General features: G+C 34.1%; 54 protein-coding genes and 1 tRNA gene (1 of these 55 running past the window's edge). 35 read left to right on the top strand and 20 right to left on the bottom strand.

Annotated elements, in window-relative coordinates; genetic code table 11:
* The 3 genes from BZARG_RS02755 to BZARG_RS02745 all read right to left on the bottom strand — a co-directional run.
* Positions 1-395 carry the 5' portion of a hypothetical protein gene (locus BZARG_RS02755; RefSeq protein ID WP_008635148.1) on the bottom strand. 481 nt of this gene lie to the left of the window's left edge, so 395 of the gene's 876 nt are visible here — the first part of the coding sequence; it begins with the start codon at positions 393-395; its stop codon lies beyond the left edge, outside the window.
* A 66-nt stretch (positions 396-461) separates the two neighbouring features.
* Complete coding sequence (locus BZARG_RS02750; protein WP_008635092.1) at positions 462-1589, bottom strand: glycosyltransferase; 1128 nt, start codon at positions 1587-1589, stop codon at positions 462-464.
* Between the two features lie 2 nt (positions 1590-1591).
* A complete protein-coding gene (locus BZARG_RS02745; RefSeq protein WP_008635153.1) occupies positions 1592-2554 on the bottom strand; it encodes a lysylphosphatidylglycerol synthase domain-containing protein in 963 nt (320 codons plus the stop codon).
* 54 nt (positions 2555-2608) lie between these two features.
* On the opposite strand from BZARG_RS02745, the gene BZARG_RS02740 reads away from it, so the two are divergent.
* The 6 genes from BZARG_RS02740 to BZARG_RS02715 all read left to right on the top strand — a co-directional run bounded on the left by BZARG_RS02740 (position 2609) and on the right by BZARG_RS02715 (position 6884).
* Positions 2609-3247 (top strand): hypothetical protein, encoded by a 639-nt coding sequence (locus tag BZARG_RS02740; RefSeq protein ID WP_008635139.1) that lies wholly within the window; start codon positions 2609-2611, stop codon positions 3245-3247.
* On the top strand, positions 3247-3825 hold the full coding sequence (gene ruvC / locus BZARG_RS02735) for a crossover junction endodeoxyribonuclease RuvC (RefSeq protein ID WP_008635155.1): 579 nt from the start codon (positions 3247-3249) through the stop codon (positions 3823-3825). Before BZARG_RS02740 ends, ruvC begins: the two co-directional genes overlap by 1 nt.
* A 35-nt stretch (positions 3826-3860) precedes the next feature.
* Complete coding sequence (gene hemW, locus BZARG_RS02730) at positions 3861-5036, top strand: radical SAM family heme chaperone HemW (protein WP_040287946.1); 1176 nt, start codon at positions 3861-3863, stop codon at positions 5034-5036.
* Positions 5037-5108: 72 nt separating this feature from the next.
* Positions 5109-5855 carry a cyclase family protein gene (locus BZARG_RS02725; RefSeq protein ID WP_008635088.1) on the top strand — a complete coding sequence of 249 codons (747 nt, stop codon included), beginning with the start codon at positions 5109-5111 and terminating at the stop codon, positions 5853-5855.
* A gap of 32 nt (positions 5856-5887) precedes the next feature.
* On the top strand, positions 5888-6250 hold the full coding sequence (locus BZARG_RS02720) for an MmcQ/YjbR family DNA-binding protein (protein WP_008635087.1): 363 nt from the start codon (positions 5888-5890) through the stop codon (positions 6248-6250).
* A gap of 55 nt (positions 6251-6305) precedes the next feature.
* Positions 6306-6884 carry a PhnA domain-containing protein gene (locus tag BZARG_RS02715; RefSeq protein ID WP_008635201.1) on the top strand — a complete coding sequence of 193 codons (579 nt, stop codon included), beginning with the start codon at positions 6306-6308 and terminating at the stop codon, positions 6882-6884.
* A 9-nt stretch (positions 6885-6893) separates the two neighbouring features.
* On the opposite strand, the gene BZARG_RS15840 is transcribed toward BZARG_RS02715, so the two are convergent.
* Both BZARG_RS15840 and BZARG_RS02705 read right to left on the bottom strand, forming a co-directional pair.
* Positions 6894-7034 carry a hypothetical protein gene (locus BZARG_RS15840; protein ID WP_008635133.1) on the bottom strand — a complete coding sequence of 47 codons (141 nt, stop codon included), beginning with the start codon at positions 7032-7034 and terminating at the stop codon, positions 6894-6896.
* On the bottom strand, positions 7034-7879 hold the full coding sequence (locus tag BZARG_RS02705) for an AraC family transcriptional regulator (protein ID WP_008635143.1): 846 nt from the start codon (positions 7877-7879) through the stop codon (positions 7034-7036). The genes BZARG_RS15840 and BZARG_RS02705 overlap by 1 nt, the downstream gene beginning before the upstream one ends.
* A gap of 170 nt (positions 7880-8049) precedes the next feature.
* On the opposite strand from BZARG_RS02705, the gene BZARG_RS02700 reads away from it, so the two are divergent.
* Together BZARG_RS02700 and BZARG_RS02695 are read left to right on the top strand one after the other, a co-directional pair.
* Complete coding sequence (locus BZARG_RS02700; protein WP_008635175.1) at positions 8050-8391, top strand: tRNA-binding protein; 342 nt, start codon at positions 8050-8052, stop codon at positions 8389-8391.
* 172 nt (positions 8392-8563) lie between these two features.
* Positions 8564-8842, top strand: a complete 279-nt coding sequence (locus BZARG_RS02695; protein WP_040287938.1) for an STAS domain-containing protein — start codon at positions 8564-8566, stop codon at positions 8840-8842.
* Here BZARG_RS02695 and BZARG_RS02690 read toward each other — a convergent pair whose 3' ends face one another.
* The 4 genes from BZARG_RS02690 to BZARG_RS02675 all read right to left on the bottom strand — a co-directional run bounded on the left by BZARG_RS02690 (position 8843) and on the right by BZARG_RS02675 (position 13424).
* Positions 8843-9286 carry a YybH family protein gene (locus tag BZARG_RS02690; RefSeq protein ID WP_008635204.1) on the bottom strand — a complete coding sequence of 148 codons (444 nt, stop codon included), beginning with the start codon at positions 9284-9286 and terminating at the stop codon, positions 8843-8845.
* A 147-nt stretch (positions 9287-9433) separates the two neighbouring features.
* Entirely contained in the window at positions 9434-11371 is a 1938-nt protein-coding gene (locus BZARG_RS15160) for a M56 family metallopeptidase (protein WP_008635089.1), read from the bottom strand.
* A gap of 81 nt (positions 11372-11452) precedes the next feature.
* Complete coding sequence (locus tag BZARG_RS02680) at positions 11453-11824, bottom strand: BlaI/MecI/CopY family transcriptional regulator (protein WP_008635120.1); 372 nt, start codon at positions 11822-11824, stop codon at positions 11453-11455.
* A 205-nt stretch (positions 11825-12029) separates the two neighbouring features.
* On the bottom strand, positions 12030-13424 hold the full coding sequence (locus BZARG_RS02675; RefSeq protein ID WP_008635079.1) for a dipeptidase: 1395 nt from the start codon (positions 13422-13424) through the stop codon (positions 12030-12032).
* Between the two features lie 161 nt (positions 13425-13585).
* Here BZARG_RS02675 and BZARG_RS02670 point away from each other — a divergent pair.
* Positions 13586-13667 (top strand) — tRNA-Leu (locus BZARG_RS02670).
* 172 nt (positions 13668-13839) lie between these two features.
* Here the strand turns inward: BZARG_RS02670 and BZARG_RS02665 are convergent.
* The 9 genes from BZARG_RS02665 to BZARG_RS02625 form a co-directional block, all read right to left on the bottom strand.
* Positions 13840-14478: a response regulator transcription factor gene (locus tag BZARG_RS02665; protein ID WP_008635164.1), complete on the bottom strand. Its 639-nt coding sequence runs from the start codon at positions 14476-14478 to the stop codon at positions 13840-13842.
* Positions 14479-14484: 6 nt separating this feature from the next.
* A complete protein-coding gene (locus tag BZARG_RS02660) occupies positions 14485-15198 on the bottom strand; it encodes a sensor histidine kinase (RefSeq protein ID WP_008635151.1) in 714 nt (237 codons plus the stop codon).
* 82 nt (positions 15199-15280) lie between these two features.
* Positions 15281-18061, bottom strand: coding sequence for a PAS domain-containing hybrid sensor histidine kinase/response regulator (locus BZARG_RS02655; protein WP_040287937.1), 2781 nt, complete (start codon positions 18059-18061; stop codon positions 15281-15283).
* A 34-nt stretch (positions 18062-18095) separates the two neighbouring features.
* On the bottom strand, positions 18096-19544 hold the full coding sequence (locus tag BZARG_RS02650) for a hypothetical protein (RefSeq protein ID WP_008635183.1): 1449 nt from the start codon (positions 19542-19544) through the stop codon (positions 18096-18098).
* 10 nt (positions 19545-19554) lie between these two features.
* On the bottom strand, positions 19555-22329 hold the full coding sequence (locus BZARG_RS02645; RefSeq protein WP_008635185.1) for a hypothetical protein: 2775 nt from the start codon (positions 22327-22329) through the stop codon (positions 19555-19557).
* A gap of 24 nt (positions 22330-22353) precedes the next feature.
* Positions 22354-23160 (bottom strand): hypothetical protein, encoded by an 807-nt coding sequence (locus BZARG_RS02640; protein ID WP_237702566.1) that lies wholly within the window; start codon positions 23158-23160, stop codon positions 22354-22356.
* Between the two features lie 85 nt (positions 23161-23245).
* On the bottom strand, positions 23246-23782 hold the full coding sequence (locus BZARG_RS02635; protein WP_008635078.1) for a hypothetical protein: 537 nt from the start codon (positions 23780-23782) through the stop codon (positions 23246-23248).
* A gap of 185 nt (positions 23783-23967) precedes the next feature.
* Positions 23968-24504 (bottom strand): hypothetical protein, encoded by a 537-nt coding sequence (locus BZARG_RS02630; protein ID WP_008635141.1) that lies wholly within the window; start codon positions 24502-24504, stop codon positions 23968-23970.
* Positions 24505-24809: 305 nt separating this feature from the next.
* On the bottom strand, positions 24810-25373 hold the full coding sequence (locus BZARG_RS02625; protein WP_008635161.1) for a hypothetical protein: 564 nt from the start codon (positions 25371-25373) through the stop codon (positions 24810-24812).
* 643 nt (positions 25374-26016) lie between these two features.
* On the opposite strand from BZARG_RS02625, the gene BZARG_RS02620 reads away from it, so the two are divergent.
* From BZARG_RS02620 to BZARG_RS02590, 8 genes are all read left to right on the top strand, one after another.
* A complete protein-coding gene (locus tag BZARG_RS02620; protein WP_008635195.1) occupies positions 26017-27072 on the top strand; it encodes a Fe(3+) ABC transporter substrate-binding protein in 1056 nt (351 codons plus the stop codon).
* Positions 27053-28516, top strand: coding sequence for an ABC transporter permease (locus BZARG_RS02615; protein WP_008635146.1), 1464 nt, complete (start codon positions 27053-27055; stop codon positions 28514-28516). The genes BZARG_RS02620 and BZARG_RS02615 overlap by 20 nt, the downstream gene beginning before the upstream one ends.
* On the top strand, positions 28513-28716 hold the full coding sequence (locus tag BZARG_RS15950) for a hypothetical protein (RefSeq protein ID WP_237702565.1): 204 nt from the start codon (positions 28513-28515) through the stop codon (positions 28714-28716). The genes BZARG_RS02615 and BZARG_RS15950 overlap by 4 nt, the downstream gene beginning before the upstream one ends.
* Positions 28717-28718: 2 nt before the next feature.
* Positions 28719-29726 carry an ABC transporter ATP-binding protein gene (locus BZARG_RS02610; RefSeq protein ID WP_008635165.1) on the top strand — a complete coding sequence of 336 codons (1008 nt, stop codon included), beginning with the start codon at positions 28719-28721 and terminating at the stop codon, positions 29724-29726.
* A gap of 654 nt (positions 29727-30380) precedes the next feature.
* Positions 30381-32162, top strand: a complete 1782-nt coding sequence (locus tag BZARG_RS02605; protein ID WP_237702563.1) for a cbb3-type cytochrome c oxidase subunit I — start codon at positions 30381-30383, stop codon at positions 32160-32162.
* A 13-nt stretch (positions 32163-32175) separates the two neighbouring features.
* Positions 32176-33186: a cbb3-type cytochrome c oxidase subunit II gene (locus BZARG_RS02600; protein WP_008635159.1), complete on the top strand. Its 1011-nt coding sequence runs from the start codon at positions 32176-32178 to the stop codon at positions 33184-33186.
* A 3-nt stretch (positions 33187-33189) separates the two neighbouring features.
* Positions 33190-33459: a hypothetical protein gene (locus BZARG_RS02595; RefSeq protein WP_008635123.1), complete on the top strand. Its 270-nt coding sequence runs from the start codon at positions 33190-33192 to the stop codon at positions 33457-33459.
* A 3-nt stretch (positions 33460-33462) separates the two neighbouring features.
* Positions 33463-33885, top strand: coding sequence for a hypothetical protein (locus BZARG_RS02590; RefSeq protein WP_040287935.1), 423 nt, complete (start codon positions 33463-33465; stop codon positions 33883-33885).
* A 132-nt stretch (positions 33886-34017) separates the two neighbouring features.
* On the opposite strand, the gene BZARG_RS15155 is transcribed toward BZARG_RS02590, so the two are convergent.
* The gene (locus tag BZARG_RS15155; RefSeq protein ID WP_050807278.1) at positions 34018-35610 is read right to left on the bottom strand and encodes a T9SS C-terminal target domain-containing protein; all 1593 of its coding nucleotides are present in this window, start codon (positions 35608-35610) and stop codon (positions 34018-34020) included.
* 260 nt (positions 35611-35870) lie between these two features.
* On the opposite strand from BZARG_RS15155, the gene BZARG_RS02580 reads away from it, so the two are divergent.
* Entirely contained in the window at positions 35871-38237 is a 2367-nt protein-coding gene (locus BZARG_RS02580) for a GAF domain-containing protein (RefSeq protein WP_237702562.1), read from the top strand.
* Here the strand turns inward: BZARG_RS02580 and BZARG_RS02575 are convergent.
* On the bottom strand, positions 38209-39408 hold the full coding sequence (locus BZARG_RS02575; protein ID WP_008635191.1) for a Pycsar system effector family protein: 1200 nt from the start codon (positions 39406-39408) through the stop codon (positions 38209-38211). The genes BZARG_RS02580 and BZARG_RS02575 overlap by 29 nt on opposite strands.
* Positions 39409-39594: 186 nt before the next feature.
* On the opposite strand from BZARG_RS02575, the gene msrB reads away from it, so the two are divergent.
* The 17 genes from msrB (at position 39595) to BZARG_RS02490 (ending at position 57633) form a co-directional block, all read left to right on the top strand.
* A complete protein-coding gene (gene msrB, locus BZARG_RS02570) occupies positions 39595-40047 on the top strand; it encodes a peptide-methionine (R)-S-oxide reductase MsrB (RefSeq protein ID WP_008635169.1) in 453 nt (150 codons plus the stop codon).
* Positions 40048-40056: 9 nt separating this feature from the next.
* On the top strand, positions 40057-40599 hold the full coding sequence (msrA, locus tag BZARG_RS02565) for a peptide-methionine (S)-S-oxide reductase MsrA (protein ID WP_008635132.1): 543 nt from the start codon (positions 40057-40059) through the stop codon (positions 40597-40599).
* Between the two features lie 237 nt (positions 40600-40836).
* A complete protein-coding gene (locus tag BZARG_RS02560; RefSeq protein WP_008635130.1) occupies positions 40837-42411 on the top strand; it encodes a protein adenylyltransferase SelO in 1575 nt (524 codons plus the stop codon).
* Positions 42412-42480: 69 nt separating this feature from the next.
* Positions 42481-42975, top strand: a complete 495-nt coding sequence (gene msrA / locus BZARG_RS02555) for a peptide-methionine (S)-S-oxide reductase MsrA (protein WP_008635111.1) — start codon at positions 42481-42483, stop codon at positions 42973-42975.
* Positions 42976-43026: 51 nt separating this feature from the next.
* On the top strand, positions 43027-44244 hold the full coding sequence (locus BZARG_RS02550; RefSeq protein WP_008635187.1) for a bifunctional alpha/beta hydrolase/OsmC family protein: 1218 nt from the start codon (positions 43027-43029) through the stop codon (positions 44242-44244).
* A complete protein-coding gene (gene egtB / locus BZARG_RS02545; RefSeq protein WP_008635086.1) occupies positions 44245-45390 on the top strand; it encodes an ergothioneine biosynthesis protein EgtB in 1146 nt (381 codons plus the stop codon).
* 1 nt (position 45391) lies between these two features.
* Positions 45392-46330, top strand: coding sequence for an L-histidine N(alpha)-methyltransferase (locus BZARG_RS02540; protein ID WP_008635179.1), 939 nt, complete (start codon positions 45392-45394; stop codon positions 46328-46330).
* A 42-nt stretch (positions 46331-46372) separates the two neighbouring features.
* Positions 46373-50047: a metallophosphoesterase gene (locus tag BZARG_RS02535; RefSeq protein WP_040287934.1), complete on the top strand. Its 3675-nt coding sequence runs from the start codon at positions 46373-46375 to the stop codon at positions 50045-50047.
* A 78-nt stretch (positions 50048-50125) separates the two neighbouring features.
* Complete coding sequence (locus BZARG_RS02530) at positions 50126-51001, top strand: acyl-CoA thioesterase (protein WP_008635177.1); 876 nt, start codon at positions 50126-50128, stop codon at positions 50999-51001.
* Positions 51002-51028: 27 nt separating this feature from the next.
* Entirely contained in the window at positions 51029-51718 is a 690-nt protein-coding gene (locus BZARG_RS02525; RefSeq protein ID WP_008635181.1) for a glycerophosphodiester phosphodiesterase, read from the top strand.
* Positions 51715-52932 (top strand): BaiN/RdsA family NAD(P)/FAD-dependent oxidoreductase, encoded by a 1218-nt coding sequence (locus BZARG_RS02520; RefSeq protein ID WP_008635193.1) that lies wholly within the window; start codon positions 51715-51717, stop codon positions 52930-52932. Before BZARG_RS02525 ends, BZARG_RS02520 begins: the two co-directional genes overlap by 4 nt.
* 44 nt (positions 52933-52976) lie before the next feature.
* Positions 52977-53222, top strand: a complete 246-nt coding sequence (locus BZARG_RS02515) for a hypothetical protein (RefSeq protein WP_008635162.1) — start codon at positions 52977-52979, stop codon at positions 53220-53222.
* On the top strand, positions 53212-53484 hold the full coding sequence (locus BZARG_RS02510; RefSeq protein ID WP_008635126.1) for a hypothetical protein: 273 nt from the start codon (positions 53212-53214) through the stop codon (positions 53482-53484). Before BZARG_RS02515 ends, BZARG_RS02510 begins: the two co-directional genes overlap by 11 nt.
* 120 nt (positions 53485-53604) lie before the next feature.
* Positions 53605-54708: a diphosphomevalonate/mevalonate 3,5-bisphosphate decarboxylase family protein gene (locus BZARG_RS02505; RefSeq protein ID WP_008635085.1), complete on the top strand. Its 1104-nt coding sequence runs from the start codon at positions 53605-53607 to the stop codon at positions 54706-54708.
* Between the two features lie 50 nt (positions 54709-54758).
* Positions 54759-55688 (top strand): mevalonate kinase family protein, encoded by a 930-nt coding sequence (locus BZARG_RS02500; protein ID WP_008635172.1) that lies wholly within the window; start codon positions 54759-54761, stop codon positions 55686-55688.
* 11 nt (positions 55689-55699) lie between these two features.
* Positions 55700-56605, top strand: coding sequence for a geranylgeranylglycerol-phosphate geranylgeranyltransferase (locus BZARG_RS02495; RefSeq protein ID WP_008635168.1), 906 nt, complete (start codon positions 55700-55702; stop codon positions 56603-56605).
* Positions 56606-56700: 95 nt separating this feature from the next.
* Positions 56701-57633 carry a pseudouridine synthase gene (locus BZARG_RS02490; RefSeq protein ID WP_008635144.1) on the top strand — a complete coding sequence of 311 codons (933 nt, stop codon included), beginning with the start codon at positions 56701-56703 and terminating at the stop codon, positions 57631-57633.
* Positions 57634-57671 lie beyond the last annotated feature (38 nt).

Below are 57671 nucleotides of genomic sequence, written 5' to 3'. Positions count from 1 at the left end.
AATCGTACTTGTAGCTTTGCCCGAGGGGAATAATTATAGCTTAAATCGGTTGTGGCATTGTACATATTGAAAAAACCTTCCAAACTGCGTAATGTAAGGTTTACTTTTTCTGTAGGAACACCATAACCTTCGGTTAAAGTATTTAATACTGATTTGTATTCTTCTTGATATTTTTTAGTGTCCGTATTTTTTGTGTTAACCAGCTCTTGTATATTACCGTTTTTAGTTTTAACAAAATAACGGTACGTTCCATCATCAATCGTCCAAAGTAGGTCTAGATTACCTTCAATAGCTGTTTGTAATTCTAGCGTTTCATTATTAATGGTGTACGATTGCTGTGAAAACCCTAAAAACCCAAATGCTAAAAAACCGATTAAAAAGATAATCTTTTTCATGTTGCGTGCAAATGTTTGTTAATGGTAAATCTAAAAAAATTAAATGGTAACTATTATACTATCTTATTATTTCTTAAACGTTCTACCTTTCCAAGTGTAACTTTTAAAAAATGATAAAACGATAATATATAAGCTGAAAAATGGATAAAAAATGCTGGCAGATATAAAGATTGGTAGCACCGATTCCTGTTGTAAAAAACGACTTGTTTTAAAGATTAACAGAAAATCGACCATAAATTTAATTATAACAATGTATAGGAAGTCTGTAACACTTAAGCCATCAAATAGTATCACAGGGATGAGTAGAATAAGCAATAGATTCATCAACATAACGACCAAGCCTGTTATAATTCCGAAAAAACTTTTATAATGTGTTGTTTTGGCCATCCAGCGTAAACGTTGTGATATTAGTTGTCCCCAATCTCGCTGTGGTTTTGTTTCTACGGTTGCTTCAATAGATTTTAAATAAAACACATCGTCTGGGTTATTTTTAAAGGCTTTTTGTAGTAGGAAAACATCATCACCGCTCGCTATTTTATCAGAACCTTCGAAACCTGATAATTCCGTGAAGAGTGTTTTTTTATACGCCAAATTGGCGCCATTAGCTAAAAAAGGCTCTCTAACTCCAAAAGCTCCAATAGTAGTTCCCATTAAACTTAAAATATCCATGGTTTGAAAACGATCCAAAAAAGAAGCAATATCATAGTAGTTTACTGGTGCAGCAATTAAACGATAATTGTTTTTTTGAATAAAACAATCGAAGGTGTTTAACCAATGTTTAGGTACACGGCAATCGGCATCCGTTGTAATAATCCAATCGTATTTTGCTATGCTTATACCTTTAGTTATCGCTTCTTTTTTAGGTGAAAAGTTTACACCTTCGTTTTTTAATATGGTTACGTTTTTTAAGCCGTTCTCTATAAATGTTTTTACGATTTTCACAGAATTGTCTTCCGATTGGTCATCAATTAGAATAATTTCAAAAAAATCAATGGGATACTGTAAATCTTTAATGGATTTTAAAAGTTGTGGCAAGTTATTAGATTCGTTTCTAAAAGGTATTACTATGGAGAATTGTGTTTCTGCGGGAATATCATCCAAATAAAATTTAGGAACCTTATCAAAACCATAAATAAACACACTTATTAAAAATAAGTACGTCAATGTTATGGAAATGGCAATTATAAAAACCATAGTTAGGATTTAAATCGTTTAAATTTTAAAACAAATATACTACCACATATGCTTGGAAGTACAACATTAAGCAACCACATAATAGTTACCGTACTTAAAACGGTTAAGGTATTAACGCTAATAAAAGCAAATAAATATACAGCGACACTACTTTTTACAAGCACATCGAAAATAAAAATAGAAGGGATGATAGACGCTAAAAAATACATACTTGTTATTATTGTAAGTATCTGGTAATAAGATGTAGAAACATTAAATAAGGTTAAAAGATAGTAAAATTGAAATGAAAAAACAGCATATCTGATAAAAGCGAATAAAAATGCTTGACTATAAATTTTAAAAGGAAGTTTTTGGAAGTAATTTTTTATACTTTGAAAAGAGTAACCTTTAATCTGCAAATTACTTTTTGAAACGGCTAAAAAACCAATTCCAGCAATAACGAGAGCAATTATAGAAACTAGAAGAATTTTATTAACATTTATAATGCTTTCATATCTATTTAAGAAAAGATACAAACCCATGCAGCCCAAAATAACAGTTACCAGCATTTGTAAGCTATTTCCTAGTAAATTCAGAGCAACAATACGTTTGCGTTGTTCAGCTTTGTAATAGAGTGCTTTTACGCCGTATTCGCCAATACGATTAGGTGTTAGTAAAGATGCAGTTAAAGAGCTTAGGCTTTGCTCCATAGCACTATAAAATGAAATCTTTTTGAATGACGATACGAGTATTTGCCATTTTAAAATTTCAAATAGCCAATTAAAAGTACTTAAGCTTATTAAAAAAGTAATCGTTTTGAATGAAAACTGATTGTTTTGTTTTAAAATCGTAACAAATTGATCCAAATTTAAATTTGGATTAGCGGTTAGTTTCCAGTAAATAAAATAAAAAGCACCAACAACGACGCTTAATTTAATAAGTACAAAAAAGAATTGCTTAATTTTGTAGGGAATCCTTCCTAACATATTTTGCTGCGGTTGGTTAACGAGTTAATAATACAAATTAAAACATTTAACTTTATGTACATCGCTTTTAATCGTATTTTGCTTGGTGGATTCGTTGTAATATTTTCTTTTATTAGTGTTAGCAGCTTTGGGCAAAGCGAAGCTAGCCTTTGGAAAGCTCAATTTTCAGTTGGTATTAATAATCCGAGTTCTGATGGATTCGTTGTCGGTTACCAAGGTGAAACCGTTAATTTTCCAACCATCCAATTAGGTGTTCAGCGCATGATTAAGCGGCAATTTGGGGTAAAATTAGATTATGGATTTAACCGATTGAATCATAATTCTAGTTCGCCATATTTTAAAATAAATTATTCTAGAATCAATACGCAATTTATATACGATCTAACACCATTAGTCAATTTTTTACCTCTTCATTTGGGAGTTGTAGCACATGCAGGTCCAGGACTTTCAATGGTAAAGCCGTTGAGTGGTTATTCAGAGAATAACACGTCGTTTTTAAATGCCATGGCTGGCTTGGAGTTTCATTATACCATTTCAAGAACGCTTTCTGTTTTTTTAGACACATCTTACATTTACGGATTTAGTTCAAGTTTTAAACCAAATTCAACCGGATTTGGCTCATTCAACGGAAACCTATTTACGGCAACAGTAGGCGTTTCAATTTCATTAAGCGGTTGCTATTATTGTGATTAATGACGAAAGAAAAAATTATATTAGGTATTGATCCAGGCACAACCATTATGGGTTTTGGTCTGATAAAAGTTGTGGGAAAAAAAATGTTTTTTTTACAGTTAAATGAACTGGATTTAAAAAAATACGATGATCATTATTTAAAATTAAAACTTATTTTTGAACGTACCATAGAATTAATCGACACACATCATCCAGATGAAATTGCTATTGAAGCACCTTTCTTTGGGAAAAACGTGCAAAGTATGCTTAAGTTAGGACGCGCTCAAGGAGTTGCTATGGCAGCAGGCTTAAGTCGAGAGATTTCTATAACAGAATACGCACCTAAAAAAATAAAAATGGCAATTACTGGAAATGGTAATGCTAGTAAAGAACAAGTTGCCAAAATGTTGCAAAGTTTACTAGGATTAAAAACGATACCAAAAAATTTAGATTCTATGGATGGTTTAGCCGCAGCGGTTTGTCACTTTTATAATGAAGGCCGTGTAGAAGTTGGGAAAGGTTACTCTGGTTGGGATAGTTTTGTAAAGCAAAATGCGGATCGTGTTAAAAAGCCAGTTAAATCTCCAAAGGGAAAATAATTATGACGGATTTTAATAATGAGAATCAATCGAGCATGAGTTCTTTAGATTCGGATAAATTAGAAGGAGCAGGCATTTACATCCACATTCCGTTTTGCAAGCAAGCCTGTCATTATTGTGACTTTCATTTTTCAACGTCTCTTAAAAAAAAGGAAGAACTCATTCAAGCATTAATCACAGAAATCAAATTAAGAAAAGGCGAATTTGCAAAAAAAACTGTTGAAACCATTTATTTCGGTGGTGGAACACCAAGTCTTTTATCGGCGGATGAATTGAAGTTAATTATAGATTCTGTTTATAAACACTATCAGGTTTCTGAAAATCCTGAAATTACTTTAGAAGCCAATCCAGACGATTTAATAGAGGCAAAGGACGTCTCGAAAACTATTTTTGAAGACTATAAGTCCATTGGAATAAACCGTTTGTCTATTGGAATTCAGTCTTTTTTTCAAGCTGATTTAAAGTTGATGAATCGCGCGCACAATTCTGAAGAAGCCAAAATAGCCTTGCAGGAAGCAACGAAGTATTTCGATAATATTTCTGTCGATTTAATTTACGGAGTCCCTGGTTCCACCAATGCGCAATGGCTTGAGAATATTGAAACAGCGTTATCTTTTAACATCCCGCATATTTCAAGCTACGCATTAACCGTAGAGCCAAAAACAGCACTAGCCAGTTTTATAAAAAAAGGTATTATTGAAAATGTAGATGATGCATTGGCAGAAGCGCAATTTCATTTATTAGTAGATACGTTAACGAGTCGCGGTTATATACATTATGAACTTTCTAATTTTGGAAAACCAGAATATTTTAGCAAAAATAATTCGGCGTATTGGCAAGGCAAATCTTATTTAGGAATTGGTCCTTCGGCACATTCGTTTAATGGTAAAGTGCGTGGTTGGAATATTAGAAATAACACGAAATATATTGAATCTTTATCGGAGAATAAATTGCCTTTAGAAATTGAAACGCTAACCAAAACCGATCAATATAACGAATATATCATGACAGGTTTGCGAACCATTTGGGGCGTTTCATTAGAAAAAATAGAACGTGATTTTGGTTTGCACTTTAAAGAACTCTTACTTAAGGAATCTGAAAAACACATTGTCAACCAACTGTTGTATATTAAGGAAAATAGTTTACACGTTACTAAAAAGGGTCTGTTTTTAAGTGATGGTATTGCCTCCGATTTATTTCTTTTAAATTAACTGAATTAGAGTTGTTTTTAAACGGACTTTTGCGTTTATTATAATAACATTGAATTCAGAAAAAACACATACATGATTGCAACAATAGAAACCAATTCTAAAAAATATAAAATAGATTTATCTAAAGCTTTAGATATTTCGATTTCAATGCGTGCCTCTATAAATAATGTTAATGCTTGGTATCAAGGTCCGCCAGAAATTGAACCTGTTCAAGATGGCGATTGGAAGGCGAGTGTAGCTGAAGGTGCCGCTATAAACTTCAATAATATTTCATTTAATCCTCATGCACACGTTACGCACACGGAATGTGTTGGACATATTACAAAAAAAATACATTCTATAAACCAGAATTTAAAGCAATTTTTCTTCTTGGCAGAAGTGATTACCGTTGCACCAGAAAAGAGTAAAAAAGATTTTGTAATTTCTAAAAAGCAAATTCAATTTGCTTTAGGAAATAAAAAGCGTGAAGCTGTTATTTTACGAACTATTCCGAATACGAAGGAGAAATTAAACAAGCAATATTCCAATACTAATCCGCCATACTTGTTAGAAGAAGCGGCTATTTATCTTCGGGAAAAGGGGGTGAAACATTTATTGATAGATTTACCGAGTGTGGATAAAGAAGTGGATGAGGGCGAATTATTAGCGCATCATGCTTTTTGGAATACAGCAGGAAAGAAACGTTTGGACGCGACTATTACCGAATTGATTTTTGTTCCAAATTCTGTGGAAGATGGCACTTATTTTTTAAACCTTCAAATTGCACCTTTTGAAAATGATGCAACGCCCAGCAAGCCCGTTTTATATGCAATTGAGTAATTTGTTAGAAATAAGTACCGTTTTTATACCCCATGAATATAGAGCAAGTTCAAGAATACTGTTTGAAAAAGAAAGGCGTTACAGAAGAGTTTCCTTTTGATAATGACACATTAGTATTTAAGGTTTTAAATAAAATATTCGCCTTGCTACCATTGCAAAGCTGGGAGTCCGGCCAAGCTGCTATTAACTTAAAAGCTGATCCAGATTATGTTATAGAACTTCGTGAAAATTATTCTAGCATTCGTCCGGGTTTTCATATGAATAAAAAACATTGGAATACCGTTTATATCTATGAAGATAAGGTGTCTCCAAAGTTTTTAAAAGAATTGATAGACCATTCTTATAATATGGTAGTAAAAGGCATGACTAAAAAAATGCGCGATTCCCTTCAATAAAAATCGTATCTTTGCCTGCTGAAATCAAGCATATTAATCTTCAAAAAAAATAGACATGAGTGTTTTACAAATGATACAAGAACGCAGTAATCATACCTGCGAATTATGTACTTCAACTGAAGACTTAAAGCAATACACCATTCCACCATCCTTAAATGAAAACGTGGCTAATGATGTTTTGGTTTGTAAAACGTGTTTAGATCAAATAGAAGGTAACGAGGAGATGGATGCAAACCACTGGCGTTGTTTAAATGACAGTATGTGGAGTGAGCACGTGGCGGTTCAAATTATGGCTTGGCGTATGCTACAGCGTTTGCGTGGCGAAGGTTGGCCTAAAGACTTGCTAGATATGATGTATTTGGACGATGAAGCTCTGGCTCTAGCGCGTGCAACGGGTGAACATGAAGATGAAGCTAACAAAATTATTCACCGCGATGTAAACGGCGTTATTCTTGATAATGGCGATAACGTTGTATTGATTAAAGATTTAAAAGTGAAAGGTTCTAGTATGGTTGCCAAACAAGGTTCTGCTGTTAGAAATATTCGCTTGGATCATGAAAATGAAGAGTTTATTGAAGGAAGAGTTGATGGACAGCAAATTGTAATTATCACTAAGTACGTGAAGAAAACGTAAGTTTTTAATCTATTCTTTTTTGTTCTTTCTGAAAAATGAAAAACCTAAAGGAAACACAAATAGTAGAAATAAGAATTTCCCTGTTACCAATCCATAAATAGTTACGGCTGCTGCCAAAACCATTAAAACAATCTTTGTTTTTCTGGACATTAGTTTGGGCTTTTCCTGTAACTGTTTGGCGTTATACCTTTAATGGTTTTAAACTGTCTGTTAAAATTCGAAATATTATTAAACCCAGATTGATAGGCGATCTCCGAAATGGATAGGTCGGTTTGGGTTTGCATTAAGCGACAAGCATTCTCGATGCGCAATTCGCTTAAAAACTGAAAGTAGGTTTTATTCGTTCGTTTTTTAAAGTATTTACAAAAGGCATTCTTGGTCATATTAGATACTTCTGCAACGGCATCTAAAGTAATATCAGTTGTAAATTGATTCATAGTATAGGCTAAAACGTGACGCATACGTTTCCCTTCATTATCTGAATATTTCTTATCATAAATAAAAGATGATAAACTTTCAAAATCAGCTTTTGAAGTGATTTTTAAGAGTTGTAGCAATATGATAAAACGCTCTAATTTGGAAGCTAATTCCAATTGCAAAAATAATTTCTTAATAGCGTTTTCATTGGATGTTACTTTAAAACCATGTTTGGAGCGTTTAAAAAAAGGCTGTAATTCATGCAGTTCTTCCAAATTAAAGAAATCGGTTCCAAAGGATTCTTTAGTAAAAAACATAGATAACATATGTGATTTATTAGAAGCTTCTACATCGCTTTTAAACACATGTGGCATATGACTATCTAATACTAAAATATCGTTTTTAGTGTAGAAATTTACGGAATCACCAACAACGAGTGTACCATCGCCTTCCAAAATAATACTTATCTGAATTTCCTCATGTTCATGCAGTTTGTCATAAAAAGCAGGCACATAATCCACTTGATAAACAAAGGCATCTTGTTCGGGTTTCGGGATGTTAAATGGTAGGACTTTCATCAGTTGTTTTTAATATCTTAAAGTGCAAAAATAAGAAAATACTATTCGTGAATTCCAGTATAAGTTAATTTCGGGATAATATTAGATCAAAACAGATAAATATATACTTAAAGCGTTGTATTCTTATACATAACACTTACTTTGGTTAGGTATAGATACATAAAAATTTTATGATGGAGAATAATTTAAAATGGGAGGAATTCGTAAAAATCGATATGCGAATCGGAACAATAATTTCGGCTGAAGTTTTTAAGGAAGTTAAGAAACCTGCCTATAAAATGATTATTGATTTTGGCGATTTAGGAAAATTAAAAACTTCTGCTCAAATCACGAAACTTTACACATTAGAATCTCTAATTGGAAAACAGGTTATTGCCGTGGTAAATTTCCCACCAAAACAAATCGCTAATATAATGAGTGAATGCTTAATTATAGGAGGATTAGGAGTAGGAACGGATGTGGTGTTGTTGCAACCTGAACGTAATATGCCTAATGGCACGAAAGTAGCTTAATGCCCTGTTGGTTAGTGTTTTGTAGGATTTTTAATCATAATATTTATGATGAACTGAAAGTTGCGCAGTATATCGAATAGTAAGTGTTAAGTTAAAATAATATCTTATATTTGAAGTCCCTCATATAATTAATAGCACAATATTTATTGTTTAAAATTTAAAACCATGTGTTATGAGCTTAATTATATCCAGCAGCAAAAACTTTTTTGATATAAAAGGAACTCTTGATAGAAACTCAGTTAGTATGTTTCAAAAGGAATTCGAAAATGTTTTCGAGAAATTACAATCCGTTACTATTAATATTGAAGGATTAAAGAGTATTGATAAACTTGGGGTTACAGCGCTTGCCAAATTGCATAATGAAGCTTTACTTAAAAAAACAAAATTATCTATTATCGGTTTTGGTTGTAAAGAATTATATGATGATTTTAAAACCTTTGATGCTGCATAATTAGCTAGACATGTCAGCAATAATTTTCCATTTACCATCAATTTTTTTGAGAATAATTAGAAATTCTCCTTTTGCATCGCCAACGGATCGTTTTAAATGATATTGGCCCATGACGTAATAGGAGTTGCTTTCAATAGTTGAAATGGATTTAATTGTAAAGTTTAGTTCGCCCGTATATTCTTGGTTAGGATAGCCTTTTTTATAGTTGTCTAGTGTTTTTTGCCAGCCTTTGGTAATACCACTGCTTCCGTGAAACTTTAGGGAGTCACTTTGCCAGTAACCCTGCATATAGCCTTCTAAATCAAAATTATTCCAGTCTTTTTCTTGTGTTTCTAAAACTTGGCGGATGGCTTTACTGTCCGCTTCACTTGTTTTAGATATTTCCGATTGTGCTGATATTCCAACGGAGAATAATAGGCTTAAAATTAGATATAGTGACTTCATAAAGAGTATTATTTATTGGTTCTTTAAAAGTACGAACTAATTTTTATAGTTTAGTTTGTTATAAGCTCATTAGAATAAAAAGACCTCACAGTCCGGAAGTATCGGGATTGTGAGGTCTGATAAAAACATCTAATTTATTTAGAAATTTTATTTAACGGACGTAAAATGAACCGTTCCTTGGTCTCCATTAATATTTGTGGAAACATTTATATGCGGTTCTTTTTTAGTGATTTTCAGTATATCCGTATAAGAAGTCTTTTTTCCATTATAGAAGTAGGTGACTTTGTCTTGTAGCTTTTTAACAAAATTATACGCCGTATCACCCGCCATTGTATTATTTGTAACGCTTGTCTTTGCATGTTTTTGATCACTGATTTTTACGACTGGTTTTTTTGATTCAGCATCGTCCGATACGTGAATGCGTAGGTTGAAGTTCTCTTCAGTTAGTTTTATCGCTTCTTTAGAGGTGATTTTTTTATAATTATAGGAGAACGAAGCGCCCTGTTCGGATAGTTGTTTCATGTGTTCCGGTGGAGCCGGGGGCGTTTTAGGTGGGACTGAATCAGATTTATTGCCATTTCCTACTAAAGTTATCTTAGCTACTGTTGTTATGCTCCAAGGGTTTTTATTTTTATCACTTTCTTCTTTAATAGGGTCTGAACTCAATGAAATAGTTGGGTTTTCGGGGGTTCCAAGATTAGATCTTAACGACTCATGTTTTACATCAGTTCCTACACTAATTCCCCAAGGATTTTCTTCTGTACCAGTCATTGGTTTTGGTGGTGCAGGCGGCGGCGGTGTTAAGTTTCCTGGAGCTGGCGGTGCTGGCGGTGCTATCGGTGCTGGTGGTATTGGCGGTGCTGGCGGTGGCGGAATATTACCTGTTTCTCCTTTTTTTACTTTGTGTTTTTGGTTATAATCCTCGTGTACATTTTTGTATTTTGCTTTTTGTTCCGGAGTTGCATTTGCAGGAATTGGCGGTGGTGGTGGTAGTTTAGAGAAATCAGGAAATGCTGCAGCTTTCTCCTTTTGTGCAACGGTCATTAAGCTATAAAGGTATTTTAATCTCTCAACATCTTTGTGTTTAACGAAGCCTTGATTAGTTATTTGCGTTGTTGTTAAGGTTGCTAATCTATTGTATTCTGCAATTTGTTCTTTGGAAACGCCTTTTTGGTTAGAATTGACAATTTCAGGTTCTGCTGGTGCATAAACTTCTTTAATGCTACTAAAACTGTAAATTAATACAGCTAGCAAGGGCAGGATGATGAGTCCTTTTACCCATTTAACGGTTGTTGATGTGTGTGATTTCATAACTGTAAATCGTTTTTTAATTAATGAATAATTGATAGCATTCGCCAAATGATGAGTCTGTGCGTCTTCCATATTAGTGGAAACTGAAAATGCCAATAATATATGCTGATAGGTTTTCGTGTCTGTTCCAGTATTTAGAACAGCTTGATCAGCTAAAAACTCGTGATTGAGTTTAATGTCTTTTTTTATAAAATAGAGTAGTGGGTTAAACCAAAATATTATTTGTAATATTTCAATAAAAAGAATGTCTAAAGCGTGTTTTTGCTTGGCATGTGTTTCTTCATGTAGCAAAACTTCCGAAGGAATATCATGAGTTTCATATTTCGTTTTATTCAAAAATATAAATTGTAAAAACGTATGTGGATAAACTAAATCGGTCATTAAAACATGAACGAAACCATGATTTTTGTATTTCGGATTTTGCTTGATTCGTTTAATAAGTTGATTTAAGTTGTTAGCAAAACGACCAGCAAAAATAACAACACCTAAAAAATATATAGACCATAAAATAGTTGGGAGATAGTCGGAAAAAGTGGGAGCTACTTCTGGCGCTGTAACCGCCGATTCAGAACTAAAAGAGCTAACTGTAGTTATAATAGGAGCAGCTTCAAGATAACTGGTAAACGTAATGAAAGGAATGGCTATGGACACTAAAAGCGCTGCTAATAAGTAGAAACGTTTAAAGTGATGGATGCTTTCTTTTTCTAATATTAGTTTATAGAATATCATGAAAATAGCCAAGCAAGCACTGGATTTTAAAATGTAGATGTCCATAATAAAGTCGTTAATGTGTGTTTTATAAAAGTCTCATTGAACCTTTTGAATTTAAAGCTACAATAAATTCAATTAACTGAACTACTGTGGTTTATTTTTAATTTCCTGATCAATGAGCGCTTTAAGCTGTTCTAATTCGGCTTTAGTTAAATTAGTTTCTTTGGTAAAAAAAGAAGCGAACTGTGAGGCGCTATCATTAAAGAAGTTCTTTATTAAACCATTTACATGTTTGGAAAAATAGGCTTTCTTTTTTACGAGCGGATAATATTCACGCGATTTTCCAAATAGGGTATAGGCTACAAAACCTTTGTCGGACATGCGTTTTATAAGTGTCGCAACCGTAGTTGGCGCGGGCTTTGGCTCTGGATAAGCTTCAAGTAAATCTCTCATAAAGGCTTTTTCCAATTTCCAAAGGTGATTCATTAACTCTTCTTCCGATTTTGATAGTTGCATCTTCTACAAGTTTAGATTGTGTTCTACAAACATAGAGTAAAAATATATATTCTACAAGTGTAGAGGTGATTTATTTCTAAATTGACACAAAAAAAAGTATCGAGAGCTATAACATGACGTTAAATCTCGATACTTTTTCCTTAAGTTATTATAAAATAGGACCCAACAGTCCCGAAGTATCGGGACTGTTGGGTCTGGAAAGGGTTTAAGCCTTTTTAGAAAGTTCTGTGAAATACTTGTAAAACAACGGAATCGTTTCAATTCCTTTTAAATAGTTCCAAACACCAAAATGTTCGTTTGGCGAGTGAATAGCATCACTATCTAAACCAAAGCCCATTAAAATAGTTTTACTTTTTAGTTCTTGTTCAAAAAGCGATACTATTGGAATACTACCACCAGAACGCTGTGGAATTGGTTTTTTACCAAACGACTCTTCATAGGCTTTACTCGCCGCTTGATAGCCTAAACTATCAATTGGAGTTACATAACCTTGTCCGCCGTGATGTGGCTTTACTAATACTGTAACACCTTCTGGAGCGATGCTTTCAAAATGCTTTTTGAATAGTTCGGTAATTTCTTCCCATTCTTGATGTGGAACTAAACGCATAGATATTTTAGCAAATGCCTTACTGGCAATAACCGTTTTAGCACCTTCACCAATATAACCACCCCAAATTCCGTTAACATCTAATGTTGGACGAATGGAGTTACGTTCGTTAGTTGAGTACCCAGCCTCACCATAAACCGCATCAATATCTAACGATTTTTTATAAGCATCGAGTGAAAACGGCGCTTTGGCCATTTCTGCACGCTCTTCTTTTGATAATTCTTCAACTTTATCATAAAAACCAGGTATGGTTATATGATTGTTTTCATCATGTAAAGACGCAATCATTTTAGTCAGTATGTTTATTGGGTTTGCCACTGCGCCTCCGTATAGACCTGAATGTAAATCGCGATTCGGACCAGTTACTTCTACTTCCACATAACTTAACCCACGTAAACCGGTTGTTATACTAGGAACATCTTTAGCAATCATTCCTGTATCTGAAATAAGAATGACATCATTTTTTAGTTTTTCATGATTGTTTTTCACAAAAGTTCCAAGGTTTACAGAACCAACTTCTTCTTCACCTTCAATCATGAATTTTACGTTACATGGCAGTTGGTTAGTGGATGTCATAAATTCCATTGCTTTCACGTGCATGTACATTTGTCCTTTATCATCACAAGCGCCACGTGCAAAAATTGCACCTTCCGGATGTAATTCTGTTTTTTTAATTACAGGTTCAAAAGGAGGGGACGTCCATAATTCAATAGGATCGGCTGGTTGCACATCATAATGTCCATAAACCAAAATAGTTGGTAAATTTTCATCAATCATTTTTTCACCATAAACAATTGGGTAGCCGTCAGTTTCGCAGATTTCTACATGATCACAACCTGCTTTTTCTAAACTGAACTTAACAGCATCGGCGGTACGAAGTACATCGTGCTTAAACGCAGGGTCGGCGCTAACCGAAGGCATTTTTAGTAGTTCAATTAATTCATTTAGAAAGCGTTGTTTATGTTCGGCAACGTAACCTGGTATGTTTTTCATAATAATAGGTTTTGTTATTTCTGAAGTCGCAGAAATAATTTTTATTGTGTTTCTTCAAAAGTACAAAACAAGCTGAACATTTTTATGATAAGATGGGTTTGATTATTCAAACTATTGTTTATATTTGCATCCCGATTACAGAATACGGTAATCATTTTATCGCGGGCGTGGTGGAATTGGTAGACACGCTAGACTTAGGATCTAGTGCCGCAAGGTGTGGGAGTTCGAGTCTCCCCGCCCGCACGATTTGGAAAAAAGCTTCTTGGAAACAGGAGGCTTTTTTATTTAGACATAATAGCATACTATATTTTATTTCTACGTTAACTTAATAGATACTAAAGGGTTCAATGGCTTTAGCTATTAGTTTATTTAATTAGATAACTTTAGAATTGACCTATTTTACAATGTAAAAATATTATTGATTGTATATTCTGAAAATCTCGACTAGTTCTGGAATCGATTGAATGTCAAGCTTTTCAAATACACGGTTTTTGTAAGTACTTACTGTTGATGTATGGAGATTTAATTGATTGGATAATTCTTTTAATGGTAAGCCTTCAACTAATTTATTGGCGACTTCTAGCTCTCTGTTTGAAAGTACTTCGATTGGTGATGAGCTTTGCTGCTTGTTTAGCGTGTTCGAAACCATCGAATCCTTAATTTCATCGCTTATATATTGGCCTTTAAGAAACATAGCAGATAGGGCTTCATCAATCTGTTCTTTTGGGGAAAGCTTATTTAAGAAGCCATTAGCGCCCATTTTTAGATAACGCAACGCATACAACTGCTCATCCTGAGAAGAAAAAATGAGTATTTTTAATTCTGGTTGTTTTAATTTAATGAAATCAATAGCCTGTTGCAGCGTGCCATTCGGCATGTTGACGTCTAGAATTACAAGATCAAAGCTTTCTTTTGAAATTAAAGCGGAAAGCGATTTGTAGTCTTCTGCTTCAGATAGTAAGGCTTGGGGGCGTAGTTGTTTTATAATTTGTACTAATCCCATGCGCACAATACCGTGATCATCCGCAACTAAGATGCGAGTGCCATTATGCATAGTAATTTATTTTTCGATTTTGGACAGGATAATAGAGATCGTCGTACCTACATTTTCGGTGGAATCAACTTCTAGTTCTCCGTGTACAAAGGTAACGAATTTTTTAGCAATCTTTAAGCTTAATCCCGCTCCTATTTCTTCTCGTGTCCCATGAAAAACGGGACCTTCAAAACTGAAAAGTAATTTTTGGGTTTCTAAATCCATTCCCATACCAAAGTCAACTATCGATAAAGTGATAGTATTAATATTCTCAAAGACCTCAAAATAAATGGTCTTTTCCAAAAACGAATATTTAATGGCATTGTCCAATATCTTTTTTAAGATATAGGAAATCAAGAAGTTATCATTTTGGAAAACTATGTTTTCATCTCCCTTAAATAGAAAATCTAATTTCTTCTCATTCAACTTATCCTTAAAATCTTTTTGAAGCGCGGTGAATAATTCAAGAACAAATATGTTTGATTTCTTTGGTTCAAAATCGTCCATTTGGGTTCTTAACCATTCTCCAGTATCGGATAAGGTTTGTAGGTTTTTTTTAGCATCTTGATTTATTTTAGGCAATAAATTAAAAAAATCATCTTTGCTTATCGTGGAATTCTCTACAGCTTCGGTCATTAACAAAAGACTTCCGAAAACATCTTTAAAATCGTGAGAAATTAATGATAGTAACTCTGTTTTAAACCTGCTTGCTTCTTCTAGTTTTTCTATTTCTGGTTTCATTGATTAAGTATTTTTTAGAAGCTTCAATATTTTTTTCTTTTGAATAGATGCCGCTATTAATTATAGTCAACTCAGACTTGATTTATTTTTCCACTTTTAAAGATGGAATTCCCAGCCATTTTGATAACATATTGCTTAAATTTTGCTTCAAAATAGGTTTTGCAAGAAAATCATTCATTCCTGCTTGTAAACATTTCTCCATTTCTCCGGGAAGGCTGCCTGCCGTTAATGCTATAATGGGTACTTCTACGTGTTCTTCAATATTTCGGATTTTACGTGTAGCTTCTAAACCATTTAACTTGGGCATTTGTACATCCATCAAAACAAGATCGGGGTTTTCCGAACGGTATTTTTCAAGGGCTTCATCGCCGTTTTTCGCCTCAATTATTGTTGAATCGGGAAGAAGGTTTTTCAAAAATATCTTTGTAAGATGCATATTTATATCATTATCCTCTGCTACCAAAATCTTTAAATTGTAATCTTTTTTTGGTGCTGGTATTTCTTGAATATTTATATTTTTTTCCTTTGTAAGACTCTTAAGCTCCGATAGCATCTTATACATCTGCTTCATCCGGATGGGTTTAACTAACCGGCTTTCTACCTCTAGTTCATCGCAGGCCTTTTGAAGATGATCGTCATCGGACGAGCTATAAAGTACGATAAAAGGTTGTTCGCGAGTATCAGAGGGTTGTTGAAGCCCTTTTATTTTTCTTATCGTTTCAATGCCGTCCATAACCGGCATATGGTAATCCATAATTATTACATCAAACTCGGATTCTTTCATCATAATCATTAAAGCTTTTAGGCCACTATCCGCTTCCTCTACTTCAATGTCTTTAATTTCCAACATGCGTCGTAATATTTTTCTGTTGTTCTCATTATCGTCAACAATAAGTACTTTCTTAATATCTTGAAGCCCATTTTTCAATTCTTCAATTTCCACTTTAAGTTCAAGATCAAAGAAAAAGTTACTTCCTTTTCCTTGTACGCTTTCAAGTTGTAGCTTACTGTTACCTAATGCTAATAGTTTGTTGGATATGGTGAGACCAAGGCCTGTTCCGCCATATTGTTTGGTAATGCTGCCATCCTCTTGCGAGAATGCATGAAATATTTCTTCCTGTTTGTTCTCGTGAATCCCAATGCCAGTATCCTTAACACCAAACCTTAAAAGCATCTTGTTACTGCCATGGTCTTTCAAAATTTTTATGTACAATTTGATTTCACCTTTTTCAGTAAATTTTAATGCATTTCCTAAAAGGTTTACAAAAATCTGCTTCATACGCATGGCGTCTGCCCAAATATATCGTGGAATATTATGGTCTATATCCATTAACATTTCCAAGCCCTTTTTATTTATTCCGTAGGAAACAATATTAAATGCTTCAGAAATTACTTGCTCTACCTCAATCCGATCAACTTCCAATTTCATACTGTTACTTTCCATTTTGGAGAAATCGAGGATGTCGTTAATAATACTGTATAAAGATACTCCAGATTGATTGATAATCTCCAAATACTGCCTTTGGGTTTCATCTAGGTTTGTTTCCAATGCAAGCTCGGTAAAACCAATAATGCCATTCAAAGGCGTTCGGATTTCGTGACTCATATTTGCAATAAATTCAGACTTCACTTTAAAGGCTTCTTCCGCCGCTTCTTTGGCTGTTTTAAGAGCTTTATCTAATTTTAAGCGCTCTGTGATATCTTGAACATTTGCCAAAATTCGTTTGTTTCCAGCTGCATCTTCATCCATAGTACTCATAAAATACCAAATAGCTCTTTCTCCAGATTTTTTAACAATAGACATTTCGCCCGATGCCTTTCCGTGTTTTTCAATGGCAATTAAGTATTGTTTTACCTCGTCGTGCCTTTCAGGGACAATTAAATTAAAAAGGGTCGAATGCCTCATCTCTTCCTCGGAATATTCGGTAGATAAAAGTCCTTGTTGATTAACTTCTAAAAAGTTGCCTTCCAAATCATGGATGCATAAAATTCCTTGAATATTATCAAATAAATTCCGAAAATTTTGCTCACTTTTTTTAAGTAATTGTTCTCTTTCTACATATTCTGTAACATCGCGACCTATTGCAAATACTAATCGCGTTTCCAGTTCTGGGGTGCAAGTCCATTCTATCCACTTAACTCCATTGTGCTTCGTGTTATATCTATTTGTGAAATGTACAACAGATTTGCCTCTTACGAGGTTCTGTGTCATGGCAACAGTTTTTGCCACGTCATCGGCGTGAACAAAATTAATACAAGGCGTTTGCATAAGTTCATCATGGGACCAGCCCAAGGTTTTTGAAAACGTTGGATTTATTTTTGCAAAAGTCCCTTCAAAGGTTGTAATTCCGATTAAATCATTAGAGAGCTCGAATAAATTATCTATTTTTTTTAATTGTTGTTCCTTGGTTTTGCTCGCTATCCATTTAGTAATCTGTGATGCTGCCCTTTTCAAGGTTCGCTCATCAGATTTTGTTAAAATTCGATCTTTATCGTCAAAAATGTTTAGAGTTGCTATGGGTTTGTTTTCTGAATTTAGAATAAACTGAGTTTTCCAAAACTTCACTTCTATTTTCCCCAATGCAGAAGTTGGGATATCAAACTTTAAGTTATTGTTGTCAGTAAACTGTTCAGGGTCATACGAATCTTTTGGCCATATTTTTAAAACGGAATCGTCGGTGGATGCTAAAATAAAAGAATCTCCTTCTTCAAAGAAAACAACGGTACACAAAGCCATATCTGTTAATTCTGCCACAGAATGAACCAAAAAATCTAAAGAGTCAGAATATCGATCACTAAGAGTTTTAAATCGGGAGATTAAATCTTTTTTCCCTTGGTTGTATTTTAGATGTTTGTTTTCCATTTTTTTCTGTATTCTAAATTTTTAAAAATTATCGCTAAAGTGCAGTAAAACTATAAATGACATTAATGGAGTAAGTACTCTTTTCTTTAGCTACCAGAGTTTTTGCAGCAGCTGAAGAAATAGTGTATTTTATATTTAAATCCTTATCGAGAACAGGGGTTCCATTGGTTATAATTGGTTTTGAGGTAGTGGTCAAGGGGATGTTTTGCGAGCCGCCATCTACACCAATCTGCAAAATGCTTGATGGCACATCCGACTGAATTCCAGATTTATTAAAGAAAGACGCGTCCGATTTTACATAAAGCTCATAAGTTTCATTATTTGAAATCTTTATTTGATTCGGAGCTATCTTTGTTTGTCCATCATTATAATGCGAGAAAGTATTGAATACAAAATTAACAGCATTGCCAGAGTTTGGAATTTTTATTTCTGAAAGAGGGAGTACTTTTAATATTATATCGGTGTTTTGAGGTGAGGAAACTGTATTGTCTGTACTGTTGGCATTCATATTTAATTGGAACGTATAGGCTCCTGCTTCAAAAAAGTGATTTTTAAAATCAGTGTTCGAAATGGAAAGTTGGAGGGCAAAGTTGTTTCTGTTTCCTACTTCCACTTTAAAGTTATTTGTAGGAGAATAGTTTTGTGAAGTGGCAGATAAAGGTAAAGTAGTAATTTTTGAATTTGTACTTCCTAATTTTACTAAAGAAACAGGACGAGTTCCTGTAGCACCTTTAGATGAGGTGAACTGGATCGTTGAGGCTGCTGCCTTGGCCATAAGGTTGAAGTCTAATGTGTTTGCTATTTCTGATGTACCAAGATCACTAATAATTCGTGTTCCTCCTGAACGATATTGGTTTAATTCGCTAATCTCAATGTATTTAGAAGGGGTATTAGATATCCATGTTATTGCAGCTGGGATAGATAAAATAGTATTCAAGGAGTTTGGAGTGAATTCAATAGTATATCCACTAGAACCATAATTATGCGTAATTCCTATTGAATATTCACCCGCATGATAAGCGTAACCTAAATATTTATCTGAAGGTATTTTAAAGTTGAATGCCACGTTTCCGGCGTTATATCCACCATTGGTAGATCTAGGTTGGTACCAATATTGAGAGCTAGAGCTGAACCATTTGTAAGGCATTGGCCAATTGTCTCCATTACGAAAAGGAGCTAACTGTCCTCCTATACTTTTGAGTTGCCATAGCAGTACAGTGGTCGGTATTGTTGCGCCAACAATTGTTCTGTGTCCAAAATTATCTCCTGAAGTCGATTGGATTTCGGGCCATATCGGAGCAAACCATCCTATTCGCCAATTCTCATGGTTTCTTGTGTTCAAGATATTTTGAACAGTATTGAGTTCCGTCCTATTAAAAATATTGTTCGCTGGAACTGGAATATAAACATCTTGCGCTTTCATGGAGATAGAATAGCATATCATAATGAAAGTGCTTATAAAAAATTTAACAAATGTTTTCATATCCTTAAATTTAAAACTTTTTAACCTTAATAGTTGTATCCTTTTTAGAATACTCAAATATTAGAATCTTAATTTCTGGTGAATTTTTCACATCTATTCTTTTTAAAGATTCAGAATAATTGTATTTGTCATTTTGAATGTAAATGTCATACACCTCATCTTTTAAGAAAAACTCGAACTCATTGTTCTGGTTGACAACTGTGGTCTGTATTTCGCCAGCTTGGTTTCTGGCATAAATAATTACACCCCTTACGTCTGTATCTAGAACGTCATAGGCTTGTTTTATTTCCACTAACTTTCCAGTTATTCTCTTATTTTTGATTAGGCCAACTTCAAGTTTCACATTTCTGTCTACTACTATCATAGGGTCCATCATTAATTGTAAACCGGCACTTCTGTTTACTTCTAACTTATAATTTCCAGACGGTACATTTTGAAAAATTACTTTTCCATTCTTATCCGTAATTGCCACAAAATCATCTAGCTTAACCCGTTCATTGGTTAAAACGCTTTCCGAAGCATCTAGTATTCCGTTAGAGTTGGTATCGTCATATAACTGCAATCTAACCTTATGATTGCCCGCCATAGTGGCTTTTATAAAATACTTTTTAATACCAACGCTAAATTGATAATTGTCTGCAGCATATCCATAGGCATCGTTAGATTGATAACTTGAATAATTACCATAGCCTGTGGCTGCCCATGATGGCGAAATTTTATATTCTAAATTCCCACTCACGTTGTGGTTTTGATTATTATAGAGTCCAGAAAAGTTAGTTCCTGCAGAAATAGAACCCGTCAGGGAGCGATTATCATTTTGAAAGTTATAAGATGCGTAGATATTATAGTTTGTAAATTCTTCACTACCATTATTATAACTATTTAAATCTATAACATTTTGAGGGTTTACCTGAAGTGAACCAGTCAAAGAGATATTCTTATAACGATATGAAATATTAGATTTAAAACTCTCGAACCATTCCGAATTAAATGCAGCTTTAGAGTTGGAGTATTCCAAGGATAAATTTATGCCATGCTCGCCGAAAGTGGTGCTGATATTAGATCGTAGGCGATAAGAAAGCAATTCGTTAGAACTAAAATTAGATATGTTTTTTTGCTTTTCCACTTCAGGTGCTAATAATATGTTCCAATTGGCCAAAACAAATTGATATCCCAATTGTGCGGATTGTGTGCTGTAAAAATATTGAGGTCGAAAATATATCGAACCTTGAGGTGAATTTTGAAGCGTTATATATTCTGGATTAATTTGGGAGTTTTGATATTGTAAGAAAATACGCTGTCTTTTTGCAAATTCATAACCCAAGTTTTGGTTAAAGTTATAGGAGCCTCTATTTAAACCCGCATAGCTTTTAGAGGCCAATGAATTTGTAGATTGAAAATCCCAATTGCCAATTTGCGATCTATAATTTAGTCTTGCAGAGGCGCCGCTGTTTTCGTCTTGGTAAACCACACCTTTTTCGTGGCTTATACCTGCATCTACTTGGAAACTGTGAATAGAGTTTAATTTGAATGTTGTGCTTCCGTGAGCCAAATGAGAATCAATTCCCAATCTCGGATTGTGATCAAATAAATAAGAAACCTTTCCGCTAAATGCGTTTTCAGTTCCAAATTGATATTTAGCACCTGAAATATTCGCTCCTTTGCTCTCCGAAAAATAGGTTCCATAAAGATTGTAATTGTTTTCTAGTGCAAACACCTCTATTTTTTTTTCTCCAATTTGGGTGCCAAATAAAACACCTCTTCCAGATACAGAGTAATCATATTCATTGGCGTAAATATTCCCAATACGCAGAAGAGATTTCTTGCTTTCTACCTCAAGCCAAGTATCATAAAGGTTGTACTTGTTTTCATTAAGGTAGTAATCTGTCGCTACATTTAACGTTGCTTTTATATCCTTGCTCACAGAAAACGATGTGTTTCCTTTAAACTGCATATAATTAAAACCGCTGCTCTGTTCGTTGTAGGCTAATTCCACAAAGTTTTCGCCCATTTGACCGCCATAACTAGGTTTTACTTGTCTATTATTAGATAGTACAACCAACTTTAAGTATGTATTACCCACGTTTTCATTGGTTATTAAATCCGTGGCTTTTACTGTAACATTATAATCAGGGTAAATATTGTTTCGCTCTCTGACAGAAACTTGAAATTCCACTAATCGTTTTTCTTGGCCTTCAAGCGAAACAATTATTTCTTTTGGTTGAATATCTAAATTTTCTGGCGTAGATTGAAATGAAAGTTTCACGGAACGCTTTGAATAACCACGATTCTCAACGAAGACTGAAAATGTGGATTCCGTTTGTGTTGGATTAATATAATTGTCGCGAGAGAAGGAATACAGAGCTATTTGCTTTTCTTCATTTCTTTCAATAAAGAAAGAAGCTTCTAAACTTTGTAGTTTTGCACCCTTTAAATAAGATAATTGGTAGATAATATCTGGCGACTTCATTTTCATGAAGTCAACATTAGCGATAAACTTGATGGGTAATCTTTTTTTTTCTCCTTTTAAAATCGTGTAATAAGGTTGTGTTGAAAGTAGAAGACCAGAATATTTTTCTTGAGATTGAATATTTTGAAGCGTAATATCCTGATCACTTGCGTTTTTTAAAACAAGAAAATTTATAAAACTCTGACCCTGTTCAACAGAAATAGTGTCCGTTTCAAAATAAAAACCTAATTTGCTTTTGTCTTGAGCGTATCCGCTAAAAAGACAAAAGAGTACGATCACCAAGGTTGGTGCGGTCTTTTTTAGGTTAAGAAACATGATAGGTCTTTGGTTTTTTAATTTTTAAAAATCGAAGTCTTTTTCACCAACTCTTAAGTCGTTGGTTCCAGCCATTTTTATTATTGAAACGCCTAAATAGGATCCTGAAATCCCTTCTGGCAATGTGAATAGAACAACTTGCTTGGTGCCAGGAAGCATAGAAATGTTGATTGGCTTTAGTTTAATTTCTTCTCCAGAAGCTGTGTTTGTAAACTCCAATTCAACGGTAGCATCATTTACCATATTCCCGTCGTTTTCTATTCCTACCGCAACTTTTTTTGTTGTCGAAGCTGTATCCGTAAGCTCTTCCATACTTACAATATCTAAACTTTTAACGTTGTTGCCAACTGGCGTATAGTAAACGTGTAATCCAAACTCAAATAGTGCTATAATACCAATTCCTTTTTGTTGCTGGGCAATATCCTTTTGCTTTCCAATTTGTGTAAAAAACAGCATAGAGTTTGTTATTTCAGAAGTAGAGGCGTCTGCAGGGATTTTCATTGTCACTATTATTTCCATAGTGGTATTAGCTGGCAAGTTAATGGAAGAAGCTATAGTAGAAATCCAAGTAGCATTTGATTGCTTCAGACTGTTGGCGTCAAAATATACCTTATTGCCATCTTCCTCTCTTTCCCAATCCTTCGTATTAACGTTAAAAACATAGTCAGTATCTGAAGTGTTACTCAAAGTAACAGGTTCGGTTACAATCTCTCCAGGATTACCTGTAAAAAATAGTCTTGTAGGAGACATAGAGATTCCTTGGGCAAACACGGAAAGTCCACCACAGATAAAAAGGAAAAAAGCCAAGAAATTACTAGTAGGAGTGTGCATTTTATGATTTGGTGTTAAATTAAAAAGATTCCCAAAATTACGGTAAAAATGTAATTTGGGGAATCTTTAAACGTTAAAACCGAATTTATAAAGCAGTAGCGGTATAAGTTACAGTTTGAGTATACGTTCCAGCTGGTTTACCTAAAATATCTGAAGATGATGATTTAGTTGCAGGAATCGTGTAATCCAAGTTAAGTGTTAACGCACTTCCTAAAGGAGCATTTGCAATTAAAACTTGATCAGAATCAGATAAAACAATAGAGTTTTGCGTTCCTGCCATTGATCCGCCAGTTGCAGCTTTAATTATTAAAACATTTACTGGAATATTGTTTGATCCGTTGGTAAAGTTGGCGCCATCAGCTTTTACTTTTACATCAAAGTTTTTAGTTGAAGTCACGATTAAAGAAGTTGGTACAATTGCTGTTTTTGAAGTGTTATAGTCTTCAGCTGTAATATAGTTAAAATCAACTGCACCTCCAATAGCAATACTTCCAGCATCAATAGAAATTACATCATTTAAAGTAATGTTTACTGTAGTTGTAGCAGTTTGTGCTTGTATATTGTTAGTTCCTATTACGAATGCTCCAAGAGCTAAAGTTGCGATGATGATTTGTTTTTTCATAATATTATTTATTTGGGATGTTTTTAGTTTTCTTGTTTAAACACTGCAAAGATATGTAGTGCATTAAGTATTCTTTGTAGTAGAAGCTGTAAGTGCATGTAGTAAGATAACTACATGTAAATAGAAAAACCCTCTACACAATTTTAGTGTTGAGGGTTTCTTTATAATTTATGGTGTGCTGCAGACTATAGAGCCGTTGCAGTATAGGTTACAGTTTGAGTATACGTTCCAGCTGGCTTACCTAATATTTTAGAAGAGGAAGATTCAGTTGCAGGAATTGTGTAATCAAGGTCTAAAGTTAAAGCGCTTCCTAAAGGAGCGTTTGCAATAAGTACTTGGTCAGTAGTTGAAAGAACTACCGTGTTTTGAGTTCCAGCTATTGATCCACCAGTTGCAGCTTTGATTGTCAAAACATCTACTGGAATATTGTTTGAGCCGAATGAAAAGTTTGCACCATCAGCTTTTACTTTCACATCAAAGTTTTTTGTTGAAGTAACAATTAAAGAATTAACAACATTTGCAGTCTTTGTCGTGTTATAGTCTTCAGCCGTTGCATAATTGAAATCAACTAGACCTCCGTTAGCAACACTTCCAGCATCGATAGAAATAACATCATTTAATATAATGTTTACTGTAGTTGTAGCAGTTTGCGCTTGTGCATTGCTAGTTCCTAATACGAGTGCTCCAAGAGCTAAAGTTGCGATGATGATTTGTTTTTTCATAATATTATTTATTTGGGACTTTATTATTTTAGTTGTCTTGACACTTTATTTTGACACTGCAAAGATAGAACTGATCTTAAGTTAAGTTTGTAGTAGAAGATGTAAGTGCGTGTAGTAAAATATCTACACAGAATTTTGTTATTAATTGATGTATTGGGTTAAACGACTGACTTCATTATGTTTACAGTTGTATTTCAAATTGCTACCTGCATATCCCTAGGAGAAGTAAACTGTTAAATATAAAAACTCCCCTTTACTAGATGTAAATCTAATGAAGGGGAGTAATTGAACAAACATACTATATGTTAAAGGGCAGTAGCGGTATAAGTTACTTTCTGGGTATAAGTACCAGCTGGTTTACCTAGAATATCACTAGAGGAAGATTTGGCTTGGGGAATTGTATAATCTAAATCCAGGGTCAATCTACTGCCTCTATCTGCTCCGCGAATCAAAACTTGATCTTGTGTAGATAGAACAATAGGAACGGACGTTCCTGTTATTTGTGAACTCTCATTGCGTTTAATGATTAAAACATTCACTGGAATAAGATTTGAGCCAAATTCAAAGTTTTCACCATTTGCTTTTACCTTTAAGTCGAAAGGCTTTGTAAAAGTTATAACAAGACTATTAGGTATAGTAGTTGTTTTTTCAGAATTGTAATCGTTCACGTTATCATAATGGAAATCTACACTTCCATCGTTAGAGGCGCTTCCTGGATCGATTGAGATAACATCTGCCAATACAAGATTAATAGTAGTCTTTGCTTGTTGGGCCCAAGAATTACTGATTCCGAATATGAGTAGTGTAAAAGCGAATGTAGCAAGGCTAATTCCTTTTCTCTGTAAGTATGATAAATTGTAGGTGTTCATGTCGATTTGGTCTTACAATGATCTCGAAGATAAAGTAAAAAATTCTTTATACAAGTGATTTTTACAGATAAACCGATTTAATCTCCTTTTGTCGAATTTTATGTATTATTTGTTATGTTTTTCATAGGGTAAAATGACAACCTAAAAAGTCAGCTATCCTTTTTAGGCTTACAGTTTGTAAACGAAATGACATTTTCCGATATATAGCGAGCTTAACTTGCCAGTTAACCAGTGATCCGTTTTACCTTTTAACATTTAAAAGTAGTAGTTAAGGTTTTATTGGTCTCAAGTTAAATTGAAACTATGTACTTTAATGCATCTCACTTTAGCTTTTAAAAAACTTTTACACAAATTTTCAAGAATTCACATGTTCCCTGAAATTCTTGGCGCAAATCATTTCCTGTAAATTTCACGAATATAACAGACTTTTAGTCTGTTTTAAATATCTATAGTGTTTTAGTCTAAACTGATTTATTCTATAATAATTATATGAATTGTACATTAATGAAAGCAAACCTAAAAAGTATATCTTCAAGTTCTCTCCATTAAAGTTAAACAAAACTTAATTTTATAATTTGATACGCGCTCTTCTATTTGTATCCATTCTAAATTGCTATATTTGTCTTTCAACATAAAAGATAAGATGAAAAAACTAATATTAGCCGTAGCTGCTTTTTCCATATTAGCTGCTTGTAAGAACGATAGTGAAAAAAAAGATGATTCTGCAGCGCAAGAAACTACAAAAGACCAAGTCGTAACCGTTTACACGCACCGTCATTATGAATCAGACCAAAATATCTTTAAAATGTTTGAAGATAAAACGGGTATTGAGGTGAAAGTAATTAATGCGAGTGCAGACGAGTTAATTCAGAAAATGAAAATGGAAGGAGAACAGTCTCCTGCAGATGTTTTAATAACTGTAGACGCCGGAAGATTAAGTCGTGCGAAAGATTTAGGATTGCTTCAAAGTATTGAATCTGAATTGTTAGAAAAATCAATTCCTACACATTTACAAGATGTAGACAATCAATGGTTTGGTTTAACTAAACGAGCGCGTATTATAGCATACGCAAAAGACCGTGTGAAGCCTGAAGAGCTTTCAACTTATGAAGACTTAACAGCTGCAAAGTGGAAAGGTAAAATATTGGTAAGATCATCTTCTAATATCTATAATCAGTCATTAATGGCGTCAATTGTTGCAAATGATGGTGAGGACGCTGCTAAAAATTGGGCTAAAGGCATTGTTGCAAATATGGCGCGTTCCCCAAAAGGCTCGGATAGAGACCAAGTGAAAGCTGTGATAGCAGGAGAAGGAGATTTGGCCATTGTAAACTCCTATTACATTGGTAAAATGTTGAATTCACCAGATCCTGAAGAAGTGAAAGTAGCAAAACAAATAGGTCTATTTTTTCCAAATCAAAATAACCGAGGGACGCATATAAATGTGAGTGGTGCAGGTGTTGCTAAATATGCGCCAAACAAAGCAAATGCCATTAAATTTATTGAATACTTAATTAGTGAAGAAGCACAACAGGTATTTACCAATGCCAATTACGAATATCCTGTTCTAAAAAGTGTTGAACCAGTTCAAGATATTAAGGATTGGGGTGTTTTTAAAGAAGATAATTTAAGTTTAAATAAGTTGGGAGAAAACAACAAAAAAGCAGTTTTGATTTTTGATGAAGCAAGATGGAAATAAACACGAGGCTTTCTCCTTAAAAACAAGGCTTAAAAGACTTAAAAGAGATAGTAACAGATGGTCAGTATTTACGCTGGCCATTGTTTTTTTCTTGGCATTACCCATTATATTTATTGGCGTAGAGCTCTTTTCTGGCCCTGGTGAAACCTGGAGTCACATTGTTACTTATTTATTGCCAGACTACATTTGGAATTCCTTGTATCTGGTTTTCTTTTGTAGTATTCTCGTTTTAGTCTTTGGTGTTTCCTCGGCGTGGTTTGTATCCCGCTTCGACTTCCTGTTTCGGAAGCAAATGGAATGGTTGTTAATTCTTCCGTTGGCTATTCCTTCCTATATTGTTGGGTATGCTTACGCCGGAATCTTCGATTACGGAGGTAGTATGGATTTAATATTCCGACAACTCAATATAGATTTTATTCGAATTGATATTATGAATAGAGCCGGACTGGCATTCGTATTAAGCATTTCTCTATTTCCTTATGTATATGTAAGTGCCAGAGCATTTTTCTTGAATCAAGCTAATAATCTTTTAGAAGCTTCTAAAATGTTGGGCGTTAGTGAACGAAAAACCTTTTTTAAGCTGATGTTGCCACTTGCCCGTCCAGCTATTGTTGCCGGATTAGTATTGGTTTTAATGGAGGTTCTTAACGATTACGGCGCGGCCAAATATTATGGCGTAAATACATTTACTACAGGGATTTTTAGATCCTGGTTTTCACTGGAAGAACCTGAAACAGCAGTGTATTTATCGGCTTTATTAATCATTATTATTTTCGCCTTGATTCTTTTTGAAAAATGGCAAGTACGGAAAGTGAAGTTTACCTCTTCAAAAACGAACAGTTCACAAATTCAGAGAAAAGAGACTAAAGGTTATATAAAATGGCTCATTTTTTCAGTCGTTTTCCTGCCTATTCTTTTAGGGTTTATTTTACCAGTTGCGCAATTAATTTATTGGGCAGTTTTAACGGCATCCACTGTTTTTGACTTTCAGTTTATCATTTTATCCCTGCAAAGTTTTGCTATTGCTATTACATCGGCTGTTATCACGGTTTTCTTTGCGCTTCTATTAATTTACTTTTCCAAATGGAGCACGCTTCGTTCCATTAAAAACATTGCAAGAGTAGGCGTTTTAGGTTATGCCATTCCAGGAGCCGTAATTGCTATTGGAATTATGATTCCCACTTTAGCATTAGATAAATGGCTGATTAAAATGCTTGGTAATATGGGAATTGATTCTGGTTTAATTATTAATGGAACCCTAATTGCTTTATTTTATGCTTATGCTGTTCGTTTCTTGGCAGTGGCGTATAACCCGATAGATTCTACAGCATTAAAAGTCGATAATTCCATTCCGGATTCTTCAAAAGTTTTAGGTGTTGGAAATTTAAAACGTTTTTTAAAATTGAATTTCCTCTCATTAAAACAGGTGTATTTAGTGCCGTGATTCTCGTTTTTATTGATGTGATGAAAGAATTGCCATTAACACTCATTTTGAAACCTTATCATATAGATACTTTAGCAGTAAAAGCTTTTGAATATGCCAGTGATGAGATGGTTATGGAGGCTTCGATTCCGTCTCTTTTTATTATCTTTACAGCTATGATTCCTGTGATATTTTTAAATAAATTATTGATTAAAAAATAACCATGTTAACAATAGATTCTCTTTCCAAAAGTTTTGACAAAGGCAGAAATTACGCCATAAAAAATGTGACTTTCAATTTGAAAGCAGGACACGTTTGTGCTATTGTAGGCGAAAGTGGAAGCGGAAAAACTACGTTAGTTCGTTTAATTGCTGGACTGGAAAGACCCGATCATGGAAGTATTTCAATGAACGGAAAAGTTATTGCATCTTTAGATAAATTCGTGCAGCCTGAAAAAAGGAAAATTGGTTTAGTTTTCCAAGAATATGCGCTTTTTCCACATCTAACGATTTTAGATAACATTTTATACGGTATTGCAAAAGTAAAAAACAAGAAGCAACGAGCGCAGGAAATGCTCGATTTGGTTGGATTAGAGGATATGGGTAAACGCTATCCACACCAACTTTCGGGGGGGCAACAGCAACGTGTAGCTTTGGCGCGTGCATTGGCACCAGAACCTTCTTTGTTGATTTTAGACGAGCCTTTTAGTAATCTAGATACGATGTTGCGTACGCAGTTGCGGAATGAAGTTTTCGAGATTATTAAGAAAACGGAAGTAACGGTTCTGTTCGTTACCCATGATACGCAAGATGCACTTTCTGTGGCTGATGAAATATTGATTTTACAAAATGGAAAAGTCATTCAAAAAGATGTGGCAGCAAATCTATACGTAAAACCTAATACCTTATATGTAGCCTCATTATTTGGAAGCACCGTTCACATAAACAAGAATCTGCAAAATGCTTTTCAGTGTCCATTAAATGAAACGTGCTGTCATGCTATTAGAAACGATAAGATAAAAGTAAACCCGACCTCTGGAGATTTTGACTGTGAATACATAACTACTGCCCAGGTCATTAAAAAAATTGAACTAGGCGATTCCATTCAATTATTATTAAAGCTTGAGTCTGGTGAGCAATTAACTGTAATGACACAGGATAAAAACATTGCAGATACTATTAATATTGGCTTTAACTCTAAGGATATTTTAGAGTTTGATGAGGAGCTATAAATTATTTTTCCTTTTAAACTATTTTAAGCCATTTTAAAAATTAGCAATAATGATTTTATTGAAAAAAGTTCACGCACTTTTATAAAGGCCAAAGTGAACAATATTTCAATTGAATTTTTGATGTTATTTTCTATTAGTTAGTCTTACTTTTACGCGATAAAATCCAGCGTTTTCATCGTTAAATTTTTAGAGTCTTAAAAATTATCTTCCAAATACATATAAAATCTACAGTTTTTAAGCCAATTAGGCGTGTGGGTTTTTAGAAAAAATTTCTAATAAATCCTTTTTAAATAAATCACACCTCTCGGATGTCTAAATTGTATTATTTTTTATAAAAGATAAATAATCTGACGAGTGCTGGGTTTCGTCTTAAAACTGAAATCCTTGCGGTTTTTAATAATACATATTAAATAGTACTTTTTATTGCTTAATTCTCATGCTGGAGATGGAAATATTTAACTTAATTCATCTTAATTAATATCGGATAAACTTGTCTTACATAGATTCAAAACATATATTTGTAATAGCTCAATGAAATCTATATGTTCTTTCGCTAGTAAAAGTGACCATAAATAAACTAATTTTAGGTTGTTGAATGCATGGCAGAAGATTAAGCAAAAAAGTAATAAATTGAAATTTATGAAGAAATGTAAGATGGCAATCTTATTATTTTCAGGAGTACTCCCGAATATTTTAAGTGCCCAAGATAAAATCACTACAGATAATTGGCTTTCCAGTCCAGGTATAATTGGAACCTTTGTTTTAATTGCCATTGTTATGATTATTGCTATTGTTATATTGTTCATAAAATTGAATACATATATCGATAAAATGAAACGCCGGCAAATCGATAAAAATCGAATGGCTTTCGATGATGAAATCGTTGCTATGGATGAAGGCGAAATCGATGTTATTCTAGAAAAACGAAAAGCCGCTTTAAAATATAAATTAAAAGGAGACGAATTATCAGGGGATAGCGAAGTAAGCGATGAAAAAGGTTTAGTACATCAGTTTATAAAAGATCCTAACAATGCTTTTTTTGATGAAAAGAAAAAAACATCATTAAGTCTTGAAACGCCTTTAGAACTAAAGAAAATAGTCATTTATTATATCGGTGCTGCAGCTTTATGGCTAGTGCTAGGTACCTTAATAGGGCAGTATTTAGGAATGAAGTTTCTTTGGCCTGAAATGGATAGTCAATCTTGGCTTAGCTTTGGACGCTTACGACCAGTGCACACCAATATGGTGTTTTGGGGTTGGTCGTCGTTAGCAATGATAGGTCTAGGCTATTTTGTAATTGCCCGAACATCTAATACTAAAATATACAACTATAGTTGGGCTTGGTCTGCCTGGCGACTTATTAATCTTACCATTATTCTAGGAACCATGTGTTTAATGGCTGGTGTTAATAATGGTGGGGGTGAGTACAGAGAGTATATCTGGCCGGTAATGTTACTATTCGCTGTTGGCTTAATTATTACGTTTATTAATTTCTATAAAACCGTTGCAACCCGTAAAATATCAGAAATATATATATCCAACTGGTTTATTCTTGCTGCTTTGATTTGGACTATTGTATTGTCGGTTATTGGTTATTTGCCATTTTATCAAGACGGACTGGGGGAGACTGTTATTCAAGGATATTATATGCACCAAGGCGTAGGAATGTGGTTTATGACGTTTACATTGGGGCTAGTATATTATTATCTGCCTTCAACATTAAACAAACCCATCTATTCCTATTCATTGGGAGTTTTAGCTTTTTGGACACAGATGCTTTTTTACACGATGATAGGAACGCATCACTTTGTGTTTAGTCCACTGCCATGGTGGTTGCAAACTATAGCTATTGTTTTTAGTGCTGGGATGGTGATACCGGTTGTGGCTGGTACTACGAACTTTTTAATGACCATGAAAGGTAGTTGGAATCATATTTCTAAAAGTTATGTGCTTCCCTTCTTTTTAGTTGGAACCGTATTCTACTTTGTAGGTTCTATGCAAGGAAGTTTACAGGCTTTTCGCTTCACGAATTTTGTGTGGCACTTTACAGATTTTAACGTTGCCCACTCGCATATGACTATGTATGGAATCATCGCTTTCTTTTTGTGGGCAGGGATTTATGCTATTTTACCTAAACTGACAGGAAAAGAGCCGTCTCAAGTATTGGTTGGCGCTCATTTCTGGCTAGCATTTATTGGTCTTTTTGCATACATGATTTCTCTAATGGCAGGTGGTACTTATAAAGGGTTAAGCTGGATAGATGGCGAGCCATTTATTGAGTCGGTAATATTGATGAAACCTTATTGGATTTGGCGTGCGGTTGGAGGTTCGTTGATGCTTGCATCTCACTTGGTCTTTGCCTATAATTTTTATTATATGGTAAAAGGTTACAGTAAGATTAAGTCGTCGAGAAAAGTAGAAGAAATAACTGTTTAATAATACGTGTAACATGCTTAATTTTCATAAAAATCATAAAAACTTGGTGCTTACGGCTGGCGGTGTATTTATTGCCTTGAGTATACTTATTGCTATAATTCCAGCGCTTCAAATGCAGGAAACTGAACCTATTCCCAATGAAAAACCATTAACAGATAATGAAAGAGAGGGCCTTAACGTCTATGTTTCAGAAAATTGTATGGCTTGCCACACACAACAAGTCCGTAATATTGAAATGGATAACATGTGGGGTAAGAGGCCGTCAATTCCTTCAGATTATTATTACAGTAAAAAACGTTTGGATGTTTGGAGGCAATCGCCTTCTATTTTAGGAAGTGAACGTACCGGACCCGACCTTACAGATATAGGAAAGCGTCAACCAAGTGAAGATTGGCATCTCCTACATTTGTACAATCCGAGAGTCGTAGTGTCAGCTTCTGTTATGCCTTCTTATCCGTGGTTGTTTGAGGAGGTTGATAGTGCATCCGTGCGTAAAGATGATAAGGTGGTAGCTGTACCTAAAGAATTTTTAAGTAATCCTAGTAAAAAAATTATTGCAAAAAACGACGCGTTGAGGTTAGTAGATTATTTAAAATATTTGAAACAAACGGAGCTGCCTGGTAGTAATGTAGAAGATTTTATCCCTGCTTTGAAAAAAATTCAAGCAGATCGTGTGGCTGGTGGAAATCAAGGTGCATTAGATGGCGGTAAATTGTTCTCGCAAGTTTGTGCTGTTTGTCATCAGGAATCAGGTAAGGGTGTTGTTGGCGCCTTTCCTTCCTTAATTGGAAGTGAGATTGTAAACGATGAAAATTCAGAGAAACTAATTAGAGTGGTTATCCAAGGATACGATGCTCGTTCCGATTATGGCGTTATGCCAGGATTTGGCGATCAACTTTCCGATGCTGAAATTGCAGCTATTCTTACTCATGAACGTAGTAGTTGGGGTAACGATGCTGCTCCTGTAACGAAAGAGGATGTGGCGCAGGTGCGTCAATATGTGGAAATGGAACTAAATAAGTAAAAGATGAAAAATAGAACTTTATTATTTACGCTATTATTTTTCCTGGGTTCTTATGTAACATTTGCGTGCGATGTTTGTAAGAAAGATCAGCCCAAAGGATTTGAGAACATTACGCATGGCGCAGGACCATCAGGAGATTTCGATTATATCATTATTTGGAGTGCTATTATTATCGTTGGTTTCACACTTTTTTATAGTGCTAAATATCTTATAAAACCGAAAGAGACTAATCCTGATCATATAAAAAACATTGTTAGAAACGAAGGATTTTAAATTATGGAAGACAATAGAATCATAAAAGTTTTTTTGGACGATGAGCCGAAACCGTTTGCATCTTTTGCACCACCGGTTAAAATTGTATTGGACACGACCAAAATACCCGACGGAAAGCATATTTTAAAAATTGTAGCTAAATCATCTAACAATATAGAAGGTGTTCGAGAGATTCCTTTTATAGTGAGAAATGGACCCGAAATTGCCGTGGTAGGTTTAAAAGAGAATGAAACGGTAGATTCTCAAATTCCAATTACTATAAACGCTTATGGAAGTGAAACTTCTGACTTTTTTGTAATTCGAGGTTCTGAAACGCCAAAAGCCATTCCAGCTTGGGTATGGGCTTTATTCATTGCGTTTGTTGCCTTCGGATTATTTTATTTAATAATGTATTGGAACCCCGATTTGTACAAGTCCTTCTTTTAAAATGAAGTCGCGGAGCCAATTGTGTTTTAACTATGATAAACAACTATTATTTTAGCTTATTGAGTCATATGAATTGAGATGGAAGGCTCAATTTTTCAGATAAAATAGTGTCAGATTATTGACAAGTTTTTTTTAATTTTTAATAAACTTTCTTGTGAATCGCTCTTGCCTAGTATTTCTAGCCTTTACAATATAAAGTCCACTAGGTAATTCAGAAACATTGAAATTATGTTCTTCTTTAAATTCCCCTAAAAATTCTTTGATGTGTTTTCCAGATATATCAAAAATCTGTAATTGTGAAATTGCTTGGTTTAAAGAGAATGAGTTTTTTGTTGGCGACGGATAAAGTATTAGAGTAAGGTCGGAATTTTCAAACGCATCTATGGAAAATGTTGGATCTAAAGTGCCTGCCAAAGAGATAGTCAACGTGCTGTTGTTATTGTAAGTTACGGTTACAGAACCGTTACTCTCGTCCCGTGTCGTGTTATTCAAAACTGCCTCGATGGTTAAGCTCGTATTTGCACCAATTAATAGATTTGAATAAGTATTGGCGAGTGAATAATCTGCACCAGAAATAGAAATTGTATCAATATAAGTTCCCGTTGTTCCGTTGGCATTGGATAAAATAATGTCGATGGTTATGTTGCCAAGATCTTCGCCATATTCGAATGATTTTGTGGTTTCATCTGCAGAAAAAATGCTGTTTATATTGGATTCGCCAACTGGATTTTTAGTTCCATAATATTCCATATTTCCAATGGATGTGCTTCCAGATGCACCGCCAGCAACATAAATGGCATTTCCTGAAACAATGGGTTGAAAGCCATGTCTTGCATAATTTAGACTATTTCTATTTGTCCAAGAATTCGTTGAAGGATTGTACGATTCTACTATAGAAACAGGTCCGTTATCTGGACGGTTAAAAGTTGTTTCGCCACCAATCGTGAAAATTTCACCGTTAAAAACAATAACACCTAAACCAGAACGTGGATTTGGCAAATTCTGACTCGAATTTAAGGTAGACCATTGCGAATTGCTGAAATTGTAAACATCTACTTCTGGGACTTGTGGCTCAAATAAACCGCCTGGTCCGCCAGTTAATCGGCCACCAATAGCATATAATTTATTATTTAAAACTACAGCTTGAAAATGATCGCGTTCATGAGGTGCATTATTTAATGCTGTCCAAACGCCTGTTGCAGGGTTGAATTCGTCAAAATAGGAAACATAACCGCCATCATGACCAATATTATTGCCTCCAACTACATAAAATGTATTGTTGTAAACCACCAATCCTGATGCTCCACGTCTACGAGACTCTGGTATTTCCATACCTTGAATCCATTGCTCGGTTGCGGGATTATACATAAAAACATAATCGGCATTTTCTTCTGGATTTGGAATGTTAGTTTTAAAGGCTCCAATAACCCAAATTAATCCTTGATAAGCTACCGCTTGAAAATGATTGAATTTATACGGAGCCGTGCCGCCACGTGTCCATGTATCGCTAGAGTAGTCATAAATGTCCAGTATTTCTGAAGATTCGCGACCACCAAACATGATGAACTTATCTCCAACTTGTACAAAGCCACACTCATGACGTGCTGTATAATTTTCACTTTCATCAGCTTCCATCCATGTTTGGGCAAGAGAAAATGGCATAATTGACATCATAAAAAGAACAGATAGTATATTTTGCAATTTATCAAGTGGAAAACGTTTCATAATTAGAGATTTGTTTTGTTTTGATTTAACAAGTAATTCAAGATATTACTTTTAAAATAAATAGTTAAGTTGTTGATTGTTATTTCGTTAAAAGTGTGTTTTTTGTCGTTTATATAACGACAATTCACTTTTTAAATAAAATTTGAGACTCAAAACCAAACTTTAACGTTAAGAATAAATCTGTTTTCGACTAACGTGAATAAATTGTATTTTTGTATAAATATCAATCTATGTCAAGTAATAGCCAGTTTAGTTCACCAATGAAATTACTCATAAGCTTTCATAAGCTATTTGAGAAATATGAACAGCTAGCTGAAACAAATACAGGCTATATAGGTGAAAAAGCTAAATCAATTTTAAAAATTGCAAAAGAGTATCCAGAATTAAAAAACGGATTTACAGATATTTCAACTTTAGATAAAAGAGAAAAAGAGATTGCACTAATTCTTCAAGATTCATTTAGCGAGTTGCTTACTCAAAATGAAATTAAAGCAGCGTCGTTACCATTTTTCGACAAAACTTTTAACGTAACTAAACGATTCCAAAAAATTATTAAAAATGCTGGTACGGATTTTCAGTTAGAAATAAAAAATATGCCTGAAAATCATAGGTATATGATGGCTTGTACTATTATTTTAAATGAAGTTTACGGGTACGATTTACAACTTAAAAGACCTTTTCATTATGAAATTCCCGAGAAAAACGGCATAAAACGTTATTATAAAATATTGTATAATGCTGATTTTATAGAAATTATTAAAACAGAAAATGCGCCAAATATTACACAACAAGATGTGGATGATTTACTGGATAATTTTGAAAATTTAGCGCTTTGGAAAGAAAAATTTCCCGAAGATAGTTATATATTTAAAGGATTTGTTATTTCAAATATTTTTGATGTTACAGATGATTTTGCTATTTCTGAAATCAAATCAAATTTAATAGATGAAGGCAAAGGACAGGACAAAAACTTTATAAAAGACCTTCAATCTATATTTCAGTCTTTCTTGAAAATTCCTGATATACGGGTTGGTTTTTCAGTATTTAATAGAGATGAAGGTGTTTTTGAGCGTGTTTATGGTGAAGGCATGCATAGTTTCCTGCTGAATGACAAGACCATTGGTGATTGTGCAGATGTGCTTTGTAAATCGTCCTATAAAAAATTATTAAAAGAAAAAAAACATATATCTGTTTCCAATATAGAGGAGGCATACAAAGAAACGCAAGGTAAAGTTCCACATATTAAAGTGCTATACGATCAAGGTTTTAAAAGTGCCATTTTTGCGCCTATTGCCAATAAAGATGGTTTAATGGGTATTTTAGAATTGGTGTCTCATCAGCCTAAAGCATTAAATAGTATTAATGCTAATAAGCTGGAGGATGTTATGCCGTACATAGTGACTACAGTTCAAAGGAGTAAAACAGATCAAGAAAACTTAATAGAAGCCGTTATACAAAAGGAATGTACATCCATTCATCCCAGTGTACATTGGCGTTTTAAACAAGCTGCGCAATTGTTTATTAAGGAGAATATTATTCAAAAGAAAAATATGCCTTTTAGTAAAATTGCTTTTAAAAACGTATATCCGTTATTTGGGCAAATAGATGTTAAAGGCTCATCGGATGCTAGAAATCTGGCAACTCAAAAAGATTTATCAAATCAGTTAAAACTAGCACAAAGTATTGTTGACAAAGCAAATGAACAAAATAATATGCCAGTTTATGAGCAAATTGCTTTTCAAATTAAAACGTATTTGAATCAAGTTGAAACCTATTTTAAAGTGGATAGTGAGCACCTTATTTCGTTATTCCTTAAAAATGAAATAACACCTTTACTGGAACTTATATCAAAAATAAATGCACCTTTAAAGATGGAAATAGATCGTTATTTTTCTGATATGGATTCGGATTTAAATGTTTTATATCACCATCGTAAACACTATGATGATACGATTGGGTTAATAAATAAAAACATGTCAACCCTTTTAGATATGAAACAAACTGAAGCACAAAAAATGTATCCGCATTTTTTTGAACGTTTTAAAACCGATGGTGTAGAACATAATATATATATCGGTGAATCTATTACGCGCGAAGATAGTTTTAGCCTAATATATCTTTATAATTTAAGAATTTGGCAGATTCAAGTTATGTGCGATATGGAAAATGAATTTTATAATAATCAAGATTTGTATCCACTTCCTTTAGATGTTGCTTCTATGATTTTGGTTTTTAATCAGCCCTTATCCATACGTTTTAGAATGGATGAAAAGCAATTTGACGTAGATGGAACTTATAATGCACGCTACGAAGTGGTGAAAAAACGGGTGGACAAAGCATTTATAAAAGGAACTACAGAGCGGATTACCCAAAAAGGTAAATTAAGTATTGTGTTTTCGCAACAAAGTGATGAAGAGGAATACCTACAATATATTCACTTTTTTCAAGCTAAAAATATATTAGGATCCGATTTGGAGGTTTTGGAATTAGAAGATTTACAAGGCGTAACTGGCTTAAAAGCTATTCGTGTTAATATAATTTATAAGAAGGACACGCAAGAAGAAACCAGCTATTTTACCTATAATGATGTAATGGATGCTATAGAAAATCAAAATTTTGCATCTTAAACGAAATCGCAAAAGCTAATACGGATACAATAATTCCAATCATAAAAATAGAATAGGTAATTCGTAAAATTCGGTATTTTCTATTTAATACTTTTCCTAAAAAATAAAGATCTTTTGTTAAAGAATTGTAAACGTGGTTTTTATCTTTTAAAAGTTCGCTGACAGCCCATTCAAACTCTTCAAGCTTCATTTTATGGAAATTTCCGAAGAAACTTAAATTTACCCTTTTTTCCACAATATCTTCCTTTGTGAACTTTCCTCTAGTAACATTTGGTCGCGTTGCTATAATGGATAAAATGATAGTTGTTACACTAAATAAAATAAAAATTACAGTGGGTACAATTAAATACGCATTCGATGGATTATCTAATTTTGAAAATAAGATAGACATTAATAATGATATTATAATGGCGTTTACAGAGAGCAGAATATTCGCTTTTGTATCGGCAATATCACTTAATTTAATATGGTTTTTTAAAGCAATTCTATAAAAGGATTGTATAGCGCGATCCGGACTTTCGCTTTTGTATTCCGATTTATACTTGGCTTTTAGTTTTTCTTTTTTAAGCTTTTTATTGAATTTGTTTTTAGTGTTAATTAAATCCGATAGGTTCTTTTCCTTTTGATGTTGCCAGTTTTTTAAGGCGTAATCTGTATGGAATTGATGTTGTTCTGAAAGCATTTTAATGTTTTCATCTAGCCATTCACTAGCAGAAAAATTTACAATGCCTTGAATTTCTAATTCTTTACGCAAAAACTCTGTGGTTTCAGGGAAGTAATCTTTACCAAAATGAGAGCAGTCTGCGTCGCAGATTATTTTCTCATTGGTTGTTTTAGGTATAAAGTCAAATTTTGTAGCTAGAATACAAGCTATTACAGCTTTTATAGTCGTTGTATCAACTTGATTTTCTTTAAGGAAATCCTCTGCAATTTGAGCACTTACTTTCTCGTGGTCGTCAATTGTTTGCGTGTATCCCGTATCATGAAATAAAGCTGCTAATTGAAGAATTTCAGCATCAACTTCCGAAACATTAGAATGCGCAATAATTTCGTGTAAACTTTTTAACACACGCTCCGTATGAGTATAGTTATGATAAAGAAAAGAAGCATTTAATTCCTTCTTAAATAAATCAAAAACATAGCCTTGTGCTTTTTCTACAATATTTGTCATAAATTTGATATCAAAGATACTTTAGTCATACAAATTACTAAAAAATAACTTTAAAACAAGAGTAATATAGATTTGTCTTTTAGTAAGGATATATATCTAAATGCGACTAAAAATCAACATATAATTAGGAGGTCATCTTCGATGTTTTATCGGAGGAGTTCTTTAATAAATAAAATAAAGTTCAATATGATAACATGGAAAGAAGTCATCGGTTATAGTGTAAACGGCAATCCTAAACCAGACCGTCGCGTTGAAAAAACTGAAGCGGAATGGCGTGAAATTTTAACAGATGAACAATTTAGAATTACTAGAAAAAAAGGAACTGAAATGGCCGGAACTGGCGCGCTGTGTAGTGCTCACGAAGCTGGTAAGTACAACTGTTCTTGCTGTAATGCACCCTTGTTTGATTCTACTATAAAATTTGCTTCAAGCTCGGGATGGCCAAGTTTTACACAGCCAATAGCCGAAAATGCCATTAAGTATGAAAAGGATTCCACGTTTGGAATGGTTCGCGTTGAGGTTATGTGTAATGTTTGCGATTCGCATTTAGGACACGTTTTTCCCGATGGACCAGAGCCAAGCGGCTTGCGTTATTGCGTAAATTCAGAATCTCTGGTTTTGGATAAGTCGGCTAAATAAACGTTAAACATGCATGATAATTTACATATAATGACCGTTGGTGGTGGTTGTTTTTGGTGTGTTGAAGCCGTTTTTAATCAGTTTAAAGGTGTTCAAAAACTGCAGACTGGATATATGGGAGGTAACGTTCCAGGAACGCCAACTTATCGAGAGGTGAGTTCTGGTTTAACTGGGCATGCCGAAGTTGTTCAAATTACATTTAACGACGCTATTATTTCTTATGTCGAATTATTAGGCGTTTTTATGGCGAGTCACGATGCTACAATTTCTAATGCCGATAAGAATTTAGGTCCTTATGGTTCGCAATACCGATCCGTAATTTTTTATCATAACGACACTCAAAAGGAAATTGCTGAAACGTTTATTGCTGAATTGGAAGGTTTTAATGAAAAACCCATCAAGACAGAAATAAAACCTGTGAAAATATTTCATGAAGCAGAAGTTTACCATCAGGATTATTACAACAAGAATCCTGAAGCGGCATATTGTACAACTATAATTTCACCAAAACTAAAGCAGTTGAAAAAGCATTTTGCCAAAAAGTTAAAATAAGAAAGCAGAATGCTATGAAGAAACCTTATTTCTGTAGTACGTTAGTTATAGTGAAACAGAATTTTATTCGTTTTGTGTAAAATTTACAATTTTAAATTATAGGTTTTAGGAAGTGTTAAAGGACGCGAGTTTTTATCAATAATTATGTAACTTATACCCAAATCGTATTTTGTGTTTTCTATTAATTCAGAAAATTATAGTCGGTTTTCGAAAATCAAATGACAAGGAATTATTATAATGACGAAACAAATAAAGTTTAATATAAAAGATAGATTTATTAAAGAATTGCCAGCAGACCCAATTTTAGAAAATTCTAGAAGACAGGTTTTAAAAGCTTGTTTTTCTTATGTAGAGCCTAAAAAAACAGCTAAACCTGAATTATTGCATGTTTCAGATGAGATGCTGACTAATTTGGGATTAAGCGAAGCTGATAGTCATTCAGAGCATTTTTTAAATGTTTTTACTGGAAATACAGTTTTAGAAAACACGAAACCGTACGCCATGTGTTATGGCGGACATCAATTTGGTAATTGGGCAGGACAGTTAGGTGATGGTCGCGCTATTAATTTATTCGAAATAGAACACGATAACAAAAGCTGGGTCTTACAATTAAAAGGGGCAGGAGAAACACCGTATTCAAGAAGTGGCGATGGCCTGGCGGTCTTGCGCTCATCTGTTCGGGAGTATTTGTGTAGTGAAGCCATGTACCATTTAGGTGTGCCAACTACACGCGCTTTAAGTATAGCAATAACCGGCGATAACGTACTTCGTGATATGTTGTATGATGGTAATTCGGCCTACGAAAAAGGTGCTGTTGTAAGTCGCATATCACCAAGCTTTTTACGTTTTGGTAGTTATGAAATTTTTTCTTCAAGACAAGATGTTGAATCACTTAAAACATTAGTTGATTATACCATAAAACATCATTTTTCACGTTTGGGAGCACCTTCAAAAGAAACCTATATTCAGTTTTTTGCCGAAGTATCCCAGCGAACTTTAGAAATGATTATTCATTGGCAACGGGTAGGTTTTGTTCATGGTGTTATGAATACAGATAATATGTCAATTCTCGGTTTAACCATCGATTATGGGCCTTATGGCTGGTTGGAAGATTTTAGTTATGGTTGGACACCAAACACAACAGATATTCAGCATAAACGCTACCGTTACGGGAACCAACCGAATATGGGGCTGTGGAATTTATATCAATTAGCAAACGCTTTATATCCATTAATTGAAGATGCAGAGCCTTTAGAAACGGTATTGAATCAATATAAAACAGATTTCGATGTAGAATCCTTAAAGATGATGCGTTCCAAATTAGGTCTGGAAAATGAAGATGAATTGGATAAATTGTTGATTCAGGATTTAGAGGATAATTTGCAGTTATCGGAAACAGATATGACTATTTTCTTTAGAAATTTAAGTCGCTTTAATAAAGAAAATCCATCTGAAGGTTTGAAAATTGTTGCTGATGCATTTTATGTGCCAACAGAAATTTCAGATAAAATTCGTCAGGAATGGAATGAGTGGTTTCAAAGATATGCCAAACGTTTACAAAATGAAACGCTTTCGGATGCAGATAGAAGAATACAAATGAATACGATAAATCCAAAATACGTATTGCGAAATTATATGTCGCAATTGGCTATTGATGATGCTGATAAAGGAGATTATAGATTAATTGATGAGTTGTATCAGTTATTAAAACAGCCATATACCGAGCAACCAAAATATGAAAAATGGTTTGCTAAACGGCCAGATTGGGCGAAGCATAAAGCAGGATGCTCCATGTTATCCTGTAGTTCATAAAAGAATTCAGAAAATATAAACCATTACAAGAATAGATTATTAAAATTATTAAGAGATAAAATAATAAAAATGAGCACATACAAAAAAGCATATATAGCAGGCGGTTGTTTCTGGGGAATGGAAGATTTATTCCGAAAACAAAAAGGAATTACAGATACCGAAGTCGGTTATTTAGGTGGCGAAAACGACAATCCAACCTATAAAAATCATCCTGGTCATGCCGAAGGAATTGAAATCACCTATAATCCAGATGAAACGTCTTTCAAACATATTCTAGATTATTTTTTCCGTATTCACAATCCAACAACAATGGATAGACAAGGAAATGATCTAGGGTCGAGTTACCGATCGACTATATTTTTTCAAAATGAAGAAGAAAAACAGGCGTCTGAAGACGTTATTAAAATAGTAAACGACTCGAATAAATGGGAAGCAGATGCCGTGACGACTTTGGAGCCGTTCACGAAATTTTGGCCAGCAGAACCAGAGCATCAAGATTATTTGGAAAGAAAGCCAGATGGTTATACGTGTCACTTTGAGCGTTTTAGTAAGAGTTTTCTATAGGAATAATTTTTAGTTGATAGTAATTATCATAAATTAAAAACAGATTAGTTAATGAAAAGTACCAAACTTCAAATTCAGAACGAAAAAGGCCATGAATTACGCGCATATTTAGAGCTGCCGGCTAATCAGAAGCCAAGTTATTACGCCATTTTTGCGCACTGTTTTACTTGTACCAGTTCTTCGAGTGCCGTTAAGCATATTAGTCGCGCTTTAACCAAGCATGGATTTGGTGTAGTACGTTTTGACTTTACAGGATTGGGAATGAGTGAAGGCGAATTTGCAGAAAGCCATTTTTCGGCTAATGTTTCCGACTTGATAGCTGTAAATAATTATATGGAAGAAAATTACCAAGCGCCGAGTTTATTGGTTGGACATTCACTTGGCGGTGCAGCCGTAATTGCTGCCGCTTCCAAATTGGATAATATAAAAGCGGTTACAACTATTGGAGCTCCTGCAACTGTTGGTCATGTTACTAAATTATTTTCCCATGGTTTTGATGCAGTTAAAGAAAAAGGCGATGTTGAGGTGAATATTGGTGGTCGGCCATTTAAAATTAATCAGGAATTTATCGATGATTTCAGCAAAACTGATTTACCTGAAATCACTAAAAACTTGCGTAAACCTTTACTTATTATGCATGCGCCCATGGATAATATTGTTGGTATAGAAAATGCCGAAAAACTTTATCTAAACGCACATCATCCTAAAAGTTTTGTCAGCTTGGATGATGCAAATCACTTATTATCTAATTCCAAGGACAGCGTTTATGTTGGGAATATTATTGGTACTTGGGTTCAGCGTTATTTTGCACCTCAAGAAAATACTATTTTAGATATTGATGGCGAACAATTAGTCGCACATTTAAATTTAAAAGAAGATAATTTCACAACTTCCATTCAAACGAAAAATCACCATTTAGTGGCTGATGAACCCAAATCTGTAGGCGGTGATGACTTCGGGCCTTCACCTTACGATTACTTAAGTGCAGGGTTAGCAGCTTGTACGGTGATGACTTTAAAATTATATGCCGAACGCAAGAAGTGGGCTTTGCAAGAAGTTTTTGCTTATATTACATATTCGAAAAAACATAGTGATGATTTAATGCCGGATGTTGAGAAGCCCAAACGCATGGATCATTTACAAAAACGCTTAAAATTTGTGGGTGATTTAGACGATTCTCAAAAAGAACGACTCAAAGAAATCGCCTCAAAATGTCCCGTTCATAGGACTTTGCAAAGCGAAATTATTATAGAAACGGAAATCATTTAAATGACTTTAAAAGAGCAATATCAATATACTAGGAATCGGTTTTTAGAAATTTGTAAACCTCTTAAAACCGAAGATTATTCGGTGCAACCTGCTGTGTTTGTATCGCCTCCAAAATGGCATTTAGCACATTCTACTTGGTTTTTTGAGCAATTTGTATTGCTGCAGTTTGTAAAAGATTATCAGGTTTTTAATGATGATTTTGCCTACTTATTTAATAGTTATTATAACAATGCAGGAAAACGTGTGTTACGACCAAATCGGGGTTTAATGACGCGGCCAACTGTTGATGAAGTTTATGAATATCGCGCTTATGTAGACGAGAAAATGATGGCGTTTTTAAATAACAACCCTTCACAAGAAGCAAATACTATTATAGAGTTAGGCATAAATCATGAACAACAACATCAAGAGTTGTTTTATTATGATATCACCTACATTTTAGGCAATCAGCCTACATTTCCAACCATTGAAAACAGCATCGCATTAAAATCTATTTCTACGCCTGCTAAATTCATTAAAATTCCCGAAGGACTTTATGAAATTGGTCATAAAGAGGAAGGGTTTTGTTATGATAATGAGCTCGGAAAGCATCAAGTATTTCTTCATGATTATGAAATAAGTGATCAGCTGGTTACTAATGGCGAATATTTAGAATTTATAGAAGCTGGCGGTTACCAAGATTTTAATTTATGGCATGCTGAAGGCTGGGATTTTATTCAACAAAACAATATTCAGTCGCCTCTTTATTGGCATGAAGTTGATGGTGTTTGGCATTATTATACATTAGACGGCTTTGTGGCTGTTGAAAAGACTAAACCCGCAGCCCATATTAGTTTCTATGAAGCTTTTGCCTTTGCAGAATGGAAACAGATGCGCTTGCCAACAGAATTTGAATGGGAAGTGGCATCTAAAAATTTGAATTACGGACAATTATGGGAATGGACCAACAGTGCTTATCTGCCATATCCTAATTTTACTAAAGCGCCAGGGGCTTTAGGGGAGTATAATGGTAAATTCATGATTAATCAAATGGTGCTTCGCGGCGCCTCGGTTGCCACGGTAAATAATCATAGTAGAAATACGTATCGGAATTTCTTTCATCCAGATTTGAGGTGGCAGTTTTCTGGTTTAAGACTCGTAAAATAAGATGAATAAAACTTTTGCAAAAGACGTATTAGAAGGCTTAACAGCTAAAGAGAAGCACTTATCTTCTAAATATTTTTACGACACTAATGGTAGTCGCATTTTTCAGGAAATAATGAATATGCCGGACTATTATTTAACCGATTCTGAATTTGAAATTTTATCACTTCAGGCGAAACAAATCGTTGAAGCTTTAAAGTTTGATAAACCTTTTAATATTCTGGAATTAGGTGCGGGTGATGGTTTTAAAACATTTAAGTTGTTGGAATACCTGGTAAACGAAAACATCGATTTTAATTATATGCCTATTGATATTTCGGAAGAAGCTCTTAAAATGCTTTCAGAAAAATTAATGGAGCGTTTGCCCAATTTATCTATAAAACCACAAGTAGGTGATTATTTTGATATTTTAAAAGACATGTCAGAATCTAATACGCCCAATTTATTACTCTTTTTAGGAAGTAATATTGGTAATTATTTAAAGGTGGATGCTATTAATTTATTAAGACTGTTCAATAAAGTAATGAATACAGGCGATAAGCTGCTTATTGGCTTGGATTTAAGGAAAAGCCCTATAACAATTCGAAAAGCTTATGATGATCAGCAAGGCATTACCAAGCGTTTTAATCTCAATTTATTAATTCGAATAAATAGGGAATTAAATGCCGATTTTAAAATTGATGATTTTGATTTCTACTGCTATTATGATCCTGATACGGGCCGTGTAAAAAGCTATTTGGTTAGTTTAAAAAAGCAGACGGTTTTGATTAAAGAATTGAATAAAACGATTGAATTTGAACAAAATGAATTGATTTGGACCGAATTATCTCGTAAGTATAGTCTTTCTGAAGTTGATAAACTGGCAATGATTTCAGGATTTCAAAGTAAGCATCATTTTCTAGACTGCAAGCATTATTTCACTGATAGTCTTTGGGAGAAATAAGTGTTATTTTAATTTTAAAAAAAATGGATACTAGTAATTACAATGAATATAAGTTATAGATTAGTTTTTAGCTTTCTTTTTCTAACAATCTTTTTGGGTTGTGCTACTTTTAAAACGCAGTATAAAGAGCCATACATTCCATTGCAAGAAACAGATAAGTCTATCGAGTATAGCTTTTATCTTATTGGTGATGCTGGGAATTCACCAATAGGAACCAAAACCGATGCGCTACAAGCGTTTGAAGATGCTTTAAAGTTGGCAGATACTAATAGTTCAGCCTTTTTTTTAGGTGATAATATTTATCCTAGAGGTTTGCCAGAAAAAACCGAAAAAAGTTATGCTTTTGCCAAACATCAATTAGATGTACAGATTGAATCCGTTAAAGATTTTGAAGGAAAACCTATCTTCTTACCAGGAAATCACGATTGGTATTCCGATGGATTAATTGGTTTAAAACGGCAACAGGATTATATAACGAATGCTTTAGGGAAAAATACGTTTTTACCGAAAAAGGGATGTCCTATTGATAACAAAACCATAACAGATAATATTGAATTAATTCTTGTAGATGCTAAATGGTACATGACCAATTGGAATAAGCATCCAACTATTAATGATGATTGCGAAATTAAAACACGCGAAGCTTTTCTAGAAGAATTTGAAAGTCGCATAAAAAAAGCACGTGGCAAAACAACCATTGTTGCCATGCATCATCCCGTTTTTACTAACGGACCACATGGTGGACAATATACTTTTATGGACCACATGAAGCCACTTCCGGTTTTAGGAACATTGAAAAATATATTAAGAAAAACGACAGGCATAAGTCCGGAAGATATTCAGAATAAAAGTTATAATGAATTTAGAAAACGCATTATAACATTGGCTCAAGAAAATGAGCGTGTTATTTTTGTTTCTGGTCACGATCATAATTTACAGTATTTGGTGCAGGATAATTTAGTGCAAATAATTAGTGGATCGGGTTCAAAATCTTCAGCTACTAGAAATGTAGGAAATGGCTTGTTTTCTTCAAGTGAACCTGGCTATGCACGTTTAGATGTTTTTAATGATGGCTCGTCTCAAGTACGTTTTGTAGCGGCCAACAAGGACACGGTTTTGTTTTCAAAAGAAGTTTATAGTGCCAAGAAACAAGAAGCTCAAATGTATCGTGAAAATATACCTCAAACTATAAAAGCATCTATTTATACACCGGAAGAAACTGATAAAAGTAATTTCTACAAATTTCTTTGGGGTGAGCGTTATTCCCAGGAGTTCAGTACACCTATCCAAGTTAAAACAGTCATGCTAGATACTCTTTTTGGCGGCTTAAAGTCGGTTAGAAAAGGTGGTGGAACTCAATCCAATTCTTTGCGTTTAGCCGATTCTTCTGGCCGTGAATATGTAATGCGGGGCTTACGCAAAAATGCGCTAAATTATATTCAAGCTTTTGCTTTTAAAGATCAATATGTGGAAGGGCAGTTTAATAATACGGTTGCCGAGGAAGCGGTTTTTCATGTGTTTACAGGGTCTTATCCTTATGCCTCTTTTGTAACGGCTACGCTTTCGGATGCCATTAGTGTTTTACACACAAATCCTGTATTGTATTATGTGCCCCATCAAAAAAACATTGAACCTTTTAATGATACGTTTGGTGATGAGCTGTATATGATTGAAGAGCATGCAGGTAATGATCATGGGAATATAGAAAGCTTTGCGTTTTCCAATAAATTAGTTGGAACAAACGGTATGCTAGAAGAAATCCGAAAGGATGAAAATACAGTTATTGATGAAGCTGCTTACATTCGTGCTCGATTATTCGATATGCTAATTGGCGATTGGGACCGACATCACGATCAATGGCGTTGGGCAAAAACTAAAAAAGATGACAAAACGGTCTATATTCCAGTGCCACGAGATAGGGATCAGGCTTTTTCTAATATGAATGATGGTCTTTTGTTGAATCTTGCATCTAAATTAATTCCGGTCGCACGATTATTAAAAGGCTACAGTGATGATTTAAAAAGTCCGAAATGGTTTAATTTAGAACCATTTCCTTTAGATGTTTCTTTAATAAGTCAGTCAGATAAAACCGTTTGGGATGAGCAAGTAAAACATATAATGAATCATTTAACGGACGAAATTATTGAGGAAGCTTTCTTAAATGTTCCGCAAGAACTGCAAGGTGAAAATGCAGAAGATATCAAAAGTAAGTTGAAATCAAGACGCAGTAATCTTCAAAAAATTTCAGACACGTATTTTGCACACATCAATAAAATAGCAGTCGTAAAAGGAACGGATAAAGATGATTATTTTGATATTGAACGTTTGCCTAATGGAGAAACAAAAGTAATAGCCTATCGAATTAAAAAAGGAAAAAGAGCTGATGTATTTCATCACCGAACCTATTCTAAAAACGAAACAAAAGAAATTTGGATTTATGCCTTGGATGATGACGATGTTTTTCATGTCCATGGCGAAGGCAATAGATATATTACATTACGATTAATTGGCGGTCAAAACAATGACGTTTACAATATTGAAAACGGAAAGAAAACGCACTTCTACGATTATAAATCAAAAAAAAATACGATCAGAACGGTTCAAGGTAAAAAGCACTTGACTAATAATTATGATATAAATACTTACAACTATCTAAAAATTAAAAATAATGCGAATCAATTTATTCCCATTATCGGTTATAATCCAGATGATGGCATAAAATTAGGGCTAAAAGATACGTATACGGTTTATGGTTTTGATAGAAATCCATTTACGTCACAGCATAAATTATCTGCAGCTTATTATTTTGCAACATATGGTTTTGATATATCTTACAAAGGTGAATTTGCCCACATAATTGGCGATTTTAACCTAGGTCTTGATGTGGTTTTTACAAGTCCAAATTATAGTGTCAACTTTTTCGGATATGGAAATGAAACGCGTAATTTGAACAGAGACAACTACAATTTATACAAAAAAGATTACAATCGAGTTAGGTTGCAAACTTTTCGCTTTGCACCTTCTTTAATCTATAAAGGCTATTTGGATGGAATTTTTACATTAGGTCTAGCCTATGAAACCATTCAAGTGGAAAAAACTCAAAACCGATTTATTAGCGATTATTATATGTCTAGTTTATCAGAAAGTGGTAACTCCTTTGTTGGCGCCTATGCTTCCTATCATTTTGAAAATAGAAATCATGCCGCTTATCCATCTGTTGGTTTTGAAACTAATCTTAAATTGGGGTATCGAACTAATTTAGATAAATCCAAAAGCATTGGTTATATCATTCCAGATGTGAGTTTCGATTATAATTTAGAGCCAACCGGTAAATTGGTTTTAGCAACCAAGTTAAAGGCTCATCTTAATTTAGGCGATAATTATGAGTTTTATCAAGCAGCATCTATTGGTGCTAGTGATGGACTTCGTGGTTTTAGAAACCAGCGTTTTACAGGAAGAAATTCGTTTTATCAACTAACCGATTTGCGCTATATGTTTAGTAAATTAAAAACCGGTATTTTACCTATTAATTTAGGCGTGTATACGGGTGTAGATTATGGCCGTGTTTGGTTGAAAGATGATTTTTCTGAAAAATGGCATAATTCCTATGGTGGTGGATTATTGCTTATAGCCGCTGAAGTTTTTACCGGCAATATATCGTTATTTAATAGTGATGATGGTTTCCGTTTTGCCTTTTCATTAGGGGTGGATTTTTAAAATTTTTTATCTAAACATTTCTTACTTTATTTTTAACAACGCCGTTATAAATAATATCTTGCAAAAAAATATAAATTTATGAATTCTGTTGAAAACTTGTTAGAAATCCTTCAATTGAAACATCTTAAAGACAATCAATTTGAAGGTGTAAGTGAAACCGTTGGGAGTCCTAATGTTTTTGGAGGACAAGTTTTAGCACAAGCCTTAAATGCGGCCTATCGAACTATAACTAATGGACGCGTTTTGCACTCCTTACATTCTTATTTTTTGGAGGCAGGCCATTTAGAGTATCCTATAAATTATGATGTGAGTATTATGCGGGATGGCGGTAGTTTTTCGGTGCGCCGCGTAACCGCTAGTCAGAATGATGAAGTAATATTTATTTTATCGGCTTCATTTCATAAAGAAGAAGAAGGCTATTCGCATCAAATCGAAATGAAAACTGACATTAAACAGCCAGAAGAATTGATGAGTTGGACGGATGTTTTAGAAGAATACGGTAGTATGTTACCGACCAAAATAAAATCATTTTTAGAGATTCCGCGCCCTGTAGAATTTAAACCCACACATATTGCCAATCCATTTGATAAAGTAGACTTACCGCCGTACATCGATATTTGGTTTAAATTAAAAGGAGATAATGCCGATATAGCCGATTTGAATTTAGCTATAAGACAACAAATTCTAACCTATATTTCAGATTATAATATTTTATCAGTAGCACTCCAACCACATGCCAGTAAAGCACATTGGGGTAATTTGTTAACAGCAAGTTTAGACCATTCTATGTGGTTTTTCAGGGAATTCGATTTTAGTGATTGGTTACTGTTTTCACTTGAAACACCAAGTACTGGTAATGCACGAGGATTTGCAAGAGGAAATATATTTACACGCGATGGTGTTTTGGTGGCTTCGGTTGCACAAGAAGGATTAATGCGACCAATTAAAAAGTAATAATTTTTACGTTAAAACCTGATTTTAGTGAAACATCAAACAAAAGTATTTGGTCATCGCGGCGCCAAAGGTTATTTAGCTGAAAACACTTTAGAGTCCATAGAAAAAGCGTTGAGCTTTAATGTGGATGGAATAGAAATAGATGTGCATGTTTGTGCATCTGGTGAGTTAGTTGTTTTTCACGATTTCACGCTTGATAGAATGACCAACGGTACTGGCGAAGTTGGAAAGCATTCTCTTCTAGAATTACAAACCCTTACAGTAAACGGCGGATATCAAATTCCAACTTTAGTAGACGTTTTAAGCCTAATTAATAAAAACTGCATTTTAAATATTGAGCTTAAAGGAAAAAATACCGCAGTGAAAACCTGTGAGATTGTTGAAGATTACGTTAAGAATCATGGTTGGAATTACAAAGATTTTATCATATCCAGTTTTCAGCACACCGAATTAGAAAACGCATTTCAAATTAATAAAAAAATTCCATTAGCTGTTTTAACAAAAGCAAGTGTTTCTGAAGCGATTGATTTTGCTAAAACCATTGAGACTAATATAATTCATCCTAATTTCGCCTTGTTAACGACTGATAATGTTAAGTTGGCACAAAGTCAAGGTTATCAAATTAATACGTGGACGGTTAATGATGTCGATACTATTTTACGCATGAAAAATTACGGCGTAGATGGCATTATTTCCGATGTACCAGATAAAATATGAAACAACAAGATGTACTAATTATTGGCGGAGGCGCTGCAGGTTTTTTTGCAGCTATTAATATCGCGGAACAAAATCCACAACTATCTATCACCATTTTAGAAAAAGCTAAAGAAGGCTTGCAGAAAGTAAAGATTTCTGGTGGCGGACGCTGTAATGTTACCCATGCCGAATTTATGCCTTCGGAATTAACCCAAAACTATCCACGTGGCGAAAAAGAATTATTAGGACCTTTCCATCAATTTATGACGGGTGATACTATAGAATGGTTTGAAAAACGTGGTGTGGAATTGAAAATTGAAGAAGATGGTCGGATGTTTCCTGTTTCAAACTCCTCACAAACTATTATCGACTGTTTTTTAAACGAAACTAAAGCGCGTGGTATAAATGTTCAGTATAGTCAGAATGTATCGAATATTGAAGTAAAAGATGGAGATACTGGTTTTCTAATTTCAACAAAAAATGAAACTTATCAGTGTGAAAAATTAGTGATTGCTACCGGAAGTAGTGTCAAATTTTGGAAGCTTTTGGAAGGGTTAGGACATTCGGTTGTACAACCGGTTCCATCGTTATTTACCTTTGATATTCAAGATAAACGGATTCAAGATATTCCTGGTGTCGTAGCGTTAGATGTAAGTGTTTCCGTTTTAGATACGGATTTATATTCCGAAGGACCATTATTAATTACGCATGTAGGAATGAGTGCACCAGCTATTTTAAAATTGTCCGCTTTTGGTGCTTTGGAATTAGCTAAACGCGATTATAAATTTCAAATAGAAATTAATTTTATAAAGCAAACACCTGAAGATTGTTTGGTTCAATTAAAAGAACTCAAACAACAGCTCGCCAAGAAAACGGTTTATAAATCGGCGCAGTTGGAATTACCAAAACGCTTATGGCGAAAATTGGTTCTGGCTTCAGAAATATCGGAAACCGATCGTTGGGCCGATTTAAATAAACAGCAGTTAGATGATTTGGCTAATCAGCTTACTAAAGCTGTTTTTCAAGTAACGGGGAAAAGCACCTTTAAAGATGAATTTGTAACGGCAGGTGGCGTGGATTTAAAAGAAATTAACTTCAAAACCTTTGAAAGTCGCATTCATAAAAACCTATATTTTGCTGGTGAAGTTTTAAATATCGATGCCGTTACTGGTGGTTTTAACTTTCAAAATGCTTGGACTGGTGGATTTGTTGTTGCAAAATCTATATCGAATTAATATATTTAATGTATATTTAGTATATATAATCTATATATTAAATCATGGGAAAGACAAAAAAGTTAATCGAATTAGACGATAAGGCAATTGCTGTGTTGGAGAAGCAGGCGAAATTAGAAAAACGTTCGCTTAAAAACTATATTGAATATATGTTGGAGGATACTGCTTTAAGGTACAGTGAACCATCCGAAGAATATAAAAAAATGATGGATGATATGCTTGAGCGACAAGAGAAAGGGGAACTAATTACGCATTCTTGGGAAGACATAAAAAAAGAATATGGACGTTAGATCCGTCGAGTTTACCGATGAGGCAAGAGTGGAGTTTCATAAAGCAAAATACTTTATGGAGTTTAATGGACAAGAAAATAGTTTTTGGTCAGATGTAGATAAACACATAGAGTTAATAAGGGAATATTCATTTGCTTTTCAAATTCGTTATAAAAAAATACGAATAATTTCCTTGGAAAAATTCAATTATTCCATTCATTACGAAGTAAAATTAAATAGTATTTTGGTGTTTAGATTTTTAAACCAATCTCAAGATTTCTAAAAAAAATTCAACATTTACCCATTTTGGTTATAATTAAGGTCAATATAAAATATTTGCATCTGTTAGAAACTATTACACCATATTAAAGTTATTATCTTTGCAGGATTAATATTAAGTCCGATGACAGAACAACACTTTATTCCAAAAAACCTTTCAGAAACACGCCCAGATGGTCAAGTTGCTTGGGAATCGCCTAGTAATATTGCTTTAATAAAATACTGGGGAAAACGTAAAAACCAAATCCCTGAAAATCCGTCTATTAGTTTTACACTAAGTAACTGTAAAACAATTACGACGCTTTCATATAAAGTGAAGGAAAACAAAGACACTTTTTCTTTTGATGTGTTTTTAGATGGCGAAAAAAAAGACGTTTTTAAAGCGAAAATTAAAACGTTTTTTGAACGTATTTACGTGTATTTACCATTTATAAAGGATTATCACCTTGTTATTGAAACAAAAAACACATTTCCACATAGTTCAGGAATTGCGTCTTCTGCATCAGGTATGAGCGCTTTGGCATTATGTTTAATGAGTGTTGAGAGAAAAATTTCAGATTCTGATGTCACCTTGAGCGGAGTCGAAAGGTCGGAAAACTATTTTAAGCAGAAAGCATCATTTTTAGCACGTTTAGGATCGGGATCTGCTTGTAGAAGTATTGAAGGCGATTTAATTGTTTGGGGAGAAAATAAGGTAGTCGATGGTAGTAGTGATTTATTCGGTACCAAATACCCGTATAAAGTACATGATATTTTTAAAGACTATCAGGATACTATTTTATTAGTTGATAAAGGCGAAAAGCAGGTGAGTAGTACCGTTGGGCATAATTTAATGTTTGGCCATCCATACGCGGAAAACCGATTTCAGCAAGCACATGATAATCTTGAGAAAATGAAGACTATTCTAGAAACTGGCAATTTAGAGGAATTTAATGCGCTAGTTGAAAGTGAGGCATTAACGCTCCATGCTATGATGATGACCAGTATGCCATACTTTATTTTAATGAAACCAAATACGCTGAAAGTTATAAATGCGATTTGGGATTTCAGAGAAAAAACACGATTGCCAATCAGTTTTACGTTGGATGCAGGTGCAAACGTTCATGTCTTATACCCGAAGCGTGATGCCGTTCCAATAATGGAGTTTATTAAGAACGAGCTTATTGTGTATTGCCAAAACGAACACTTTATTTGTGACCAAATTGGATGGGGAGCAAAACATTTATAATTTTATTGCGTATCTTTGTTAATCGGTTACTGATAACTGAAAACAGGCTTATGAAAGGACCCCTTTTTTACTCGAAAATACTACTCTTTGGAGAGTATGGAATCATAAAAGATTCCAAAGGCTTATCTATACCTTATAATTTTTATAAAGGTGCTTTAAAGGTGGCCGGTAATCCTACAGAAACCTCTATTAAATCAAATTTAAGCTTAAAGCGTTTTGCTGATTATTTAGAAAATATCAATCCAGAATTGGTTGTTTTCGATATCGAAACGTTAAAGGCAGATGTAGAATCTGGTATGTATTTCGACTCGTCTATCCCGCAAGGTTATGGCGTAGGAAGTAGTGGTGCTCTAGTAGCTGCGCTTTACGATCAGTATGCACAAAATAAAATTACGGTTTTAGAAAATTTAACACGTGAGAAATTAATACAATTAAAAACTATTTTTTCTGAAATGGAATCTTTTTTCCATGGAAAATCATCGGGTCTCGATCCGTTGAATAGTTATTTAAGTATACCAATTCTTATCAACTCGCAAGATAATATTGAGGCAACGGGCATTCCATCGCAAACTGCAGATGGTAAAGGTGCCGTTTTCTTATTAGATAGTGGTGTAGTTGGTGAAACCGCTCCTATGGTTCATATTTTTATGGAAAATATGAAACAAGAAGGTTTCCGAAATATGCTTAAAAATCAATTTATCAAACATACGGATGCTTGTGTGGACGATTTTCTAAAAGGTGATGTCAAGTCGCTTTTCAAAAATACCAAGCAGCTTTCAAAAGTGGTATTAAATCACTTCAAACCAATGATACCGATGCAGTTTCATGAGCTTTGGAAAAAAGGTATTGATACTAATGATTATTATTTAAAACTTTGTGGCTCCGGCGGTGGCGGTTATATTTTAGGTTTTACGGAAGATATTGATAAAGCTAAAAAAGCACTTTCGGACTATAAATTAGAGGTCGTTTACAACTTCTAAATTTTTAAAGCATGTTTTCTCGCAGACAAAAACATATTTTATTAAAATTTTTCAGTCTGTTTTCTGTTATTCGCGGTTATAATATTCTTATCATAATTATCGCGCAATATCTTACGGCTATTTATATTTTGGCTTACGATAAGCCTTTAAAGGAAGTGGTTTTCGATGTAAACCTGTTTATGCTCGTGCTAGCATCTTCGGTGACTATTGCTGGCGGTTACATTATTAATAGCTTTTACGATTCGGAAAAAGATTTGATAAATCGGCCGTATAAATCACAACTCGATCGTTTAGTCAGCCAAAACACCAAGCTCTCATTTTACTTTGTTTTAAATTTTTCAGCAGTCGTAATGGCCAGTTATGTGTCGTTTAGAGCTGTAATTTTCTTTTCGGCTTATATTTTCGCTATTTGGTTTTACTCTCATAAACTTAAAAAATTGCCATTTATTGGTAATCTTACGTCTGCTGTATTAGCTATTACGCCATTTTTCGCCATTTTCATTTATTATAAGAATTTTGAAACCGTTATTTTTGTGCACGCTACATTTTTATTTCTAATTATATCCATGCGTGAACTCACAAAGGATTTAGAAAATATTAAAGGTGATTTAGTACAAAGCTATCACACAATTCCTGTTGTGTATGGTGAAAGAGCTTCAAAATTTATGTTGACTATTTTAACGCTTCTAACGCTTATTCCTAGTTATTTGGTGTTGTATAAGTTTGAAATCGGAGATATGAACTGGTTCTTTTATATATGTATCTTTCTCCTGATTGTGTTCCTAATGTTATTGTGGCGCTCCAAAACCAAAACACATTATCTGATTCTGCATAATATTTTAAAGTTCATTATTGTTTCTGGCGTATTCAGTATTGTTCTTATTGATGTAGATTTAATGCTTTCCAATATTTTATAATAGGAGTGGTCTTCAAACTTCTGGCTATTGATTCTACACACTAATTAATTATAATTGTCAACTATTGTATTACCTTTGCCTAAAATTTAGTAATCATGAGCAGACAGCAAGGAAGTGGCGGTAAAGGAAAAACCGCAGGAAGAGGACAGGAAGATGGGAGAGAAAAAGCTTCAGGACGTAGTTCTAGTAAGCCAAAAAGTAAGAGTTCAGCAAGAGGAAGTGCACCAGAAAAGAAAGCAGAAGCTTCTTCGAAAAGCAAGGATACAGCTAGAGGAAAAGCGACTGTAAAAAAGAACGCAACGCCTTCAAAAAGTAACGATTCTGGAGAAATCCGATTAAATAAATATATTGCCAATTCAGGAATTTGTTCTCGTCGTGAAGCCGATGAGCATATTGCTATTGGTTTAGTAACTGTAAACGGTAAGATAGTTATCGAAATGGGTTACAAGGTAAAGCTGGAAGACGATGTGCGTTACGATGGCGCGCGTATAAATCCGGAAAAAAAAGCCTACGTTTTATTAAATAAGCCTAAAGGTTTTGCTACAACAACTAGTGAAGGTAAAGGTCGTACGGTTATGGATTTAGTAGCGAATGCTACCGATTCTCGTGTGAAGCCTATTGGACGTTTAGGAAGGAACTCGACAGGTTTATTATTGTTTACTAATGATGAATCGATTGTTGAAAAATTTACCAACTCTAAACATGGCGTGCCGCGTTTGTTTCAAGTAGAACTAGATAAAAACCTTAAATTTGAAGACCTAAAAAGCATCGAAGAAGGTTTGAAAATTGATGGAAAGTTAGTCCCTGTTGAAGAGGTTAGCTATATTCAAGGACAAGGTAAAAACCTAATAGGATTGAAAATTAAGAATACAGGAAATACCGTTATTCGTGCTATTTTCGATCATCTAAACTACGATATCATTAAGATAGACTGTGTAGCAATTGCACATCTTACTAAAAAGGATATTCCTAGAGGTCACTGGAAGCATTTGACAATTCAGGAAATTAATACACTGAAAATGTTATAATAAAAAAGCGCTAATTTATTCTAAGCGGCTTTTTATTT

This window comes from Bizionia argentinensis JUB59 (genome assembly GCF_000224335.1).
GTDB lineage: Bacteria > Bacteroidota > Bacteroidia > Flavobacteriales > Flavobacteriaceae > Algorimicrobium > Algorimicrobium argentinense.
This window is presented reverse-complemented; position numbering and strand designations above follow the sequence as displayed.

Excerpts from the sequence above, each read along its gene's own strand:
- BZARG_RS02560 (WP_008635130.1), top strand. The coding sequence starts at position 40,837 with ATGACGAAACAAATAAAGTTTAATATAAAAGATAGATTTATTAAAGAA.
- BZARG_RS02500 (WP_008635172.1), top strand. The coding sequence starts at position 54,759 with ATGAAAGGACCCCTTTTTTACTCGAAAATACTACTCTTTGGAGAGTAT.
- msrA (WP_008635111.1), top strand. The coding sequence starts at position 42,481 with ATGAGCACATACAAAAAAGCATATATAGCAGGCGGTTGTTTCTGGGGA.
- BZARG_RS02575 (WP_008635191.1), bottom strand. The coding sequence starts at position 39,408 with ATGACAAATATTGTAGAAAAAGCACAAGGCTATGTTTTTGATTTATTT.
- BZARG_RS15160 (WP_008635089.1), bottom strand. The coding sequence starts at position 11,371 with ATGGACATCTACATTTTAAAATCCAGTGCTTGCTTGGCTATTTTCATG.
- BZARG_RS02665 (WP_008635164.1), bottom strand. The coding sequence starts at position 14,478 with ATGCATAATGGCACTCGCATCTTAGTTGCGGATGATCACGGTATTGTG.
- BZARG_RS02715 (WP_008635201.1), top strand. The coding sequence starts at position 6,306 with ATGAGTGTTTTACAAATGATACAAGAACGCAGTAATCATACCTGCGAA.
- BZARG_RS02655 (WP_040287937.1), bottom strand. The coding sequence starts at position 18,061 with ATGGAAAACAAACATCTAAAATACAACCAAGGGAAAAAAGATTTAATC.
- BZARG_RS02520 (WP_008635193.1), top strand. The coding sequence starts at position 51,715 with ATGAAACAACAAGATGTACTAATTATTGGCGGAGGCGCTGCAGGTTTT.
- BZARG_RS02595 (WP_008635123.1), top strand. The coding sequence starts at position 33,190 with ATGAAAAATAGAACTTTATTATTTACGCTATTATTTTTCCTGGGTTCT.
- BZARG_RS02750 (WP_008635092.1), bottom strand. The coding sequence starts at position 1,589 with ATGGTTTTTATAATTGCCATTTCCATAACATTGACGTACTTATTTTTA.
- BZARG_RS02700 (WP_008635175.1), top strand. The coding sequence starts at position 8,050 with ATGATGGAGAATAATTTAAAATGGGAGGAATTCGTAAAAATCGATATG.
- BZARG_RS02490 (WP_008635144.1), top strand. The coding sequence starts at position 56,701 with ATGAGCAGACAGCAAGGAAGTGGCGGTAAAGGAAAAACCGCAGGAAGA.
- BZARG_RS02590 (WP_040287935.1), top strand. The coding sequence starts at position 33,463 with ATGGAAGACAATAGAATCATAAAAGTTTTTTTGGACGATGAGCCGAAA.
- BZARG_RS02635 (WP_008635078.1), bottom strand. The coding sequence starts at position 23,782 with ATGAAAAAACAAATCATCATCGCAACTTTAGCTCTTGGAGCATTCGTA.
- BZARG_RS02650 (WP_008635183.1), bottom strand. The coding sequence starts at position 19,544 with ATGAAAACATTTGTTAAATTTTTTATAAGCACTTTCATTATGATATGC.
- egtB (WP_008635086.1), top strand. The coding sequence starts at position 44,245 with ATGACTTTAAAAGAGCAATATCAATATACTAGGAATCGGTTTTTAGAA.
- BZARG_RS02630 (WP_008635141.1), bottom strand. The coding sequence starts at position 24,504 with ATGAAAAAACAAATCATCATCGCAACTTTAGCTCTTGGAGCACTCGTA.
- BZARG_RS02695 (WP_040287938.1), top strand. The coding sequence starts at position 8,564 with ATGAGCTTAATTATATCCAGCAGCAAAAACTTTTTTGATATAAAAGGA.
- BZARG_RS02540 (WP_008635179.1), top strand. The coding sequence starts at position 45,392 with ATGAATAAAACTTTTGCAAAAGACGTATTAGAAGGCTTAACAGCTAAA.
- BZARG_RS02680 (WP_008635120.1), bottom strand. The coding sequence starts at position 11,824 with ATGCAACTATCAAAATCGGAAGAAGAGTTAATGAATCACCTTTGGAAA.
- BZARG_RS02515 (WP_008635162.1), top strand. The coding sequence starts at position 52,977 with ATGGGAAAGACAAAAAAGTTAATCGAATTAGACGATAAGGCAATTGCT.
- BZARG_RS02725 (WP_008635088.1), top strand. The coding sequence starts at position 5,109 with ATGATTGCAACAATAGAAACCAATTCTAAAAAATATAAAATAGATTTA.
- BZARG_RS02740 (WP_008635139.1), top strand. The coding sequence starts at position 2,609 with ATGTACATCGCTTTTAATCGTATTTTGCTTGGTGGATTCGTTGTAATA.
- ruvC (WP_008635155.1), top strand. The coding sequence starts at position 3,247 with ATGACGAAAGAAAAAATTATATTAGGTATTGATCCAGGCACAACCATT.
- BZARG_RS02610 (WP_008635165.1), top strand. The coding sequence starts at position 28,719 with ATGTTAACAATAGATTCTCTTTCCAAAAGTTTTGACAAAGGCAGAAAT.
- BZARG_RS02510 (WP_008635126.1), top strand. The coding sequence starts at position 53,212 with ATGGACGTTAGATCCGTCGAGTTTACCGATGAGGCAAGAGTGGAGTTT.
- BZARG_RS02640 (WP_237702566.1), bottom strand. The coding sequence starts at position 23,160 with ATGCACACTCCTACTAGTAATTTCTTGGCTTTTTTCCTTTTTATCTGT.
- BZARG_RS02605 (WP_237702563.1), top strand. The coding sequence starts at position 30,381 with ATGGCAATCTTATTATTTTCAGGAGTACTCCCGAATATTTTAAGTGCC.
- BZARG_RS02495 (WP_008635168.1), top strand. The coding sequence starts at position 55,700 with ATGTTTTCTCGCAGACAAAAACATATTTTATTAAAATTTTTCAGTCTG.
- BZARG_RS02660 (WP_008635151.1), bottom strand. The coding sequence starts at position 15,198 with ATGAAACCAGAAATAGAAAAACTAGAAGAAGCAAGCAGGTTTAAAACA.
- msrB (WP_008635169.1), top strand. The coding sequence starts at position 39,595 with ATGATAACATGGAAAGAAGTCATCGGTTATAGTGTAAACGGCAATCCT.
- BZARG_RS02615 (WP_008635146.1), top strand. The coding sequence starts at position 27,053 with ATGAAGCAAGATGGAAATAAACACGAGGCTTTCTCCTTAAAAACAAGG.
- hemW (WP_040287946.1), top strand. The coding sequence starts at position 3,861 with ATGAGTTCTTTAGATTCGGATAAATTAGAAGGAGCAGGCATTTACATC.
- msrA (WP_008635132.1), top strand. The coding sequence starts at position 40,057 with ATGCATGATAATTTACATATAATGACCGTTGGTGGTGGTTGTTTTTGG.
- BZARG_RS02745 (WP_008635153.1), bottom strand. The coding sequence starts at position 2,554 with ATGTTAGGAAGGATTCCCTACAAAATTAAGCAATTCTTTTTTGTACTT.
- BZARG_RS15155 (WP_050807278.1), bottom strand. The coding sequence starts at position 35,610 with ATGAAACGTTTTCCACTTGATAAATTGCAAAATATACTATCTGTTCTT.
- BZARG_RS15840 (WP_008635133.1), bottom strand. The coding sequence starts at position 7,034 with ATGTCCAGAAAAACAAAGATTGTTTTAATGGTTTTGGCAGCAGCCGTA.
- BZARG_RS02690 (WP_008635204.1), bottom strand. The coding sequence starts at position 9,286 with ATGAAGTCACTATATCTAATTTTAAGCCTATTATTCTCCGTTGGAATA.
- BZARG_RS02705 (WP_008635143.1), bottom strand. The coding sequence starts at position 7,879 with ATGAAAGTCCTACCATTTAACATCCCGAAACCCGAACAAGATGCCTTT.
- BZARG_RS02550 (WP_008635187.1), top strand. The coding sequence starts at position 43,027 with ATGAAAAGTACCAAACTTCAAATTCAGAACGAAAAAGGCCATGAATTA.
- BZARG_RS02645 (WP_008635185.1), bottom strand. The coding sequence starts at position 22,329 with ATGTTTCTTAACCTAAAAAAGACCGCACCAACCTTGGTGATCGTACTC.
- BZARG_RS02505 (WP_008635085.1), top strand. The coding sequence starts at position 53,605 with ATGACAGAACAACACTTTATTCCAAAAAACCTTTCAGAAACACGCCCA.
- BZARG_RS02600 (WP_008635159.1), top strand. The coding sequence starts at position 32,176 with ATGCTTAATTTTCATAAAAATCATAAAAACTTGGTGCTTACGGCTGGC.
- BZARG_RS02620 (WP_008635195.1), top strand. The coding sequence starts at position 26,017 with ATGAAAAAACTAATATTAGCCGTAGCTGCTTTTTCCATATTAGCTGCT.
- BZARG_RS02580 (WP_237702562.1), top strand. The coding sequence starts at position 35,871 with ATGAAATTACTCATAAGCTTTCATAAGCTATTTGAGAAATATGAACAG.
- BZARG_RS02720 (WP_008635087.1), top strand. The coding sequence starts at position 5,888 with ATGAATATAGAGCAAGTTCAAGAATACTGTTTGAAAAAGAAAGGCGTT.
- BZARG_RS02535 (WP_040287934.1), top strand. The coding sequence starts at position 46,373 with ATGAATATAAGTTATAGATTAGTTTTTAGCTTTCTTTTTCTAACAATC.
- BZARG_RS02625 (WP_008635161.1), bottom strand. The coding sequence starts at position 25,373 with ATGAACACCTACAATTTATCATACTTACAGAGAAAAGGAATTAGCCTT.
- BZARG_RS02530 (WP_008635177.1), top strand. The coding sequence starts at position 50,126 with ATGAATTCTGTTGAAAACTTGTTAGAAATCCTTCAATTGAAACATCTT.
- BZARG_RS02675 (WP_008635079.1), bottom strand. The coding sequence starts at position 13,424 with ATGAAAAACATACCAGGTTACGTTGCCGAACATAAACAACGCTTTCTA.